At 56.5% G+C, this 57,281-nt stretch carries 51 protein-coding genes (1 of these 51 running past the window's edge); 27 read left to right on the plus strand and 24 right to left on the minus strand.

Annotated features, from left to right (window positions below):
• Positions 1–57: 57 nt before the first annotated feature.
• The gene (locus GKG34_RS09240; protein ID WP_154256067.1) at positions 58–207 is read right to left on the minus strand and encodes a hypothetical protein; all 150 of its coding nucleotides are present in this window, start codon (positions 205–207) and stop codon (positions 58–60) included.
• A gap of 456 nt (positions 208–663) precedes the next feature.
• Between GKG34_RS09240 and GKG34_RS09245 the strand changes: the two genes are divergently transcribed.
• From GKG34_RS09245 to GKG34_RS09260, 4 genes are all read left to right on the plus strand, one after another.
• Complete coding sequence (locus GKG34_RS09245) at positions 664–1,344, plus strand: response regulator transcription factor (protein ID WP_154256068.1); 681 nt, start codon at positions 664–666, stop codon at positions 1,342–1,344.
• Positions 1,345–1,353: 9 nt separating this feature from the next.
• Positions 1,354–2,391, plus strand: coding sequence for a HAMP domain-containing sensor histidine kinase (locus GKG34_RS09250; RefSeq protein ID WP_154256069.1), 1,038 nt, complete (start codon positions 1,354–1,356; stop codon positions 2,389–2,391).
• A 101-nt stretch (positions 2,392–2,492) separates the two neighbouring features.
• Positions 2,493–3,176 (plus strand): ABC transporter ATP-binding protein, encoded by a 684-nt coding sequence (locus tag GKG34_RS09255; protein WP_097793055.1) that lies wholly within the window; start codon positions 2,493–2,495, stop codon positions 3,174–3,176.
• A complete protein-coding gene (locus tag GKG34_RS09260; protein WP_154256070.1) occupies positions 3,173–5,527 on the plus strand; it encodes an ABC transporter permease in 2,355 nt (784 codons plus the stop codon). Before GKG34_RS09255 ends, GKG34_RS09260 begins: the two co-directional genes overlap by 4 nt.
• Positions 5,528–5,607: 80 nt before the next feature.
• On the opposite strand, the gene GKG34_RS09265 is transcribed toward GKG34_RS09260, so the two are convergent.
• Entirely contained in the window at positions 5,608–5,811 is a 204-nt protein-coding gene (locus GKG34_RS09265) for a DUF6061 family protein (RefSeq protein ID WP_097780445.1), read from the minus strand.
• A gap of 280 nt (positions 5,812–6,091) precedes the next feature.
• Here GKG34_RS09265 and GKG34_RS09270 point away from each other — a divergent pair, with 280 nt between their 5' ends.
• Positions 6,092–6,706, plus strand: coding sequence for a PBECR4 domain-containing protein (locus GKG34_RS09270; RefSeq protein ID WP_242958688.1), 615 nt, complete (start codon positions 6,092–6,094; stop codon positions 6,704–6,706).
• 54 nt (positions 6,707–6,760) lie between these two features.
• Here the strand turns inward: GKG34_RS09270 and GKG34_RS09275 are convergent, their stop codons facing one another.
• The 3 genes from GKG34_RS09275 to GKG34_RS09285 form a co-directional block, all read right to left on the minus strand.
• A complete protein-coding gene (locus GKG34_RS09275) occupies positions 6,761–8,563 on the minus strand; it encodes a DUF4365 domain-containing protein (RefSeq protein WP_113991776.1) in 1,803 nt (600 codons plus the stop codon).
• Between the two features lie 443 nt (positions 8,564–9,006).
• A complete protein-coding gene (locus GKG34_RS09280; protein WP_097780442.1) occupies positions 9,007–9,255 on the minus strand; it encodes a DUF6061 family protein in 249 nt (82 codons plus the stop codon).
• Positions 9,256–9,721: 466 nt separating this feature from the next.
• The gene (locus tag GKG34_RS09285) at positions 9,722–9,985 is read right to left on the minus strand and encodes a hypothetical protein (protein WP_243139236.1); all 264 of its coding nucleotides are present in this window, start codon (positions 9,983–9,985) and stop codon (positions 9,722–9,724) included.
• 236 nt (positions 9,986–10,221) lie between these two features.
• Here GKG34_RS09285 and GKG34_RS09290 point away from each other — a divergent pair, with 236 nt between their 5' ends.
• The 5 genes from GKG34_RS09290 (at position 10,222) to GKG34_RS09310 (ending at position 18,074) form a co-directional block, all read left to right on the plus strand.
• Complete coding sequence (locus tag GKG34_RS09290; protein WP_154256071.1) at positions 10,222–11,754, plus strand: class I SAM-dependent DNA methyltransferase; 1,533 nt, start codon at positions 10,222–10,224, stop codon at positions 11,752–11,754.
• Positions 11,754–12,842 (plus strand): restriction endonuclease subunit S, encoded by a 1,089-nt coding sequence (locus GKG34_RS09295; protein WP_154256072.1) that lies wholly within the window; start codon positions 11,754–11,756, stop codon positions 12,840–12,842. The genes GKG34_RS09290 and GKG34_RS09295 overlap by 1 nt, the downstream gene beginning before the upstream one ends.
• A 194-nt stretch (positions 12,843–13,036) precedes the next feature.
• Positions 13,037–14,380 carry a DUF4062 domain-containing protein gene (locus GKG34_RS09300; protein WP_173015242.1) on the plus strand — a complete coding sequence of 448 codons (1,344 nt, stop codon included), beginning with the start codon at positions 13,037–13,039 and terminating at the stop codon, positions 14,378–14,380.
• Positions 14,381–14,423: 43 nt separating this feature from the next.
• A complete protein-coding gene (locus GKG34_RS09305) occupies positions 14,424–17,810 on the plus strand; it encodes a DEAD/DEAH box helicase family protein (RefSeq protein WP_154256074.1) in 3,387 nt (1,128 codons plus the stop codon).
• Between the two features lie 72 nt (positions 17,811–17,882).
• Positions 17,883–18,074: an ATP-binding protein gene (locus tag GKG34_RS09310; RefSeq protein ID WP_154256075.1), complete on the plus strand. Its 192-nt coding sequence runs from the start codon at positions 17,883–17,885 to the stop codon at positions 18,072–18,074.
• 136 nt (positions 18,075–18,210) lie between these two features.
• Here GKG34_RS09310 and GKG34_RS09315 read toward each other — a convergent pair whose 3' ends face one another.
• The 7 genes from GKG34_RS09315 to GKG34_RS09345 all read right to left on the minus strand — a co-directional run bounded on the left by GKG34_RS09315 (position 18,211) and on the right by GKG34_RS09345 (position 27,166).
• Positions 18,211–18,774 carry a glycerol-3-phosphate responsive antiterminator gene (locus tag GKG34_RS09315; RefSeq protein WP_005943598.1) on the minus strand — a complete coding sequence of 188 codons (564 nt, stop codon included), beginning with the start codon at positions 18,772–18,774 and terminating at the stop codon, positions 18,211–18,213.
• Between the two features lie 146 nt (positions 18,775–18,920).
• Entirely contained in the window at positions 18,921–20,915 is a 1,995-nt protein-coding gene (locus GKG34_RS09320) for a CocE/NonD family hydrolase (protein WP_154256076.1), read from the minus strand.
• A 193-nt stretch (positions 20,916–21,108) separates the two neighbouring features.
• Complete coding sequence (glpK, locus tag GKG34_RS09325; protein WP_154256077.1) at positions 21,109–22,602, minus strand: glycerol kinase GlpK; 1,494 nt, start codon at positions 22,600–22,602, stop codon at positions 21,109–21,111.
• A 36-nt stretch (positions 22,603–22,638) separates the two neighbouring features.
• A complete protein-coding gene (locus GKG34_RS09330; RefSeq protein ID WP_154256078.1) occupies positions 22,639–22,992 on the minus strand; it encodes a DUF1667 domain-containing protein in 354 nt (117 codons plus the stop codon).
• Positions 22,989–24,248, minus strand: a complete 1,260-nt coding sequence (locus GKG34_RS09335) for an FAD-dependent oxidoreductase (protein ID WP_154256079.1) — start codon at positions 24,246–24,248, stop codon at positions 22,989–22,991. The genes GKG34_RS09330 and GKG34_RS09335 overlap by 4 nt, the downstream gene beginning before the upstream one ends.
• Positions 24,241–25,686, minus strand: a complete 1,446-nt coding sequence (locus GKG34_RS09340) for an NAD(P)/FAD-dependent oxidoreductase (RefSeq protein ID WP_154256080.1) — start codon at positions 25,684–25,686, stop codon at positions 24,241–24,243. The genes GKG34_RS09335 and GKG34_RS09340 overlap by 8 nt, the downstream gene beginning before the upstream one ends.
• A gap of 178 nt (positions 25,687–25,864) precedes the next feature.
• A complete protein-coding gene (locus GKG34_RS09345) occupies positions 25,865–27,166 on the minus strand; it encodes an aminoacetone oxidase family FAD-binding enzyme (RefSeq protein WP_154256081.1) in 1,302 nt (433 codons plus the stop codon).
• A gap of 227 nt (positions 27,167–27,393) precedes the next feature.
• Here GKG34_RS09345 and GKG34_RS09350 point away from each other — a divergent pair, with 227 nt between their 5' ends.
• The 5 genes from GKG34_RS09350 (at position 27,394) to dnaJ (ending at position 33,091) form a co-directional block, all read left to right on the plus strand.
• Positions 27,394–27,936 carry a stage V sporulation T C-terminal domain-containing protein gene (locus GKG34_RS09350; protein ID WP_154256082.1) on the plus strand — a complete coding sequence of 181 codons (543 nt, stop codon included), beginning with the start codon at positions 27,394–27,396 and terminating at the stop codon, positions 27,934–27,936.
• Positions 27,937–28,123: 187 nt separating this feature from the next.
• Positions 28,124–29,197 (plus strand): heat-inducible transcriptional repressor HrcA, encoded by a 1,074-nt coding sequence (gene hrcA, locus GKG34_RS09355; RefSeq protein WP_097776926.1) that lies wholly within the window; start codon positions 28,124–28,126, stop codon positions 29,195–29,197.
• Positions 29,194–29,823 carry a nucleotide exchange factor GrpE gene (locus GKG34_RS09360; RefSeq protein ID WP_005943579.1) on the plus strand — a complete coding sequence of 210 codons (630 nt, stop codon included), beginning with the start codon at positions 29,194–29,196 and terminating at the stop codon, positions 29,821–29,823. The genes hrcA and GKG34_RS09360 overlap by 4 nt, the downstream gene beginning before the upstream one ends.
• Positions 29,824–29,924: 101 nt before the next feature.
• Entirely contained in the window at positions 29,925–31,754 is a 1,830-nt protein-coding gene (gene dnaK / locus GKG34_RS09365) for a molecular chaperone DnaK (protein ID WP_005943578.1), read from the plus strand.
• Positions 31,755–31,912: 158 nt separating this feature from the next.
• Positions 31,913–33,091, plus strand: coding sequence for a molecular chaperone DnaJ (gene dnaJ / locus GKG34_RS09370; RefSeq protein WP_097781181.1), 1,179 nt, complete (start codon positions 31,913–31,915; stop codon positions 33,089–33,091).
• A gap of 88 nt (positions 33,092–33,179) precedes the next feature.
• On the opposite strand, the gene GKG34_RS09375 is transcribed toward dnaJ, so the two are convergent.
• The 7 genes from GKG34_RS09375 to GKG34_RS09405 all read right to left on the minus strand — a co-directional run bounded on the left by GKG34_RS09375 (position 33,180) and on the right by GKG34_RS09405 (position 39,051).
• Positions 33,180–33,509 (minus strand): hypothetical protein, encoded by a 330-nt coding sequence (locus GKG34_RS09375; RefSeq protein WP_005943576.1) that lies wholly within the window; start codon positions 33,507–33,509, stop codon positions 33,180–33,182.
• 93 nt (positions 33,510–33,602) lie between these two features.
• Complete coding sequence (locus tag GKG34_RS09380; RefSeq protein WP_097774619.1) at positions 33,603–33,935, minus strand: hypothetical protein; 333 nt, start codon at positions 33,933–33,935, stop codon at positions 33,603–33,605.
• Between the two features lie 314 nt (positions 33,936–34,249).
• On the minus strand, positions 34,250–34,573 hold the full coding sequence (locus GKG34_RS09385; RefSeq protein ID WP_005943572.1) for a hypothetical protein: 324 nt from the start codon (positions 34,571–34,573) through the stop codon (positions 34,250–34,252).
• A 259-nt stretch (positions 34,574–34,832) separates the two neighbouring features.
• Entirely contained in the window at positions 34,833–36,005 is a 1,173-nt protein-coding gene (locus GKG34_RS09390; RefSeq protein ID WP_005943570.1) for a DHHW family protein, read from the minus strand.
• A gap of 12 nt (positions 36,006–36,017) precedes the next feature.
• Complete coding sequence (locus GKG34_RS09395; RefSeq protein WP_005943568.1) at positions 36,018–37,436, minus strand: MBOAT family O-acyltransferase; 1,419 nt, start codon at positions 37,434–37,436, stop codon at positions 36,018–36,020.
• A 69-nt stretch (positions 37,437–37,505) separates the two neighbouring features.
• Positions 37,506–38,090 (minus strand): DUF4358 domain-containing protein, encoded by a 585-nt coding sequence (locus GKG34_RS09400; protein ID WP_044953887.1) that lies wholly within the window; start codon positions 38,088–38,090, stop codon positions 37,506–37,508.
• A 130-nt stretch (positions 38,091–38,220) separates the two neighbouring features.
• The gene (locus GKG34_RS09405; RefSeq protein ID WP_044953885.1) at positions 38,221–39,051 is read right to left on the minus strand and encodes a M15 family metallopeptidase; all 831 of its coding nucleotides are present in this window, start codon (positions 39,049–39,051) and stop codon (positions 38,221–38,223) included.
• Positions 39,052–39,127: 76 nt separating this feature from the next.
• On the opposite strand from GKG34_RS09405, the gene GKG34_RS09410 reads away from it, so the two are divergent.
• The 4 genes from GKG34_RS09410 to GKG34_RS09425 all read left to right on the plus strand — a co-directional run bounded on the left by GKG34_RS09410 (position 39,128) and on the right by GKG34_RS09425 (position 41,436).
• Positions 39,128–39,589 (plus strand): SpoVA/SpoVAEb family sporulation membrane protein, encoded by a 462-nt coding sequence (locus tag GKG34_RS09410; RefSeq protein ID WP_005943563.1) that lies wholly within the window; start codon positions 39,128–39,130, stop codon positions 39,587–39,589.
• Positions 39,590–39,687: 98 nt separating this feature from the next.
• On the plus strand, positions 39,688–40,704 hold the full coding sequence (locus GKG34_RS09415) for a stage V sporulation protein AD (RefSeq protein WP_044953883.1): 1,017 nt from the start codon (positions 39,688–39,690) through the stop codon (positions 40,702–40,704).
• A gap of 1 nt (position 40,705) precedes the next feature.
• Positions 40,706–41,062, plus strand: a complete 357-nt coding sequence (locus tag GKG34_RS09420) for a SpoVA/SpoVAEb family sporulation membrane protein (protein WP_005943559.1) — start codon at positions 40,706–40,708, stop codon at positions 41,060–41,062.
• Positions 41,063–41,160: 98 nt separating this feature from the next.
• Positions 41,161–41,436 carry a peptidoglycan synthetase gene (locus GKG34_RS09425; RefSeq protein WP_118527663.1) on the plus strand — a complete coding sequence of 92 codons (276 nt, stop codon included), beginning with the start codon at positions 41,161–41,163 and terminating at the stop codon, positions 41,434–41,436.
• A gap of 71 nt (positions 41,437–41,507) precedes the next feature.
• Here GKG34_RS09425 and rpsT read toward each other — a convergent pair whose 3' ends face one another.
• Complete coding sequence (rpsT, locus tag GKG34_RS09430; protein ID WP_005943554.1) at positions 41,508–41,768, minus strand: 30S ribosomal protein S20; 261 nt, start codon at positions 41,766–41,768, stop codon at positions 41,508–41,510.
• Positions 41,769–41,934: 166 nt separating this feature from the next.
• On the opposite strand from rpsT, the gene gpr reads away from it, so the two are divergent.
• From gpr to GKG34_RS09460, 6 genes are all read left to right on the plus strand, one after another.
• Positions 41,935–42,720, plus strand: coding sequence for a GPR endopeptidase (gene gpr / locus GKG34_RS09435; protein WP_005943552.1), 786 nt, complete (start codon positions 41,935–41,937; stop codon positions 42,718–42,720).
• Positions 42,721–42,749: 29 nt separating this feature from the next.
• Positions 42,750–43,889 (plus strand): stage II sporulation protein P, encoded by a 1,140-nt coding sequence (locus tag GKG34_RS09440; RefSeq protein WP_005943550.1) that lies wholly within the window; start codon positions 42,750–42,752, stop codon positions 43,887–43,889.
• A 343-nt stretch (positions 43,890–44,232) separates the two neighbouring features.
• Positions 44,233–45,621, plus strand: coding sequence for an asparagine--tRNA ligase (asnS, locus tag GKG34_RS09445; protein ID WP_005943546.1), 1,389 nt, complete (start codon positions 44,233–44,235; stop codon positions 45,619–45,621).
• Between the two features lie 322 nt (positions 45,622–45,943).
• Positions 45,944–46,987 carry an A/G-specific adenine glycosylase gene (locus tag GKG34_RS09450; RefSeq protein WP_347563449.1) on the plus strand — a complete coding sequence of 348 codons (1,044 nt, stop codon included), beginning with the start codon at positions 45,944–45,946 and terminating at the stop codon, positions 46,985–46,987.
• Positions 46,988–47,110: 123 nt separating this feature from the next.
• The gene (locus GKG34_RS09455) at positions 47,111–47,314 is read left to right on the plus strand and encodes a hypothetical protein (protein ID WP_044953882.1); all 204 of its coding nucleotides are present in this window, start codon (positions 47,111–47,113) and stop codon (positions 47,312–47,314) included.
• 89 nt (positions 47,315–47,403) lie between these two features.
• Positions 47,404–48,708, plus strand: coding sequence for a M23 family metallopeptidase (locus tag GKG34_RS09460; RefSeq protein ID WP_154256083.1), 1,305 nt, complete (start codon positions 47,404–47,406; stop codon positions 48,706–48,708).
• A 267-nt stretch (positions 48,709–48,975) separates the two neighbouring features.
• Here the strand turns inward: GKG34_RS09460 and GKG34_RS09465 are convergent, their stop codons facing one another.
• The 3 genes from GKG34_RS09465 to GKG34_RS09475 form a co-directional block, all read right to left on the minus strand.
• Positions 48,976–49,959: an aldo/keto reductase gene (locus GKG34_RS09465; protein WP_044953880.1), complete on the minus strand. Its 984-nt coding sequence runs from the start codon at positions 49,957–49,959 to the stop codon at positions 48,976–48,978.
• 141 nt (positions 49,960–50,100) lie between these two features.
• Positions 50,101–51,705, minus strand: coding sequence for a peptide chain release factor 3 (locus tag GKG34_RS09470; protein WP_005943533.1), 1,605 nt, complete (start codon positions 51,703–51,705; stop codon positions 50,101–50,103).
• Positions 51,706–51,929: 224 nt separating this feature from the next.
• Entirely contained in the window at positions 51,930–52,796 is an 867-nt protein-coding gene (locus GKG34_RS09475; protein ID WP_154256084.1) for a GNAT family N-acetyltransferase, read from the minus strand.
• A 194-nt stretch (positions 52,797–52,990) separates the two neighbouring features.
• Between GKG34_RS09475 and GKG34_RS09480 the strand changes: the two genes are divergently transcribed.
• A complete protein-coding gene (locus GKG34_RS09480; protein WP_154256085.1) occupies positions 52,991–54,382 on the plus strand; it encodes a trypsin-like peptidase domain-containing protein in 1,392 nt (463 codons plus the stop codon).
• Positions 54,383–54,431: 49 nt separating this feature from the next.
• On the opposite strand, the gene pulA is transcribed toward GKG34_RS09480, so the two are convergent.
• On the minus strand, positions 54,432–56,387 hold the full coding sequence (pulA, locus tag GKG34_RS09485; RefSeq protein ID WP_154256086.1) for a type I pullulanase: 1,956 nt from the start codon (positions 56,385–56,387) through the stop codon (positions 54,432–54,434).
• 136 nt (positions 56,388–56,523) lie between these two features.
• On the opposite strand from pulA, the gene GKG34_RS09490 reads away from it, so the two are divergent.
• Positions 56,524–57,281 carry the start of an AAA family ATPase gene (locus GKG34_RS09490; RefSeq protein ID WP_154256087.1) on the plus strand. It continues 1,288 nt past the right edge of the window, so only the first 758 of its 2,046 coding nucleotides appear in the window; it begins with the start codon at positions 56,524–56,526; its stop codon lies off the right edge, out of view.

A 57,281-nucleotide genomic window follows, 5' to 3' on the forward strand; every position in this document is an offset into this window, starting at 1 on the left:
GAAGATTTTGCAGAGCAAAACATGTGAAAAGGCAAAGCTCCTGCTCATGGTCACCGTTCACACCGAACGCAGTTCCTGCCCCTGTTTTGCAGCGGCGTTGTCCGGCTCGCCCACAGAAAGCGTGAGGTCATGGCGCAGTATCTCGTTCAGACGGCTTATGTAAGATTCAAGGTACAGTATGAAGAAAGCCGGACGCAGTGCGGACACTACAACCTGCTTCTTTCAAGCACAAGAATAACACTTTACGGTTGTACAGTCAACAACTAAAAACAAATTTTGGAAGATTGAACAACTACATAAGATTTTATTTGTGAAAAAGAAAAATACCGCCCACGCAGCGCAGCGATGGATTTTGTCGGGTGAATCGGCGGCAAAATGAATCGGGTGTGTTGCGGGACGGTAAAAATCTTCATGGGGAATAAATCCTCGCCGCTCTGTACTTTTCTACAAAATTGGTGGGATTTGCGATAAAGGGTATCATGGATTGCAAGGCACGTCAAGATGGTTTTGCAAATTTTATTGCAGTAAAGCAGTGATAGTAGGACTTATATTTAACACACGGCAAGAAACAATTTCCGTTTCGCACATTGTAATGTTCGCAGAAAAAACTTATAATGCTTTTGAACCTGTAGGACACACAAAACGCGGAAAAGAGAGGGAATCATGAGAAAACTGTTCCTTTTGGAAGATGATCTGAGCCTGATCAGTGGGCTGACTTTTGCATTCAAGAAACAGGGCTTTGCACTGGATACAGCCCGGACGCTGGCAGAAGCCGAGGTGCTGTGGTCAGACAGAAAATATGACCTGCTGGTGCTGGATGTTTCTCTGCCGGATGGCTCTGGCTTCGATTTCTGCCAGAAGGTGCGGCGCACATCCAACGTGCCGATTCTGTTCCTGACCGCTTCGGATGAGGAAATGAATATCATCATGGGACTGGAACTGGGCGGGGATGATTACCTGACCAAGCCGTTCAAGCTGGGTGTCCTGTTGTCGCGGGTCAATGCACTGCTTCGCCGTGCAAATGCGTCCAGCGCAGGAGAACCCGTACTGGAATCGGGCAGCATCACCGTTCGGCTGTTGCAGGGGCAGACATACAAAAACGGAGCATTGCTGGAACTGACCGGCGCAGAGTACAAGCTGCTCTGCTTCTTTATGCAGCATCCGAATGCCGTGCTATCCAAGGAACAAATTCTGGATGCACTGTGGGACTGCGATGGGGATTACATTGACAGCAGTGCCTTAACAGTGTACATCCGGCGGCTGCGGATGAAGATCGAGGACGACCCCGGCAAACCGCAGATGTTGCTGACTGTCCGCGGCATGGGCTATAAATGGAATGGGTAAAGGTGCCGTATGAAAGTATTCGCAAACCAGGAGATCCGAAATTTGTTCCAAGCCGTGCTGGCGGTCTGGGCGGTGGCATTGGCTCTCACGCAGGGCATCGTATGGCATACGACGCATGTGTTTTCTTTCGTGTTACTGTTGGTTTTTCTTCTGCTGGGCGGCTGTCTCTGGGGTGTGCTTTTTCGCTATTTCCAAAGGCAGAGCGCGCTTCTGGAACAGGCAGTCCAGCAAATCCAAAGCTGTCTGGATGGCAACCCGGATGCACGACTGGGCTGCGACCGGGAGGGAGAACTTTACCGTCTGTTTCACTCCGTTAATGCATTGGCGGCAGTTCTGAGCGCACACGCAGACAACGAGCAACGGGAGAAGCGTTTTTTGAAAAATACCATTGCAGATATTTCGCACCAGCTCAAAACACCGCTGGCGGCGTTGAATATCTACAACGGTCTGCTTCAGGACGAAGCTGTTTCGCCGTCGGAGGTCAAAGAGTTTGCAGACCTGTCCGAACAGGAGTTGGACCGCATCGAAACGCTGGTGCAGAATCTGCTCAAAATCACCCGGCTGGATGCCGGTTCGGTCGTCTTGGAGAAGAAAAACGAAAATGTTGCTGAAATGGTGCAGGATATCGCGCGGCAGTATAGCTATCGTGCAGAGCAGGAACAGAAAAAGCTTGTTCTGTCCGGCTCAGAGGCGGTTACACTTTGGTGCGACCGTGACTGGATGCAGGAAGCTGTGGACAATCTTGTAAAGAATGCCCTTGACCACACAAAGAGCGGAGATACGATTCAGGTAGAGTGGAATGCACTGCCGTCCATGGTTCAGATCAAAGTGCGCGACAACGGCAGCGGTATCCACCCGGAAGATTTGTACCATATCTTCAAACGGTTTTATCGCAGCCGCTTTTCACAGGATACACAGGGCATCGGGCTGGGTCTTCCGTTGGCAAAAGCCGTTGTGGAAGCCCATCACGGCACCATTGAAGTAGACAGCGAGCTGGGAAAGGGCACGACCTTTACTCTGAATTTTCCGATTCCTACAAAATTGTAGGCTGCGTGTAGGCTTGCAGTAAGGTTGACGTGTTATCCTTTTCTGCACAGACAGAGATAATCCGTCTGAATCGAAGGAACCTGCAAAGTGAGGGATACACTATGGAACTATTAGAAGTCAACCATCTCTGCAAGACCTACGGCAGCGGAGAAACTGCTGTCCATGCGCTGAAAGATGTTAGCTTTTCAGTGCCGAAAGGCGAATATGTGGCGGTCGTTGGCGAATCCGGCTCCGGCAAAAGCACCCTGCTCAATCTGATTGGCGGACTGGATACGCCGACTTCCGGCAAGGTGCTGATTGATGGCAAGGATGTTTTTGCCATGAAAGACCGGGAGCTGACGATCTTCCGCCGCCGCAATATCGGTTTTATCTTTCAGGCATTCAACCTCATCCCGGAACTGACCGTAGAACAGAACATCCTGTTCCCGGTGCTGCTGGACTACCAAAAGCCGGACAGGGCATATCTGGAAGAGCTGCTGACCGTGCTGAATCTGAAAGACCGTCGAAAGCATCTGCCAAGCCAGCTTTCCGGTGGGCAGCAGCAACGGGTAGCCATCGGCCGCGCCCTGATGACCCGCCCTTCCCTGATTTTGGCGGATGAGCCGACCGGCAATCTGGACACCCAGAACAGCAGCGAGGTCATTGCCCTGCTAAAAGAAACATCCCGGAAATACGAGCAGACCATCCTGATGATCACCCACAACCGCAGCATTGCGCAGACGGCAGACCGGGTGTTGCAGGTATCGGACGGCTGCCTGACCGATTTTGGGAGGTGCCGGGAATGAGAAGTACAGAAATGAAAAGCTATCTGAGCCTGATCCCGATTTCTGCCAAGGTACGCAGACGGCAGAACCGCATGACGATTTTGTGCATCGTCCTTGCGGTGTTTCTGGTCACGGCGGTGTTCAGTATGGCAGATATGGCGATTCGTATGGAAACCTCAAACCAGCTGAACAAAAACGGAAACTGGCATATCATGGTAAAGGACATCTCCCCTGAAACAGCCGCAGAGCTTGCCGCACAGGAGGATGTTGCTGCATTTTCGGCGTATAGCGACATCAACGCTTCCCTTACGGAAAACTACTTTGCCGGAGATAAACGTGCCGCACTGGTAGGAGCAGATGATGCGATCCTTCAAATCTTTCCGGGAATGCAGTGTAGCACTGCCCCGGCGGATGGCGAAGTGCTCGTGACAGCAAACATCCGGGATTGGCTGGATGTCACGGTCGGTACAGCGATTCCGCTGACGCTCCCGGATGGACAGACCATTTCGCTTACTGTCGCAGGTTTCAATGAGGATACCTCCGATGCGAACCAGTATGATGCTGTTGTGCTGGTGATGAACCGCAGTACATTTTCTCAGATTGCCGCACAGGGAGAAGAATCCTTTGAAACACAGTATTTCATCCAGTTCAAGCCACGTACCAATTTGCGGCAGTCCATTGTGAACATCGAAAACAAGTACGGAATTTCAGAAGAAAAAATCTCCGAAAATACTTACCTGATGGCGTTGAACGCAAGCAGCAACAACGATTATATTGTAGGCTTATATGCGGTAGCGGCTGTGTTGGCTGGCATGGTCGTCCTTGCCGGAATTTTTATGATCACAGGCAGCATCAACAGCAATGTAGCTCAGCGTACCAGCTATTATGGAATGCTGCGCTGTCTTGGGGCAGAAAAAAATCAGGTTCGGATGCTTGTCCGGCTGGAAGCTCTTTTCTGGTGTAAAACTGCTGTTCCAGCAGGATGTGCGCTGGGAATCGTTTCCACATGGGGATTGTGTTCCTTTCTGCGTGGATTTATCGGCGAGGAGTTCAGCTCTTTACCAGTGCTTGGCATCAGCCCGGTCGGTATTATCTGTGGTTCCGCGCTGGGACTTATCACGGTTTGGTTCGCGGCATCTTCTCCGGCACGGCGGGCGGCAAAAGCTTCTCCGATCACAGCAGCAACTGGGAATGCGGTGGAGAATGCAGCGGATTCTCCGTGTCATGCTCGGTTGTTTGGAAGTCGTGCAGAGCTTTCTTTGGGCGTGAGTCATGCAACCTCGTCCAAAAAGAACTTGCTTCTGATGACAGGTTCCTTTGCGTTAAGCATTCTCCTGTTTTTGAGCTTTTCGGTTTTGCTTCGATGGGTTGGATTTGCGCTGAATCCGTTGCAGTCCTATGCACCGGACTTATCGGTGGCTGAAACATCCGGGCAAAATGTCCTTGACCCGGTGCTGGTGGAGCAGCTGGAAGCTCTGCCGGAAGTCAAACACGCATTCGGGCGGATGTATTGCCCCCTCCCGGCGGAATATCAGGGAAAACAGGGGTCCATCGACCTGATTTCATACGATACGATACAGTTTGGCTGGGCGAAAAAAGACCTGATTGGCGGAACCCTTCCGCAGGAGCCGGAGGATGGCACATATCCTGTGCTGACGGTATTCGACAAAAGCAACTCCCTGACCGTGGGTGATACCATCCAGCTGGAGGATGCAAAGCTCACAGTCGTGGGTGTATTGAACGACAGCCCGTTCAGTAGTACCGATTCCCCGATTGTTATCTGCACCGAAGAAACCTTCCATCAGCTGACCGGGCAAAACCGCTATGCGGTGATCGATATTCAACTAAAAGATACCACAGCAGACGCAGCCATTGCACAAATACACACCCTGCTGAGCGACACGTTAAACAAGCAGGTTGTTTTTTCCAATCGAATCGAAGGAAATCGGATGATACAAAGCACCTACTGGGCGTTCCATCTGGTGGTCTATGCGTTTCTCATCGTGATTGCAGGAATCACCATTCTGAACATCATCAACAGCATTTCCATGAGCGTGTCGGCACGAATGAAGCAGTATGGCATCCTGCGTGCCATCGGGATGGATGATGCACAGCTGAAACGCATGATCTCTGCCGAAGCTGGCACCTATGCGGTGTCTGGTCTTGTGGTGGGCATTGCACTGGGTCTTGTGCTGAACCGGATGCTGTATACCCGGCTCATCACCCATTATTTCGGTGCAGCGTGGCAGGTGCCGTGGGGCTGTCTTGCCGTGATTGTCGCAGTCGTGCTGGCGGCTGTGGTGCTGGCAGTATATACCCCGGTCAGGCGAATCCTCATGCAGCCCATTACTGCAACCATCAGTGAATTATAAGCCAGAACAACAGATGCCCACCAGCTTATGGCGAAAACCATAGGTCGGTGGGCATCGTGTTCTTTATAAGGGATAAGGGCTTAATCTTCCGGTCTGCCGTGGTCACAGCCAAGGGAAAGATAATGCTCCGTCCCTCCACCCAGCACAAGCTGAGCGTACTCCAAGGGCTTGTTGTAGAGCAGCCAGTCCAGCTCTGCCCGCTGTGCCGGAGTGTTGCCGTACTCATCCTCGACGGCGATGCAGTCGATGGCAAGGGTGGTGTATGACGTTTGCAAACATTGCAATGGCCAAACCCCTTTAGCATATAATATGATTGAGTGCTTTTAAATTTAAGCACTTGAACTTACGTCCTTTTGTGGTATAATAAAGCTAGAGGATAGCGGCATTGACCAGCTATCGGTGGCGATGAAGCAGTGGACTGGTTCGGTATCAGCCGATTGTGGAGCCAGACCGTGGGTTGAGCGATAACCACAAGCCGAATAGATTCGATGAATCGAAAGAAAACGCTTAATAGGAGCCTTGCCTTTCGGCAGGGCTTCTATTTTTTTGAGGGAAGGTGAAAATGTGCAGGACGAACAGCAAGATATTTTGTATCGGGCAGCAGAAGTCTGGAAAGAACTGACTGAGTACCACTATGTTTTCACCTACGGCTATAAGGGTGAACTGCACGAGATCAAGCTGACATTTTCACCAGAGGACTTCCCTCACCTTGCTGGGTTCCACTACCTGAAAGATATTGCCCTTCCCCGGTATAGCCCGCGCAAAACAGTGGATATGATTCTATCCGGCAAGATCACCTACGACAAGGTAAAGAAGGGTACACTCTATCAGGAGTATGTGAAACCGCGTCTGCTGGCACTGGTGCGGTTGAAAGAAATACTGGAACAGGAGTTTGATTTGTTTTCCTATATGCCCCAGTTCTATCCGTTCGTGACCAAAATCAAAGCGGACTACCTGATTTCCAGCCAGATCGAACCAACTGCCTTTGTGTTCATTATCCGGGAATCTCCCTCCGGCAATGCGGTATGTGACTTTCTGTGTTGTTCTGCTTTTGAAGAAAGCGGCCGTGACTACCGTGCAAACCAACGTTCTCGAACGCTCCTGAAGAAAGAGCGTGTACATATCGAAACGCAAGACACGGTGGTTCTGTATGACCGCTTGCCGAAAAATCTCGATTAACAAAACGATGCCCACTCACTCATGGAAAAACCATGGGCGGGTGGGCATCACTTGTTACCCTTCTGTCAGAGCAGAAATGGTAGGTTGTCCATTTGGCATAAAATGATAGATGGGACAAGATTCAAAGAACTTCTGTGATTCTTCAGGTAGCTTATCAAAGTGAATTTTAGCCGCAACAGGATTATCTAATAGTAGATATGCACCAACGTAAATAGACTCATTGTCTTGGGCTACTTCAATAAGAGAAAGAATTTCGGCTTGTTCAGTCGAAGTCAATATGCGAGAGCGTTTGACGGACTGAAGATAGTTGAGAATAGCAATCGGATGCTCTGTATATGGATCAGAATCCTTAATCCAAAGCGCGAGGGTAGTCGCAGTGGATAGTAGCTCAATGCGACTATTTTTACTTTCATCGTATGCTTTAAGCATTTCAAGAAGAAGTGCATTGAGCGAATGAGAATAATCTTCGGAAAAAGGAACGTGCTGAACGGCATCAAGTAGCGCGTTATAGTCGATATTGCAGTACTTCAACATTGCATCTTTATTTAACATGACGAAGTGAGTGGATGGATATTCTTTATCATTTTTGTCAAACTCGCGATATATCAGTGGTACATAGTTAAAATCATAGATGTTATGGTATTCACTATTTTCTTCAGTCGGAACAACCCATAAAAGAAGTTCTAGATTAGCAATATGGCAGCTTCGAAGAAGCGATTGGCTTGAACACATCTTGATTGGTTCTTTGTCGATTAGTGCAGCTCTCAAGATGCTAAGATTAGTATTGTCTGTGACAGAAAGGGAAGAACAGTCGAGGTCGGCTGTTGCATGAACTGCCTCTAGCGTCTTTTTCACATCTAGAAGAAAGGAAAGCTTTTTTTGAAGTGTAGGAAGATTGGCACAATCAGCTTCACTGAAAGCGATTTTTCCACCATTGATTTCATAGTGATGGGCAGAAAGGGCAGCAACCATAAACTCTGCATCTTTGATACGCTCTGATAGTGTTCCGGATAAAGTAAAATTGAATTTTGTAGGCAAGGATTGCGCTGTACTGAAACTCATCTGTATTCCCTTACCAAAACGAATGACCGTAGATGATTTAGAACGTGTGACAGTATAACTCTCAAAATAAACTTTAGAATCAATGCTGATAGGAGCATCTCGTGTAAACGAAAATAACTCAATACGGTCAAGATGAGCAATGGGCAGTTCGACTTTTTGAGGGAGAACAGCATAAATGTAAGTTTCGTGGTCAAAAAAATAATCAAGGGGCAAATCGTAATGTTTTGCTGCACTAGTAGAATAGCCTAGAGAAATAGTGTTGGTGGGTAAGTCTGAATCGAAGGATAAGAGCGCGCTATTGATAGCGGCGCGTTGCCTATTCATGTGATGCGCGAAATTAAGGAAGATATCATCGATATCTTCTTTTTTGGTCGGAAAAACTTTTAATTCAATGCTTTTGCATTTAGAGAAATCTCCTTTATAGTCCTTGAGCATTTTTTTGAGGTCGAACGGAAGAAGTCCAACATAGTATATAGTATAATGCTCATCTTCCTTATCGAAATACACGACAAAAAAGATGGTTCCTCCAACATAAAGATAGTTTCTTAAATCAGAATATTGGATAGAATACTTTATGCTCTTTTTCTTTAGATTTGGTTTAATATGACCTTTGACCTGAACAGGTACTTTTAAAATCAAGTCAGCTTTTGCATGAACGTGGCCGGACTTTTTATAGACTTCTACATCTCCATCCCATGAGGGCTCTTTATCATTGGAATTGATGTGAGAAACCAAGTGACCCGTTTTGCTTATGGCAAGTTCAACATGATTTGTAGCAATCTTTTCAGAATCCATATTAGACCTCCAGATAAGGTGATTGCAGAAATATGCATGAGAGTGCAGTTTCTTGTTTGTACTGATTATACACCTAAAATCAGAAAAATTAACAAAACATCTGAAAAATCTTGAAATTGTGATAGTCTTGACAAAAACTGAATTTATGGAAGATAATGGAATAGGTCTGCTATCGGTAGCGAGTTGAGCAGAAATAAAAGGGGCATCTACAACACCGTGGTGCTGTCCGATGTCCCTTGTGACTGATTTTATCGTTGTCCGCCAACCTCAGGCTCCTATGTCCTGCATCGCTTTCGGGTTTTATCGCTGCCCGCCAGCCTCAAGCCCTTACGTCTTGCATCAGATCGGATTTTAGGTGTCAGCCACACCAGCGGAGTGACGTCCGCTCTCCTGTTTATAGTATATTCAATTGGTACTCAAATGGCAATGGCCTTTCGAAGTAATCAATCTTCCAGTCTGCCATGGTCGCAGCCAAGCGACAGATAACGCTCTATCTCTCCACCCAGCACAAGCTGGGCGTACTCCAAGGGCTTATTATACAGCAGCCAGTCCAGCTCTGCCCGCTGTGCCGGGGTGCTGCCGTACTCGTCCTCCACGGCGATGCAGTCGATGGCAAGAGTGGTGCCATCCTCGAACCGGGCTTCCACCCGGTTGGTGTCCATATTGAAGCGGCAGGAAAGCAGTTTGTTCATGGTGAACCTCATTTCTATATCAAACGGTGTCTGTTCGGATGTCCTAAACCCTGCCATAAAACCGGTGATTGATTTGTCCATTGGGCTTTGTTTTGCCCGTCTGCACATTTTTGCACACTTTTTGCACACCTGAATATCTGGATAACGGTTGCAAAGCATTACACTGTATGCAGACAATGCGGTGTGTGCAAAGGCGTGTTTTGCGATGATACGATAAAAATAACGCTTCTTCGAACTTTTGAAATTTGACGAATGATGCGCCTTGGATTCTTTTAATCAGAGGGCCAGGGATTCGAGTTCCCTCGAGCGCACCAAAATCCCACGAAGAATCGTAAGATTCCTCGTGGGATTTTCTTTTTATACGCCATTTGCACGGTCTCTGCACGGTTTTTGCACGGTCCGCATTTTTCGTGTCAGATGGAGTAAGTCTGTGAATTACTCTGCAATTCGTGCTATTTTTTGCAATTCAGGTCAGCAAAGCCAAGCGGAACTGCGCTTTTACAGAGGGGTCTGCGTCCTTCAGAAGCTCCAAAAGTGCCGACACGGAGATGGTCGGTTCTGCTTCAACCGGGGCAGCCTGCACAAGTGTTGTTCCCTGTACGGCTTTCACATCACCGCCGGAGATCATCAGTTGGTAAGCAGAGCGCAGGCTGCGCGATGGAATCGCTGAATAGCACAAAAGCATGTTGGAGTCCAGATGTGAAAAAACGGTAACGCAGATAAAATCCACTTTACCGTTTTATAGCAATTCAACTTCTTCATGCAACAGCAATAGCGTTGAATTGCATATCGCAAATTGCTGTTTTAACGTTCCACTAATTTCTTGCCTTGCGATCAAGAAAGCACGTCTGCTAAACGCTCTACATTGAAAATATAATCGTACACTGCTATAATAAAATTGTGATATTATCACCAAAAATTCGAGATGCAAAGCGTTTGCGATTGGCAAACATTCAGGAGGAACGCATGGTAACAGGAGCCATTAAAAATAAGGTAGACAAGATCTGGACGGACATCTGGGCAGGAGGCATCACCAATCCGCTGACCGTCATTGAACAGCTGACCTATCTCATGTTCATCCGGTCACTGGACGAGAAAGAGCTTGCCACCGAAGATTTTGAGAACATGGCGGGCGAAAAGATGGAGCACATCTTCCCGGCCAGCGAAGCAGGACAGTCTATGCGGTGGAGCCGCTTCAAGGATAAAGATTCCCGCGAAATTTTCCTGACCATGCAGCAGCGGGTGTTCCCTGCCATCAAAAAGATGAAGTATGGCCGTCTGCCGGACTTTGACGCAAACGGCGAACTGGTGGAGATCACAGACGACCCCACCCGCCCGGACGAGGGCAACACCGCCTTTGCGCGGTATATGGACGATGCCATGTTCCTGATCCCCACGCCGCAGGTGCTGCAAAAGATCATCACCGGGCTGGAAGATCTTTACACCCACGACATCGCCGACCTTGATATGCAGGGCGACCTGTACGAGTATATGCTGGGAAAACTGGCAACGGCGGGTCGGAACGGCCAGTTCCGCACGCCTCTGCATATCATTGATATGATGGTGGAGCTGGTGCAGCCCACGCCGGACGATTTCATCTGTGACCCGGCCTGCGGTACGGCAGGTTTTCTGGTGTCCAGCGCAAAATATGTTCGCAAGTACTATGGGGACGATATGACTCCGGAACAGTGGCAGCATTTTGCCGGGCCGATGTTCACCGGCTTTGACATGGACCGCACCATGCTGCGCATTTCGGCCATGAACCTGATGCTCCACTCCATCACGAACCCGGAGATCGACTACAAGGACAGCGTGTCGAAGCAAAACTCCATTTGCAGCAAGTACACCATCTGTCTGGCGAACCCGCCGTTCAAGGGCACTGTGGATGCCGAGAGCATCAACGACGACCTGAAAGCCGTCACCAACACCAAAAAGACGGAGCTTCTGTTCCTTGCGCTCTTCCTGCGGATGCTCAAAACCGGCGGACGCTGCGCCTGCATCGTGCCGGACGGCGTGCTGTTCGGTTCCAGCAAGGCGCACCAGAGCATCCGGAAAGAACTGATAGAAAACCACCAGCTGCGGGCGGTCATTTCCATGCCCTCCGGCGTGTTCAAGCCCTACGCAGGCGTGTCCACGGCGGTGCTGGTGTTTACCAAGACCGGCGCGGGCGGCACTGACAGGGTGTGGTTCTACGATATGAAAGCCGACGGTTTCTCGCTGGACGACAAGCGCACCGAGGTGAAGGAAAACGACATCCCGGACATCATCGCCCGGTTTCAGAACCTCGATGCCGAAACTGACCGCAAGCGCACCGAGCAGAGTTTCTTTGTGCCCAAAGAAGAAATTGCCGCCAATGGGTACGATTTGTCCATCAATAAGTACAAAGAGACGGAGTATGTGCCGGTGGAGTACCCATCGACCATGGAAATCCTTGCCGACCTGCATGAGCTGGAAATGGAGATTACCAAGGGTCTGGCAGAGTTGGAGGAGATGGTGTGATGGCGAAGTTGGGAGAGGTTTGTCTCTTAAAGGCAGGAAAATTCGTATCAGCGAATGATATTTCACCTGAATATAACAAGGGATTGTATCCTTGTTTCGGAGGAAATGGCATTCGTGGATATGTTGCAGATTATACGCACGATGGAGAGTTTCCGTTGATTGGCAGACAGGGGGCGTTGTGCGGAAATGTTAATTTAGCCTCTGGAAAGTTTCATGCAACAGAGCACGCAGTCGTTGTACAACCAAAAATCGAAATGAATGTGCATTGGCTTTATTATGCACTGAACGCCATGAATTTGGGTCAGTATGCAACAGGTGCGGCACAGCCCGGTCTTGCTGTGAGCAAGCTAGAAACATTATCAATAGAAATTCCGAATATTTCAGAGCAAAACAAAATTGCTCAAACTCTGTGCAAAGTTGAACAGCTTGTGAATTTTCGCAAACAGCAGCTTGCTAAACTGGACGGGCTGGTAAAGGCGCGGTTTGTGGAGATGTTTGGAGTTGTGCATAACAGTGTTCTTTATCCGTATGTTCCTGTAAAAAGTTTCACTTCTGTGGTGAGTGGTGGTACACCGAATAGAAATGTCTCGGAGTTTTGGAACAATGGTAGTATCCGATGGGTGAAAACAACGGAATTGCAAAACAATGTCATTTGTAATACTGATGAAAAAATAACGCAAGCTGGACTTGATAACTCGTCCGCAAAAATTATACCTCCGAATACAGTTTTGATTGCAATGTATGGTCAGGGAAAAACTCGTGGTATGACAGGATATACCTCTATTGAATGCGCGACTAATCAAGCGTGTGCTTGCATTTTGCCTTGTGAACAGTTTAATCAAAATTATCTGTGGCGATATATGATTCTGTCATATGATAAACTTCGTGATATGGCAAAAGGTGGAAACCAGCCCAATCTAAATATCGGAATTATAAAGAACTTTCCGGTTTTAAAGCCACCAATCGAATTACAAAACGACTTTGCCGCCTTTGCGGAGCGTGTAGACCAGCAGAAGCAGACCGTACAGCAGAGCCTTGAAAAGTTGGAATTGATGAAAAAGGCACTGATGCAAGAATATTTTGGGTAACTCCCCCAGTCGCCTGACGGCGACAGCCCCCTCAAAGAGGGAGCCTTAACGTGGCCGCAAGGCAAAAGCCTCCCTCTTTGAGGGAGGTGGCACGGCGTTAGCCGTGACGGAAGGAGTGAGCCGCAGAGCCTTGAAAAGCTGGAACTGATGAAAAAGGCGCTGATGCAGGAATATTTTGGGTGAGGTAAATGAAGATGAATTATTATCCTAAGTTGAAATCACTTATAGATAAAATAGATGAGCTTCTGAAAACGCCAGATTTAACAGCGGATTCAAAAGAATTTGTTGAATGGCAAATACGCGCTGAACTTTTTCTGTCCAGATGCTATGGACAGGAAAGCACGCAAATGAAACGGTTTCAAAGAACAGAGTTTATTCCATATTTTGATTTTGATGATCAGAATGAAAAAACTCAAAAATGCAGGGATGGATTGGAAAAAACGAAAGAAATTTTTGAGATTTATCTAGATGAAATTGAGAACGAAAATTTCGATAAAGCGATGAACTCCGTCAATGAAAAGCTGAAGCAATCACAACTGTCCATGATTATGCCAAATGTTGAGAAGAGGAGGGAAAGTGCAAAAACAATTATGAAAAAGAAATATCAAGTATTTATTAGTTCTACATATGAAGACCTGAAAGAAGAACGGGCGGCAGTAACTCAGTGCCTGCTTGATAACAATTGTATTCCAGTTGGAATGGAACAATTTCCGGCGAGTAATATGAGCCAGATGGAATATATCGAGAAAATGCTGGATGATTGTGACTATTATATTTTGATTATCGGCGGGAGATACGGCTCTTTAGATGACGACGGAGTAGGATATACAGAAAAAGAATATAATTATGCACAGCAGAAAGGCATTCCAGTGATGGCGTTTGTCAATCTGCATCCTGAAAAATTGCCAAATGAAAAATGTGAACATGCTAATATTGAAAAGTTCAAGGCATTTCGTGATAGAGTCAGGAACGCAAAAAAACTGGTAAAAGGATATTCGGATATAGGAGATTTAAAAGCAAATGTTGTTACAGCGGTAAATGCTGCGATACGTGAATATCCGGGTATTGGATGGGTTCGAGCTACCGATTTACTTCAAGAAGAAAACTTGGAAATGGGAAATAATGTCGTTGCATTGAGTTCGACAACGAAAGTTTATGCTTGTGAAGCCGAGCAAGGATCATTTACATTTGATTATTCAAATAACGATGGAAAGTTCACAATAGGGAAAGATGAATATTTGTTTACAACAGAATGGAGCAAGGCAAGTAATCGAAGTATTCACGCATATAGTGACCCATCGAATATTGATTCAATAGCAAGAATAAAAGCTCCATGTACTTTATCAAAGGAAAAATTAACAGGAGAATATGATTTCTCATCTAGATGCAGAACCCCGAACATTGGAGATATCATTATTTGGAAAAATATTTTTGGAAACTATGCGGCTACTCAAATAATAGCTATTTCCGATGATACCAGAGGAGCAAATCACGATGAACTTACATGTGAATATGTAATCTATACAAAAAGTAATTAAGAGAACTGATTTTTAAAATGTAAAAATTCGAAAGGAGCCTCCCATGTCCAACTTCTCCTATCTCTCCACCCGCCCCGAATATTCCCTCTTCGCCAATTCTGCCATCGAGGCCGAGAAAGTGTTCTCCACCTCCCCGGCGATGTGCGCGGTGGGGTGCCGGAAGGCGTTGGAGCTGGCGGTGAAGTGGGTGTATGCGGCAGATAAAACCATCACGATGCCCTACAAGGACAACCTGCAATCCCTGCTGCACGAGCCGAGTTTCCGGTTCGCAGTGGACCGCAATGTGTGGAGCGTGCTGCCCAGCATCGTGAAGGCGGGCAATCTGGCGGTACATACAGGGCATAGTGTGTCGGCGGCGGATGCAGTGTTCAGCCTGCGGGGGCTGTTCGACTTCATCCAATGGGTGGATTACTGCTACGGCACGGACTATGTGGAGCGCTCCTTTGATGAAACAGCCATCCCCGGCGAAAAGGTAGCGCTGGACGAAAAGAAGATCCGGGAGCAGGAAAGCCTGCTGACCCAGAAGGATGCCGAACTGGAAGCATTGCGCAAGCAGGTGGAAAGCCTTTCGACGGCGTACACGGCCAGCAAACAGCAGAACCAGCAGAGCCGCAGTTTCACCGCCGCAGACCTGACCGAAGCCGAGACGCGGCAGAAGATCATCGACATCGACCTCAAGGCCATGGGCTGGAAATTCACCGGGCCGGATGCCGATGTGCGCACCGAGTACGAAGTGGACAACATGAACGGCGTGCTGGGGCAGAAGGGTTATGCAGACTATGTGCTGATGGGCAAAGACGGCTTGCCGCTGGCGGTCATTGAAGCCAAGCGCAGCACCAAAGACCCCAACATCGGGCGCAAGCAGGCTCAGCTTTATGCAGACTGTCTGGAGCAGAAGTTTGGCCGCCGTCCGATGCTGTTTACCACCAACGGCTACACCACCTATTTCTGGGATGAGCAGAGCGGCCCGCAGCGTGCCGTGAGCGGGGTGTTCTGCAAGGACGATCTGCAGAAGCTGATGAACCGCCGCACCGAGAAAAAACCGCTGGACACCATCGAAATTGACGATAAAATCACCGACCGCTACTATCAGAAAAACGCCATCCGGGCTGTCTGCGCCCATATTACGCAGGGCTTCCGGCGCAATCTGCTGGTCATGGCAACGGGCACAGGCAAGACCCGCACCGCATCCAGCCTGACCGATGTGATGAGCCGGGGCGGTCATGTGACCAACGTGCTCTTTCTGGCGGACCGCACTGCGCTGGTCAAGCAGGCAAAGGACGACTTCAAAAAGTATCTGCCGGACCAGTCGTTGTGCAATCTATGCTCCTCCAAGGACGATAAGGCCGCGCGCATCGTGTTTTCCACCTATCCCACCATGCTCAACGCCATCGACAACGCCAAGACCAAGGACGGCGTGCCGCTGTTTTCCCCTGCGCATTTTGACCTTATCATCGTGGACGAGAGCCACCGCAGCATTTTCAAGAAATACCGCGCCATTTTTGATTATTTCGATGCCGTTCTGGTGGGTCTGACCGCCACCCCGAAAACCGATGTAGACCGAAACACCTACGACTTTTTCGAGATGGAGCACGGCATCCCCACCTACGCCTACGATTACGACACGGCGGTCTACACCGACCATGTGCTGGTGCCTTACTACAACTACGAGGTCAAGACGAAATTCACAGAAGAGGGCATCCACTACGACCAGCTTTCACCGGAGGATAAGGCCCGCTACGAGGACGATTTTGCCGAGGACGACACCCTGCCCACCTTCATCCCATCCGAAAAGCTGAACAAGTTCATCTTCAACGCCAACACCGTGGACACGGTGCTGCAAGACCTGATGGAACGCGGCATCCAGACGGCAGGCGGCGACCGCATCGGCAAAACCATTATCTTTGCCCAGAACAAGCGCCACGCGGAGTTTATCCGGGAACGCTTTGGCAAGCTCTACCCGCAGCTGGAGACCCAGTACCCGGGATTCATCCAGCGGGTGGTCTGCGACGACGCCTATGCACAGTCCATCATTGACGACTTCAAACAGCCGGGCAAGCCGCCGTTTATTGCGGTCTCGGTTGATATGATGGACACGGGCATCGATGTGCCGGAGTGCGCGAATCTGGTGTTCTTCAAAAAAGTGCGCAGCAAAACGAAGTTCTGGCAGATGATCGGCCGTGGTACGCGGCTCTGCCCATCCCTTGCCTGCGTGGATGCCATCGACGGCGAATATACGGGCAAACGACGGTTTCTGATTTTTGACTACTGCGGCAACTTTGAATTTTTCCGTCAGAAACCCAACGGCTACGAGAGCGCGGACACCAAAAGCCTGTCCGAGAGCATTTTCTGCAAGCAGGTGCGGATCGCCGCCGCGCTGCAGGATGGAGCCTATGCGGACGAAAGTTACCAGAACTGGCGCAAGATCTTAACGGAGACCTGCCGTGCCGAAGTGGGAGCGCTGAATCCAGAGCTGGTATCCGTGCGGCTGCACCGACAGGCCGTGGAACACTATCAAAAGCCGGAAGCCTTTGTCAGCCTGACCGAAACGGACAAGGGTACTCTGATGAAAGAGGTGGCACCGCTCATCTCGCTGGACGATAAGGACGAGGCCGCCAAGCGGTTCGATAACTTTGTGTATGGCTTGCTGCTCTGTGAACTGGAAGGTCTGCCGGGGCTGAGCCGCGCCCAGAAACAGCTGCGCAGCACAGCGGCATTGCTGGAAGGGAAGGCTACCATCCCGCAGGTGCAGGCAAAGCTGCCCCTCATCCGGGAGGTGCAGACAGACGAATTTTTGACCTCGCATGATCTGCTCCGCTTTGAGGAAATGCGGCAGGAGCTGCGGGAGCTCATCAAGTTTCTGGTGGAGGGCGGCGAGGGGCAAAAGCCTGTCTACACGGCCCTTGCCGACCCGGTACTGGAACAGACCGAGGGCAAAGCGCTGGATTCCGGCTACGATTTCGGCGAGTACCGGGAACGTGTGAACCGCTACATCATGGAGCACCGCAGCGATACGCTGGCCATCCACAAGCTGACCCAGAACATTCCGCTTTCCCGGGGCGACTATACCGAGCTGGAACATATCTTCACCTGTGAGCTGGGCAGCAAAGAGGACTATGCACGGGAGTTTCGGGATACACCCTTTGGTCTGCTGGTGCGTAAAGTGGCAAAGCTGGACCACGATGCTGCCATGCAGGCATTTTCAAAATTTATCAATGACGAATCGCTGAATGCGAAGCAGATCGCGTTCGTGCAGAAGGTCATTCATTACATCGAGCAGAACGGTTATGTGGAAAGCAAAGCGGTGCTGATGAAACCACCCTTTGACCAACCCATCCTGTTTACCCGCCTGTTTGATGGCAAAACAGGCAGTGAACTGATGAATACGATCAATTCGGTGAAAGAGAATGCCACCCATGTGACTGCATAAAGTGGTGGAATGTACTGATAAAAACCGGTATAATACGCTTGAACGATATTGAACTGAATTGCAGGTGATACCATGCCTTTCCCCCTCGACCATTACATTGAAGCCTCCCATGTGGATTACAAGGAACGTCTTGAAGAGAAAAAGCCGCGCAGCTGGCTGAAATCCGTTTCGGCATTTGCTAATACCGAGGGCGGACACCTGATTTTTGGCGTAAAGAATGAGCCACGCGAGGTCGTAGGATTGGAAAATCCGCAGGCTGAATAGATTCCCTTGAATCGAACGAAAACGAAAAAATGCCCGCTCACCGTGGAGATCCGGCTCCATCGGTGGGCGGGCATATCCAATAAAACACCAGGATACTATTATGCTTTTCGTACTTCAGCTGGGATCTTGCTCTGGCTCAGATATCCCACAGGGAGGGCGCAGAGGTGGAAACTGCGGCGGCACCTGCGCGCATGGCGGCCATGACGTCGGCTTTGTCCCGCAGCAGGCCGCCTGCAATGACAGGCACCTGTGTGCGGGCGCTGATCTCGGCGATGACCCGGGGCATGATGCCGGGCAGGATCTCGACAAAATCCGGCTTGCCCTGCTCCAGCTGGCCGGACAGGCTGGTCAGCGAGAGGGAATCCAGAATGAATGCCCGCTGGACGGTCAGCAGGCCGCGGTGGCGCGCCCGGCGGATCAGGGTCGGGCGGGTGGAGATGATGCCGTCCGGGTGGCACAGGGCGTTGAGGGAGTCCACCGCGATCTCCCGCGACGAAAGGCCGTCCACAAGGTCGATGTGAACCACGGCCAGTTTTCCGGCATCATGTATGCGGTGCACCAGACCGTCTACGGTGAGCAGGGTGCTCGCCAGCAGAAAAACGGCGCTGCAGGGCGAAGCCAGCGCAGCAGTCAGGGCTTCGTCCGTTTTCACAGCGGCGATCACCGGTTCGTCCAGCAGGGTTTCAGCAAGAGGATGCATTGGGTAAGACTCCTTTCGAGCCAGATTTACAGAGATAGGGAGCAATCAGAAGATACGGCCCTTTCAGAAAACTCTAAAAGGGCCGCACCATGCGTAAACCAAGTTTATAAAAAATTGAGGGGTTTGTAAAGAGGATTAAAGAGGCATTATTTATGTGCCTGCACGGCTGCATTATTTTTCTTCAGCAGTACAGCGCATGCTATGGTAACTACAAAGCCGATCGCGATCAGTGCGTAGACTAGAGCAGTGCCAGCGTACTGTGTTCCGGGGGTGTGCACGCGAATCTCGCAGATGCCCCACTCGCTGACAGCTGCAAGAACGCCGCAGAAGATGCCGCCAAGGTAGGGATTGCCCGTGTGCTGGTACAGGAGACGACAAATCAGGATCGCAACAAAGATGAAGCCGGGCAGCGCATACACTGCAGTTGCGGCAGAAGCCAGACCGCCGAACATCGGGTTCGAGCCGGTAGCCTTGAAGATGCCGTAAACGTAGCAGAGGATGAACAGAGTGGGAACCGATGCGATAAAGCTGATCAGAAGGTTAGAAAGCAGCTTGTTTTTGCCGAGCGCCGTGCTAAAGTTAAAACTGTTGACGCTGATGGACATGACAATGTAGTACACGAGATACATGGGTACAACAAGGAGCATACCCGGGATGCGGTTGGCTCCAAACTTCATAAAGCCCCAGTAAACGATCAGGAAGTTCACATCCACAAAATAGTCGACGGCAAAAACCATCAGGATCAGGGCAAAGACTGCAAGCAGGGCCGCGCCGATGGATTTGAGGAGTGCATGCCCGGAAATAGCGATGCCGGTATTCCGGAAGGAGAAACCGTGTTTTTTGCCGTAGGCCATGTACCACACCGTGCACAGAACAAGAGTCAGTGCGCCGCACAGCAGAGAGATCAGGCCGTGGTACGCAGGGTTGGCCGAGTGGAAAAGTGCATCACGGTAAGATGCCAGTCCCTGCTTGTTCAGGAATCGAATCATGAGGATGGACAGGACGGCACTGATGATCTGGATGCCCCAGAACCATGCAACTGCGTTCTTATCGCCAACTGGGCGAAGGTCCTGCTCGCCATTGTCGGCACACTGGAATGTCTTGACGGAGCTGACCAGCCAAACCATCAGAGACCCGGCAAACAGCAGCAGACCGGACAGGGCGATGATCTTGAAGATGTTCCAGATGGTATAGGTGTAGCTGCTGGCGCTCAGAGCAGTGCCAGTGGGCATAACACGGTTAAAGAAGGTCAACACACGGTTCATGACCAGCGGGGACCACCAACCAGCCATATGCGTCTCGTTAGAAACAAAGATCTGGCGGCTTCCGGTCTTTCCGCCGTAATCCTGCTCATAAACGGTCTCTGCCACGCGCTGTTCACTGGTGGTTGCGGGGTCGATACCGAAATACAGGAAGGACTGTGCACTGTTGTTGATCACATATTCTGCCGGGCTGGAAAGGTTGGCTGCATACTTGTTGGCGTCGTTGGAATAGGTACCGTTATCATTAGCTTTTTCCGAGAAGAAGAACTCGTCGTTCTTGTCTGCGAGAACTGCGACATCTCGGGCACCGTAAACATCGGTGTAGCCCTCGCTGTTACGCACGATGGGATCGCTGTGGATCAGGAAAATGGCCTTGACAACATTCAGACTGTCGTTATCGCACTGCAGTGCTTCGCCAGCTGCCTTGCCACCGCGGGAGTAGCCCAGCAGCGAAACTCGGTCGGTATCAACGTAGGGCAGAGTCACGCCGTAGCGTACCGCATCATAAAGGCCGCGGCCCTGGGTGAGCCATTCGGAGTCCGGCAGAGGTTCGCTTTCGCCCATGCCGTACATATCCACGCCGATCGCAACATAGCCGCGGCGGGCGAGCTCAATGCAGTAGTGCTGCATTTCTTCTTTGTTGTTGTTTCCGCCATGCTGTACAAAAATAGCGGGCGCAGGCGTTTCAGCGGTGGCGTTTTCCGGAATATAAACATCCATCGCAAGGGTATGACCGGATTCGGATTCAATGGTAACGTTCCGGATGGTCGTTTTGCCGGAGTTCGTCTGTAAAATGAAAGAACCGGCAATGCCTACGATGATGAGCGCGATGCTGACGATGAGACTGATCAGCGGCCTTGAAAGTTTTTTCTCGTTCATATGGGGGACCTCCTTTTTGAATCTGATTTTTCCGTAATAAAAATGGGGACACACTGCATCTGGACGATACAGTGCATCCCCATCTCACTTCTCTTGGGATGCTTCTAGTATAGCGTTTTGTAACAAAATGTCAATAGAAAATAAACAATTAAAAAATATTTTGTGCGTGAGCCATAAAGCTGGGCGAAAACGATCAATGCTCTGCCCAGTCGCAGCTGCGGCCCACAGCCTTGTGCCAGCCGGCCAGCAGGCGGGTGCGTTCGGTCTCGTCCATCTGCGGGGCAAAGGTCATATTGCAGTGCCACAGGCTGCGGATCTCGTCCCGGTCCTTCCATACGCCGGTGGCAAGGCCTGCCAGATAGGCAGCGCCCAGAGCAGTCGTCTCCCGGATGGCCGGGCGCAGCACGGTCTTGTTTAGGATATCGGCCTGGAACTGCATCAGGAACTGGTCACGGGAGGCGCCGCCGTCCACCTTCAGCGAGGTGATGGGCACGCCGGTGTCCTTTTCCATAGCAGCCACGAGATCGGCGCTCTGGTAGGCAATGGACTCCTCTGCCGCGCGGATGATGTGGTTCTGGGTGGTGCCGCGGGTGATGCCCACAATGGCACCGCGGGCGTACATATCCCAGTACGGTGCACCCAGACCAGTAAAGGCCGGCACGATGTAAATGCCGCCGTTATCCGGCACTTTCTGGGCATAGTATTCCGCATCGCGGCTCTCCTGGATCATGCGCAGGCCGTCGCGCACCCACTGGATGACGGCACCGCCCACAAAGACGCTGCCCTCCAGCGCATACTCCACCTTACCGTTCAGGCTGATGGCAATGGTAGAGATCAGGCCGTTCCGGCTGCGGCAGATGGTGTCGCCGGTGTTCATCAGCAAAAAGCAGCCGGTGCCGTAGGTGTTCTTGGCCTCGCCCTTGCCAAAGCAGCTCTGTCCGAACAGCGCAGCCTGCTGGTCACCGGCAATGCCGGCCACCGGGATCTGCACACCGCACAGATCGGTGGTGCCGTAGACCTCGCTGGAATCCGTCACGCGGGGCAGGATGCAGCGCGGGATATCCAGTGCCTTGAGCAGGGTGTCGTCCCAGTCCAGCGTGCGGATGTTATACAGCATGGTGCGGCTGGCGTTGGTGCGGTCGGTGACATGCACTCTGCCGCCGGTCAGCTTCCAGACCAGCCATGTGTCCACAGTGCCGAACAGGATCTCCCCTGCCTCGGCGCGCTCCCGCGCACCGGGCACATTGTCCAGGATCCACTTGATCTTCGTTGCGGAGAAATAGGCATCAGGCATCAGGCCGGTGTTCTCCCGGATGTAGTCTGCCATGCCGGGCTGCTGCAGCAGTTCATCCACCAGCGGAGCCGTGCGGCGGCACTGCCAGACGATGGCATTGTAGATGGGGCGGCCGGTGGCCTTTTCCCACAGGATGGTGGTCTCCCGCTGGTTGGTGATGCCAATGGCGGCAATGTCGTGGACATCGACACCGCTCTGGGCCACCACCTCGTTCATGACCCCATACTGGGTGGACCAGATCTCCATGGGGTTGTGCTCCACCCAGCCCTGCTGCGGATAGATCTGCTCAAACTCGCGCTGCTGCACCGCAATGATATTCTGCTCATTGTCGAACAGGATGGCACGGCTGCTGGTGGTTCCCTGATCCAACGCCAGAACATATTTTGTACTCATGCTTTTGCTACCTCCGTATCGTTTCAGGAGTGTGTATCACAGATTTCGCGTTGCCACGACATCCACGCCGGTGCCGCACACATCTGCCAGCACCACCTGTCCGGTGCGGACGGGGGCGTGCAGGGTGACGCGGTCCAGCGCAGCCATGACCTCGGTCATCTTCTCTTTAGGCACGGCCTGCGCAGTCTTTACCGGGCAGCGCGGGTACAGCCCGCCCTCCGCCCGCACGGTGCTGGTGAGGATGCGGGTGGGGTGGGTCAGCTCTTCCCTGCCGTAGGCGGCACCGTTGGGGCAGGCGTTTCCAGTTACATTATAATCATTTTCCGGGTCTACCTGCAAGTGGCAGCCGCAGGGACAGCAGATGCAAATGACTTCTTTGATGCTGCTCATTCTGCAATAACCTCCTCTACCGCAACGGTCAGCGGGCCGTCTGCTTTTTCCAGCAGGACTTTGGGCAGTGCGATGTGCTCCATCTCGCCGGGAGCCATGCGCTGGCGCTTGAACCGGGCCAACTGCCTGCCGCCGCAGGTCACGGTGATCTGGCTGGGGCCGTAGTTCTGCCGCACACGGAAGGAAATGTTCACGCTCCTGTCCACATCAGCGGGGCGCACCCGCTGCGGCACGGTGTAGCCCACGCCATTGCCCGGCACAAGGTCAAGCACAACCGTATCGGAGGCTTCGCCCTTTAAAACATAGGCCGCCGCAGAAGCACCGGCAAGGTCGCTTTCGCCGGAAACGAAGTCCACCAGATCATGCACGTGCACCACGTTGCCGCAGGCGAACACGCCGGGGATGCCGGTCTCCATATTCTCGTAGACCACTGCGCCTTTGGTGTGGGGGTCCATGGGGATGCCCGCCTGCCGGGTCAGCTCATTTTCCGGGATCAGGCCGACGCTGAGCAGGATGGTGTCCACATCAAATTCCATCTCGGTGCCCGGGATGGGGCGGCGGTTTTCGTCCACCTTGGCAACGGTGGCCTTTTCCACGCGGGGCTTGGCCTGAATATCCACGATGGTATGGGACAGATACAGGGGGATGTCGAAGTCCTGCAGGCACTGCACGATGTTGCGGGTCAGGCCGCCGGAATACGGCATGACCTCCACGCAGGCCAGTACTTTGGCACCTTCCAGCGTCATGCGGCGGGCCATGATCAGGCCGATGTCGCCGCTGCCGAGGATGAGCACCCGCTTGCCTACCAGATAGCCCTCCATGTTGACATAGCGCTGGGCAGCACCGGCGGTGTAGATGCCGGCGGGGCGAGTGCCCGGGATGCCGATGGCACCGCGGGTGCGCTCCCGGCAGCCCATGCAGAGGATGATGCTTCTGGCTTCCAAAATCTGATAGCCCTTTTCCCGGCTGACGCAGTGGATCTTTTTGTCCGGGGTGACTTCCAGCACCATCGTGCCCAGCTCCACCCGGACACCGGTGGAGCGCAGCAGTTCAATGCAGCGGCCTGCGTATTCCGGGCCGGTGAGCTGCTCGCCAAAGCGGTGCAGGCCGAAGCCGTTGTGGATGCACTGGTTCAGGATGCCGCCCAGCTCGTTGTCGCGCTCTAAGATAAGGATATCGCGCAGACCATGCTGCCATGCGCTGTAAGCTGCGGCAAGGCCTGCAGGGCCGCCGCCGACGATGACCAGATCAATCATGGTGCTCTCCCTCCTGCTTGGTTTCGCACAGTAAGACGTTGGTGCCGGCCTTATCCTGCAGCACGTCCAGCGGACTGATGCCCAGCGTTTTGCTGATCAGTTCCAGCACGCGCGGCCCGCAAAAGCCGCCCTGACAGCGGCCCATACCGGCACCGCAGCGGCGCTTGACACCGTCAATGGTGGTGGCGGGGATCTCTTCGTGCAGAGCGTCCAGAATTTCGCCCTCGGTGATCGTCTCGCAGCGGCAGATCACGCGGCCATAGGCGGGTTCCTTTGCAATGAGCCGGGCTTTTTCTTCGGGCGGAAGCTCCTTGAAGCGCACCCGGGTGCGGCCATCCCTGTAATCCGCCTTGGGGGCGGGCAGATCGCCGTGAGCTTCCAGAATTTTGACGGCTTCTCTGGCAACGGCCGGTGCACTGGAAAGGCCGGGCGATTTCATGCCCGCCAGATCGATGAAGCCGGGTGCGCCTTCCGCTTCGCCGATAACGAAGTCGCCCGTGTCTACATTGGCACGGACACCCGCAAAATTGCGGATGGACTCGCTGAAGCGGATGTTCGGCACGCTGCGGCGCGCTGCGGCGCTGACGAAGGCCAGCCCGGCGGCGGTGCAGGCGGTATCGTCCCCTTCCACGGGGGCGGCGTTCGGGCCGACGATCAGGTTGCCGTGGACGGTGGGGGCCACCAGAACGCCCTTGCCGTTTTCGTTGGGGCACTGGAAGATGACGTGGTGCACACGGCTGCCCTCGGATTTATCCAGCAGGTAGTATTCGCCCCGGGTGGGCTGGATGGTAAATTTGTGGGGTGCGGCCATATCGTGCACGGCCTGCGCCGAGATGCCTGCCGCATTGATGATATAGCGCGTTTCCACAATTCCGGAGGGGGTGGTCAGTGCCCAGCCGCCGGCGGTCTTTTCGATGTGGGTCACAGGGCAGCTGCGGTGCAGCTCCACGCCGTTGCGCACAGCCACTTCTGCCATTGCCAGCGCAAACTCCCACGGGCTGACGATGGCGGCGCTGGGCGCATACAGCGCGCCAACGACAGTGGGGGCCAGATTCGGTTCCATGGCAAACGTTTCCTCTGCGGAAAGCAGCCGGATGCCCGGCACACCGTTGGCGATGCCGTTCTCATACAGTTTCTGCAGGTGGGGCAGCTCTTCCGGGCTGAGGGCCAGCACCAGACTGCCGCACTGCAGGTACGGCACATCCAGCCGGGCGCAGATCTCCTTGGCCAGTGCGGACCCCTCCACGTTGAGCCGCGCCATCCGGGTGCCCGGTTCGGGGTCGTAGCCAGCGTGCAGAATGGCACTGTTGGCCTTGGTGGTGCAGTCTGCCACGTCATTTTCAGCCTCGAAAATGGCGGTCTGCAGCGGGTAATGGGACAGCTCATAGGCGGCTGCCGCACCAATGACACCGCAGCCGATAATTGCTACATCCAGCATAAAAACCTCCTGATCGCTCCGTTTGCCGAATAAAAGAAAAAGAGCAGGACAAACAAAAGGGCCTTTCGACTCTCCCCTTGCTTGTTCTGCTCGATCCTCTGAACAAACCTTTATTGTCTTTATGATAATGCGATCTGCACAAGATGTCAAGCTTTTGTTGAAAATTTAAAGCTCATTTTTACCTGTGCGGCTTTTTCCTGCTCTTTGCGGGCGCGGAGGCTTTTGGCAGAGCACGGCCTGCTGCAGCATGGCCTGCAGCGCTGCGCCCGGCCACAAGGCCGGAGCCGAACGCCCAGTGCAGATTAAAACCGCCGCAGCTGCCTGCGCAGTCCAGCGTTTCGCCCACAAAGTAAAGGCCCGGACAGCCCTTGAACTGGAAGTGCTGATCCACCTCCCGCAGGGCCAGCCCGCCGCCGGTGGTCTGGGCCTGCTTCCAGCTGCAGGGGGTCAGCCCCTCAAAGCGCCAGTGCTTGGCGGTGTGGGCCAGCTTCTGCCACTGTGCGGCGGTGAGCACGGCAGGCGCGTCGCTGTCCTGCAGCCCGGCGGCAGACCACACAGTACGGCCCAGCTTCTGGTTCAGCAGGCCCAGCCAGAAGTCAGCGGCGCTGCCCCCTGCCGTCTGGGCGGCGTGGGCCGCAAACAGGCTGGCAAGTGCGGTTTCGTCCACTGCCGGGAAGAGGTCCAGCTCCACAGCAGGAGCCTTGGGGCCGCGGCCCGGGGCCAGCAGGCCGGACAGCTGCATGATGCAGATGCCGGAAAGGCCGTAATCGGTGAACTGTACCTCGCCGTTCTCGCAGGCAAGCACACGGGCACCGTCCAGCAGGGATGCTGCTGCCTTGGCACGGATGCCAGCCAGCGCTTTGCGGGGCTTTGCGCACTGCAGGGCGGTCAGGCAGGGGTACAGCGGCTCCACCCTGCCGCCGCACTGGGCGGCGAACCGGGTGCCAAAGCCGTCGGTGCCGAACTGCGGCCCTGCTTCGCCGCCCATGGCGCAGATGACGGCATCGGCGCGCAGCGTTTCGGCAGAGCCCTCTGCCGTCTCGAACTGCACGGCGTAGCCGCTGCGGCTCTGGTTCAGGGTGCGCACGGTGCAGCCGGTGCGCAGCTGCACATGGTGCTGCGCAAGGTGGTGCTCCAGCAGGGCCAGCACGTCCGCCGCCTGATTGGAGTACGGATACACCCGGCCCGCCTCGTCGGTGCGGGTGTAAAGCCCCAGCGCACGGAACCAGCGCAGCGGGTCGGCGGTATTTACGGCATCCAGCAGCGGACGAAGTGCTGCCGGGTCGGCAGTGAAATACAGCTCCGGTGCAATGCCGGTGTTATCCAGATTGCAGCGGCCATTGCCGGTGGCAAGCAGCTTTTTGCCCGGCTTCGGGTTGCGCTCCAGCACAATGACCTGTGCAGCGGGGGCACTTTGTGCCGCCGCCAGCGCGGCTGCAAGACCGGCGGCACCGCCGCCCAGAATGAGGATGTTCGGCATCCGGACACCTGCCTTTCTCAGTAGAATTTTAGGATCTGTCTTCATAAGCGGGGTGCTGTGCTTATGAAAACGGCTTTTTGTATCATTGTAGCAGAACCCTGCCGGAAACGCAACGAAGAGGCAGCTTTCCGTGCAGGTCTTTTTGCGCGGGGGCAGCAGGTATAAATGGCCCGGCCTGACAGATACTAGTGCTGCAGGCATTTTTAAGGAAACGGAGGAGCAAAAACATGAAAGCAACAGGAATCGTGCGCCGCATCGACGAGCTGGGCCGGGTGGTGATCCCCAAGGAGATCCGCCGCACCCAGCGCATCCGCCGCGGCGACCCGCTGGAGATCTTCACCACGGGCGACGGCGAGGTGATCTTTAAAAAGTATTCGCCCATTGGCGAGATGAACACAGTAGCGGCCCAGTATACCGAGGTGCTCAGCAAAAGCTTTGCGCTGACCGCACTGGTGGCCGACCGTGACCGCATCCTTACGGTGAGCGGCAGCGGTCGGCGGGAGCTGGCCGACCGCAGCATCAGCCAGCCGCTGGAAAAGCTGATGGATGGCCGCAGGCTGTACCAGAGCGAGGGCATTGCCGAAAAGTGCATCCTGCCCTGCGAAGGCTCGCCCCGGGCGCTGCTGTGCGCCGCACCCATCATTGCGGCAGGCGATGTGACCGGCGTGGTGGCCCTGCTGACCGAAGACCGCACGGCCACGCCGGATGCCGCCCAGCTCAAGGCCGTGAATGTGGCAGCGGCATTTCTGGCAAGGCAGATGGAAGAGTAAAGAACATGCCGGAGCGCTTTCCTTATAATAAGGAGGGCGCTTTTTTCGTTTATGACAGAATTATGAATCTTTTAAAACATTTTTCCAAGGGGCTTGACAGCACCGGAAAATTGGCTATAATGGTCTTAGCACTCAGGAACAAGGAGTGCTAAACAAACAAAGCAAACGCAAAAAGGAGGCAGGCGCTATGACGATGGATGCACGCAAGCAGCGAGTCTTGCAGGCGATCGTGGCGCTGTATGGTCTCGAAGGCGAGCCTGTTGGCAGCAGCGTGCTGGCAAACTACTTTGACATGGCGGTTTCCAGCGCAACGCTTCGCAATGAGATGGCGGCGCTGACAAAGCTGGGCCTGCTGGAGCAGCCCCACACCAGCGCGGGCCGTGTGCCCAGCGCCAAGGGCTACCGTTACTACCTTGATAATCTGCTGACCGACGATCAGCCGCTGGATCGTGTGACCCGCGCCCGTGTGGATGCGGTGTTCGCAAGCCTCGACCATGAGCCGGAAAAGCTGGCCGCAGGTGCCGCCAAGGCGCTGGCCGCCATCAGCGGCTGCACCGCCGCCATCAGCACCCCGTGTGCCGAGGATCTGTGCATCGCCCACTATGAAGTGGTTCAGGTGGGCCGCAGCGCAGCGGCTGTGCTGGCCGTTACCACGGCCGGTTACGTTCGTACCCGTGTGGCACGGGTGCGCACCGGCCTTTCCCGCGAGAATGCAGCGGCGCTTGCCGCACTGCTGAACCGCAACCTTACCTTTGTAGCGCCGGTGGATCTTTCCACCCGGCTGCTGGCAGAGCTGTGCAGCCAGATCGACCCGGAGCTGGTGCCTGTCATCAGCGCGGCGGCGGCCATCCTGCAGGATTCCGTCAAGCCCCACGTATTTCTGGGCGGCGAGCAGTATCTGCTGGACTGGCCCCAGCTGGACGGCAAGGTGGGCGACATCCTCACACTGCTGAACGACGAGGAGCAGGCCGCTGGCCTGATCGCACCTCCGGCAGAACGCAGTGAGAGCGTGCTGCTGGGCGAGGATCTGGAACCGCAGATCCCGGGCCTGTGCATCGTGAGCGACCGGTATCTGGTGGGCGGAGGCCTGTGGGGCTCCATTGCATTGATCGGCCCCACCCGGATGCCCTTCCAGAAACTGATGCCGCTGCTGCATTACTTTGCAGACCAGCTGGGCGAGGGCATGAGCGGCAAACGAAAAGACACCCCACAGGCTGCCGTACCGCGGCGGACTGTGATCTATAAGGAGGATCTGGAATGAGCGAAGAAGCAAAAAAGACGGCTCCGGCTCAGGAAGCTGAGCAGCCCGAAACGGCTCCCGAGGAAAAGGCCCAGCAGGCAGCACCCGAACAGGAACCTGCTGCCGAAGCTGCCGACCCGAAGGATGACAAGAAGAAGGATGGCGGCTGGTTCAACAAGAAGGCCCGCGAGCTGGAAGCCGTAAAGGCAAAGCTGGACGCGGCCGAAGCCAACGCTGCACAGGCCAAAGACCAGCTGCTGCGCATGGCAGCGGAGTACGAGAACTACCGCAAGCGCTCCACCCGCGAAGCCGACCAGAAGTTCAACGATGGCATTTCCTTTGCGGTGAACCAGATCATTCCCATTCTGGATACGCTGGAGATGGCAGCCAACGCCCCCACCACCGACGAGAACTACAAAAAGGGCGTGACCATGACGCTGGACAAGGCCGCCAAGGCGCTGGATGCCCTCCATGTGGAGGAGATCGAGGCGCTGGGCAAGCCCTTTGACCCCAACTTCATGAACGCGGTGCAGCAGATCCCCGCCCCGGACGGACAGGAGAGCGGCACCGTCATCACGGTCTACCAGAAGGGCTACAAGCTGGGCGATAAGATCGTCCGCCATGCGACCGTTGTAGTGGCCGAATAACAAAGCAGAAACCCGAAAGGGTTTTGAATATAACATCCGCTTACAAACATTTGAGCATCACATAAACAATAAGATTTGTTCTTTCGAGAGGAGTTTTCATTATGAGTAAGATCATTGGTATCGACCTTGGTACTACCAACAGCTGCGTGGCTGTCATGGAGGGCGGCGAGCCCGTTGTTATCGCAAACTCTGAGGGTGCACGCACCACCCCGTCTGTGGTCGGCTTTACCAAGACCGGCGATCGTCTGGTGGGTCAGGTCGCAAAGCGTCAGGCCATCACCAACCCTGAGAACACCGTTGCTTCCATCAAGCGCTTCATGGGCACCGACCACAAGGTGACCCTGAACGGCAAGGAGTACACTCCCCAGCAGGTCAGCGCTATGATCCTGCAGAAGCTGAAGGCTGATGCCGAGGCTTATCTGGGCGAGCCTGTTACCGAGGCTGTCATTACCGTTCCTGCATACTTCAACGACAGCCAGCGTCAGGCTACCAAGGACGCAGGCACCATTGCAGGCCTGAACGTCAAGCGTATCATCAACGAGCCTACTGCCGCTTCTCTGGCATATGGCATCGATAAGGAAGAAGACCAGAAGATCATGGTCTACGATCTGGGCGGCGGCACCTTCGATGTGTCCATCATCGAGATGGGCGACGGCGTTACCGAAGTTCTGGCCACCAACGGTGATACCCATCTGGGCGGCGATGACTTCGATGAGCGCATCATCAACTGGATGGCAGATGCCTTCCAGACCGAGAACGGCATCGACCTGCGCAAGGACAAGATGGCTGCGCAGCGTTTGAAGGAAGCTGCCGAGAAGGCAAAGATCGAACTGTCCAGCGCAATGAGCAGCCAGATCAACCTGCCCTTCATCACTGCCGATGCTACCGGCCCCAAGCACTTGGATATGACCCTGACCCGCGCAAAGTTCAACGAGCTGACCGCTGATCTGGTCGATCGCACCATGGGCCCCGTCCGCAAGGCTCTGCAGGATGCAGGCCTGCGTCCCTCTGACCTGAAGAAGGTCCTGATGGTCGGTGGTTCCACCCGTATCCCCGCTGTCTACGATGCAGTCAAGAAGGAACTGAACTGCGAGCCCTTCAAGGGCATCAACCCCGATGAGTGCGTGGCCGTGGGTGCTGCCATTCAGGGCGGCGTGCTGCAGGGCGATGTCAAGGGCCTGCTGCTGCTGGATGTCACCCCGCTGAGCCTGGGCATTGAAACTCTGGGCGGCGTGTGCACCAAGATCATTGACCGCAATACCACCATCCCCACCCACAAGAGTCAGGTGTTCTCCACCGCTGCAGACAACCAGCCCTCTGTTGAGGTCAACGTTCTGCAGGGCGAGCGTGAGTTCGCACGCGACAACAAGAGCCTGGGTGTCTTCCATCTGGACGGCATCGCTCCGGCTCCCCGTGGTGTGCCTCAGATCGAAGTTACCTTCGATATCGATGCAAACGGCATCGTGAAGGTCAGCGCAAAGGATCTGGGCACCGGCAAGGAGCAGAACATCACCATTACCGCTTCCACCAACATGTCCAAGGAGGACATCGACAAGGCTGTGAAGGAAGCTGAGCAGTTTGCTGCCGACGATAAGAAGAAGCGTGAAGAGGTCGATATCCGCAACGGTGCCGACCAGATGGTGTTCCAGACCGAGAAGATGCTGAAGGAGAACGGCGACAAGCTGCCCGCCGACGTGAAGAGCGAGGCCGAGAGCAAGCTGGCCGACCTGAAGACCGCTGTTCAGTCCGGCAACGTGGACGACATCAAGGCAAAGCAGGAAGCTCTGAGCCAGGTGTTCGAGAAGATGTATCAGGCAGCCGCTGCCGCACAGCAGGCCGCCGGTGCACAGCCCGGCCCCGACGCAGGTGCAAACAACCAGCAGAAGCCGGGTGATGACGGCGTTGTGGATGCCGACTTCAAGGAAGTCTGATAAAAAACACAGCAGTGTGTGCCCGGCCAAACCGGCGGACGCACGCGTGGAATAGCAAAAGCCGCTCCGGTTTTGCCGGAGCGGCTCTTGCTGGTTATAGAGCGAGGAACCAACCGGGGCGTTTCCCGGATCAAACGTTCCCGGAGAGGTGAGTGGATATGGCACAGGAAAAGCGTGATTACTACGAAGTGCTGGGGGTATCCAAGACTGCGACCGATGCCGAGATCAAAAAGGCATACCGCAAGCTTGCAATGAAATACCACCCGGACTATAACCCCGGCGATAAGGATGCCGAGGAAAAGTTCAAGGAAGTAAACGAAGCAAACGAGGTGCTTTCGGACCCGAAGAAGCGCCAGCTGTACGACCAGTACGGCTTTGCAGGTGTTGACCCTGCCTATGCAGCACAGAACGGCGGCGGCCCCGGTGCGGGCGGCTTTGGCGGTTTTGGCGGCGACGGCGTGGATCTGGGCGACATTTTCGGCGATATCTTTGGCGGCGGCTTCGGCGGCTTTGGCGGTTCGTCCCGTCAGGCGAACCCCAACGCACCGCGCAAGGGTCAGGATATCCGCGTGCGCATCACCCTGAGCTTTGACGAGGCCGTGCACGGCTGCAAGAAGAACATCACCATCACCCGCCAGCAGGAGTGCACCGAGTGCCACGGCAGCGGCTGTGCCGCCGGTTCCAGCCCCGAGACCTGCCCGGACTGTGGCGGCCGCGGCTTCGTGATCCGTCAGCAGCGCACCCCCTTTGGTGTGATGCAGACCCAGCAGCCCTGCTCCCGCTGTGGCGGCAAGGGCAAGCTGGTCAAGAATCCCTGCAAGGTCTGCCATGGCAGCGGCAAGGTGGCTGCTAAAAAGACGCTGGAGGTGTCCATCCCCATGGGCATCGACGACGACCAGAGCTTTGCACTGCGCGGCATGGGCGATGCCGGTGCAAACGGCGGTCCTTCCGGTGATGTGATCGTCATGGTCACGGTGCGCCCCAGCGAGGTGTTCCAGCGCGACGGCTACGATGTGTGGGTCACAGTGCCCATCACTTACAGTCAGGCCGTGCTGGGCGACACCGTGCAGGTGCCCTCCATTGACGGCAAGGTGGAGTACACCGTGCCCGAGGGCACCCAGAGCGGCACCACCTTCCGCCTGCGCGGCAAGGGCATCCAGTACCTGAATGGCCGCGGCCGCGGTGATATGTACGTCAAGTGCGAGGTGGAGATCCCCAAGAAGCTGAACAAGACCCAGCGGGAGGCCCTGAAGAAGTTCGAGGGCACCCTGAAAGAAGAAAACTATGAAAAGCGCAAGGGCTTCTTCAAAAAGCTGAAGGACATGTTCAACAACTGAGACTGAAAACCGCATAACATAAAAAGCGGCGGCACTTCCCAAACGGGAGGTGCCGCCGCTTTTGCTTTTTCAGAACAGAGACCGGGACTTAGTTGCCGAAGATCAACAGGGCGTTGGGCACAAGGCCGATGATGGTTGCGCAGGAACCAATGAACCAGAAGCTGCAGCCGATGTCATGGATGGTGTTCGTGGGGCTTTTTTCAGCATGGGCAACCAGAGCGTTCATGCCGTTTTCCACCCAGTTGGAGTTGATATTTGCCTTGCGGTAATCGTGGATGGCAGAAACAGCCTTGTACCAGCCGTACAGCGGGAACCATGCCATGGCGGCTTCCACAACACCTACGCCGCCCTCGGTGTAGGTCATTTCTTCGCAGGACAAAACATTGTATGCAGCAGGATAAGTAATGGCGTTCGTCATAAAGCAAAACTCCTTTTTTAGGTTTGATAAAAAAAGCGGCGGCTCTTCCGTTGAAGAGCCGCCGCAAAAAGCCCTTTGGTGTACTCCTGAAAATTAGAAGTAGATGATGCCCAGAGACATAACGGCAGAAAGGCCAAAGCTGCTGATGGTCGATGCAGCATTCCAGAAGATCATGCCGGCATGGTAGAAGGTATTGGTCACATTGCCCTTGCAGTCGGCTTTGATATCGCTCCAGACGTTGGATACCCAGTTGTCGTGATCCTTCTTGCGTGCTTCACGGCAGGTGTTGATGCCGATAACCGTAGCGTAGCCGGGCCACAGCCATGCAGCGACAGCCTGACCGACGGTAGCACCGCCTTCGGTGTAGGTCATTTCTTCGCAGGACAGAACGTTGTAGGAAGCAGGCATCATGATTTTGTTTTCCATAATAACACTCCTTTGAATCAAAGCTATCCAGACAGTGCAAGATCGCACTGTTTAAAACCCAAAAATAAACCGGGATATGCGCTTGGAGATCGTTCTCATAAAGCAGGGCGCGCCGCCGCATGACGCGAGTAGTTGCTTGCAGGAAAAGGAAAGCAGTGCTGTTCTCTGCAGGCAAAAGACCGTTCAGACGGTATACAGTGCTCAGGCAGCCGATTTCTTATTTCTGCTTGATGAAAAGCCCGCGGCCCTCTCTGGCGGAAAAGGCCGCGGGTAAAGGGGTCTTTGGTCTCTCCGGACGGATCTTATGAGCAGGGTCAGAGCAGGACGATGGCAGCATTGACCAGAAAACCAACGCCGGTAGCGCTGGTCGCGGTGACCCAGACGATGCGTCCCAGATCACGCAGCATGTTCTGCGCACTGGAATCCATATCGCGGCTCAGAGCATCCAGACCGGTATCCAGCCAGTCGTTGGGGTGGCTCTTGCGGTAGTTGCGCATGGCGGTAACACCCATGTACCAGCCAATGGGCGGAATCCAGTTCAGCAGAGCTTCCGTAAAGGTAGCACCGCCCTCGGTGTAGGTCATCTCTTCGCAGGAAAGAACGTTGTAGGAAGCAGGCATCATGATCTTGTTTTCCATAATAACACTCCTTTGAATCAAAGATCGTATCAGCACATTCTATGCACTGTTCACACCAGATCGAACCATCGATGAAGAGCAACTGCTCTATATCGCCATTGTACAACACCCGTTGATTTTTTGCAAGGGGTGAATGGGCAGAGTGCGCAAAAACTGGAGAGACTTCCGAAAAGAACTGGAAAAATTTGTGAAAAAAGACTGCAATAATTTGACATAAAACAACAGCGCCCTTTCCTTTGCGGAAAAGGCGCTGCCATGTTTACCCGGCCACACCGGCACGGTAGAGGTACGGGTCGCTCTTGAAGCTGTCAAAACTGTAGAGCACAAGGATCTGGTCATAATCGTTATCCGCGATCAGCTGATCCAGACCGTAGTTGTAGTTGCGGAAGTCCACCACATCGATCTGGGCGTAGTTTGCCGTCAGATACGGTGCAAAGCAGTTGGCGTAGCTGTCCTTGATCACCAGAATGCGCCCGGTACCGTCGCCCTCAATGCGGCTCAGGCCGTTGTTGCCATGCAGGAACATGGCGTACTTATCGTACACGTTCAGCTTGTCCGTGTCGTACAGGCCGGTGGTCTGGCCGTCTGCGGGCTGGCCTGCAGCGGTGACATTATAGATGGTCAGGCTGTTCGGCAGGTCGTAGTAGGTGATAGTATCCGGCACGGCATTCCATGTGCGGGCCTTGGAGTAGTGGGTGCCGTAGAAATTTTCGGCGGTCAGAGCCGTGTGCGCGGCGGGGTCGAAGGGGGTCAGGCTCAGCGTACCGCACAGCTGCTGGTAGGCGTAATAAGCGCCAAGGCTCGTCCAGTGATGGTCGGTGCGGTAGTAGATATATTCGTCCTTGTGTTCGGCAAGGGTCTGCCGCACATCCACAAAGCGCCCTCCGGCGGCCTGTACGGCGGCGGAAAGCTGGTCGAGATAGGCATCCTCGTCCAGCAGCGGCGCGTTTGCAGGCACGTTTTCCGGGTAAATGACCGATGCTGCCGGGGCCAGTAGCACATCCACCTTACCCGGGTGGCGCTGGCACAGTGCTTCCACGGCGGCGGTGTTCTTGGGCAGGGTGCGGTTCTCGCTGTCCAGCAGGCTGAAGGTGCGGGGGAACATCATGTGCTCTTTGCCCAGCAGGATGCCGCCGTTCTGCTCCTTCTGCAGCAGGGTGGTCTCCACCACGCTCTGCAGGCTGATCCACTCATCGCGGCCGAACACCTGATCCTTCACGTACTTTGTGTAGGCGGTAAAGTAGCTGTTCAGCCCCTTGGCGGAAAGCTGGGTCAGCGCCGGGCGCTGGGAAAGGGTGGTGTTTTCCATCTCGCTGTAGGCGCGGTCCGGTGTAATAAGGTCCAGTGCGAACAGACCAAGAAAGAACAGGCTGAACACCACCAGCACCGGGTAGTGCAGGAGCGAGGAAGATTTTTTGGAATGCTTGTCCATCTTCACGCCTCCTTAAAAGTTGAAATAGAGGAACGGGCTGTTGGTACTGCCCACCACATAGGCGGTGGAGACCACCAGCAGCGCCAGAATGGCGGCACAGCGGGTGACGGCATTCTTTTTGAGCAGGTTCCAAATCTTTTCAATGAACGGGGTGCAGCAGAGGATGCTGACCACCAGCAGCACACCGTAGTTGCGCAGGAAGTACAGCGGCGAAACACCGCCGGAAGGAACGAACAGCTTGTGGAACAGCAGACCGAAGCTTACGCCCGTATCGTTGCCCACGAACATGGCCCAGCCCACCACCACGAGGAACAGGGTGTAGATGTGGGGCCACACTCTGCCCTTTTGCAGGTGGGGCAGCAGGAACAGCTTTTCTACAGCCAGCAGCACAAAGTAGTACAGGCCCCAGCAGATAAAGTTCCAGTTCGCGCCGTGCCAGATGCCGGTGAGCAGCTCCACCACGAACAGGTTGAAGATCTGGCGCTTCAGGCCCTTGCGGTTGCCGCCGAGAGGGATATACACATACTCCCGGAACCAGCCGGAAAGGGTCATGTGCCAGCGCCGCCAGAACTCGGTGATGGATGCGGAGATATAAGGGTAGTTGAAGTTTGCGGGGAAGTCGAAGCCCAGCATCTTGCCCATGCCAATGCCCATCATGGAGTAGCCGGAAAAGTCAAAGTAGAGCTGCAGGCTATAGGCGATGATGCCCAGCCACACCAGCGGGGTGGATGCATTGGCAAGGCCCACAAAGGTGGTGGAAGGGCTGTCCGCAACGCCGATGATGTCTGTCCACAAAGCACCGATGGCATCCGCCAGCAGCACCTTTTTGGCAAGGCCAAAGGTGAACAGGGTCATGCCCTCTTCGATCTGCTGCAGGCTGTAGCGGTGCCGGTATACGTGCAGCTGGTTCGAGACATCGCGGTATTTCACGATGGGGCCGGCGATCAGCTGAGGGAACATGACCACATAGGCACCAAAGTCGATGATATTACGCTCTGCCTTTACATCCCGGCGGTAAACATCGATGGAGTAGGAAAGGGTCTGGAAGGTGTAAAAGCTGATGCCCAGCGGCAGAGTGCCAATGCCCTGGATCTCGGCAAAGGCGGTGCCCAGCAGGGCGTTTGCGCTGCGCAGCACAAAGTTTGCGTATTTGAAGTAGAACAGCATCCCAAGGCTGCCAATGAGGGCCACCAGCAGAAATGTCCTGCGCAGGGCCGGCTTTTGGTCGAAGTGCTCGATGCACAGGCCGCTGATGTAGTTGATGAGGATGAGGGCCACCATGACCGGGAAAAACCGTACCTCGCCCCAGCAGTAGAACACCAGACTGCAGAGGAACAGCACGGTGTTCTTGAGCTTTGCGGGCGCAAGGTAATACAGCGCCAGCGTGATGGGCAGAAACCGGAACAGAAAGATGATGGTGCTGAAAACCAAAGCGTCAGCCTCCTTTTAGCCGAAAAAAGCCGATGCCGCAAATGGCACCGGCCTTGGGTGGATCCAGATTCAGTCTGCCAGTGCGCTGTCCACGGCGCTGTCCAGATCGGCAGTGCACTCGTTGGATGCGATCACCATGACAATGGTGTTGCCCTTGAAGGCGATAACAGCGTTCTCCACGTTATCCTGCGCCTGAGCAAACTCGGCGTAGTTGCCGTAGAAGGCCACCTGATCCTGCTGGTAGGAAGCCAGCTGGTTGGCTACGTCCTCGGCCTTGCCGTCGGCAGCTTCGAGCACCAGCACCAGACCGGCATCGCCGTTGTCGTTGCTCTTCACGCCCTTGTAGCTCACCACGTCCTCAGCCTTCAGGCCGAAATCGTACTCAATGTTCATAGCTGCGATCTCGAACTGGTTGGAGATGGGGTCGGCTTCCAGCAGAGCATTGAAAACACCGTCCAGTGCATCAGAGCCGTTCTCGGCAGCATTGTCCACAACAGCGGATGCGGCGGCGCTGGAAGCGGGAGATTCCGCAGCAGCGGTGGAAACGGAGGAGGGAGCGGCCGAAGAGCTGGCGGAACCGCCGCAGCCGGTAAGAGCGACAGCAGCCAGCGCGCCGGTGAGAGCAATTGTAAAGATTTTTGTGCGATTTATCATAAAATATTCCTTCTTTTGTTCAAAACATTTTTGCAGCTGCCCAAAGCGGTCCTGCATCAGGGCAGACTATTGTTATCTTACCATAACTGTGTGCAAAATGCAACGAAAAGCCCCTCGGTTTTACGGATTTTTAACCGGTGATCTTTTCCCCTGCAGCAAGCTTCTGCAGCACGGCAACGGCATCCTCAAAGCACAGGCCGCTCTGCTGGATCAGGGCCGCATTTTCCGGCCCCACATAGCGCCAGTGCCACGGCTCGTAGGTGATCTCGGTAACGGCTTCTGCGTTTTTGGGGTACCGCAGGATGAAGCCGTATTCCACGGCATGGGCGCTCAGCCAGCGGAAGGCCTCGGTGTTTTCAAAGCCCTCGGTCAGGTCGGTGTGCTCCGGGCTGTTCAGGTCGGCAGCAAGGCCGCAGTTGTGCTCCGAGTAGCCCGGCGGGTTCACGATATTTGCCGCCTGCTTTTTCGCTTCGGCTTCGCTCAGGCCCTTATTGCGGAAATACTGGGTCTTTTGGTCGTAGAGGTTCTTCTGGTAGTCCACGCTGCGGTAGCCGCTCTGCATCCAGATGGTCACGCCGTCCTTTGCGGCGGCGGCCTGCATGGCGAGGAACGCATCGGCGGCTTCGGTCTGCAGGGTCTTATTCACAGCGGTGGCCGAGCCGCACGCCTTGGTGGTAAAGGTATGATCGTCCGGCATTTTGTTCGTGTGGTTCACCAGCACCATGCGGGGATCATCCAGAATGGCCTGCGCCTGCCGGGCGGTCAGCAGACTGCTTTCTGCCTCTGATGCTGCCGAGGCGCTGGACGTGGAAGTTGCCGAGGCGGCAGGCACAGCGGAACGGCTGTGCAGCACGAACGAGGCCCCGCCCACGGCAATGCAGGCCACGACGGTAACGGTGAGCACGCGCCGCACGGCGGGCCGCAGATGGCGGCGGTGATGAGGATGGACAGACAGGTTCATCTGGAATACCTTCTTTCCGGTGGATGTGCATAGAGTTTGCTTCCTATGGGCAAGCTATGCCCGGAGGGGAAACAATATGAAAATGACAGCACAGGAATATGCGCGCCGGGTGCGGCGCATCGGGCCGCACTCGCCCTTGGGGCTGGACTGCCTGTGGGCTTTTGGCGTGGGCGGCGGCATCTGCCTGCTGGGCGAAGTGCTGCGCCAGAGCTATCTTGCCATGGGCGTGGAAGCCGACCTTGCCGGCACCCTGACCAGCTGCAGCCTGATCGTGCTCTCGGCGGTGCTTACCACGCTGGGCTGGTACCAGAAGCTGGCCGCAAAGGCCGGGGCCGGGTCGCTGGTGCCCATCACAGGCTTTGCCAATGCGGTGGTCAGCGCGGCCATCGAGTTCAAGGCCGAGGGCCGGGTGCTGGGTACCGGGGCCAAGATGTTCACCATTGCCGGGCCGGTGATCGTGTACGGCACGCTGGCGGCGGTGGTGTACGGCGCGGTGCTGTGGGTGCTGGGCATGGCGGGTGTGCCTGTGCTGTTATAAACACGGGCAAGTGTGCCATAAGATTGCAGCATGATGTTATTATACAACATTTTATGGAACGTTTTTCATCTATTTTCCACGAAGGAGAAATTTTGCCTATGACGGTCCGGTGCGGGGATACCCTGCTGTTCCAGACACTGCCGGTGATCGCTGCGGGTGCAGCGGTGGGCGGCAAAAAAGAGAGCGAAGGCCCGCTGGCGGCAGAGTTCGACGAGCTGAGCGCAGACAACCGCTTTGGCCAGTCCAGCTGGGAAGCTGCGGAAAAATACCTGCAGCTGCGTGCCGCGCGGCTGTGCCTGCAAAAGGCGGCGCTTCCGCAGGAAAAGGTGCAGCTGGCCCTTGCCGGGGATCTGCAGGCCCAGTGCACGGCATCCAGCTATGCCATGCGGGAGCTGGGCGTGCCCTTTGCCGGATTGTTCGGGGCCTGCAGCACCATGGCCGAGGGCCTTGCGCTGGGCGCTGCTCTGTGCGAGGGCGGTGCTGCGCGCAATCTGCTGGCCATGGCTTCCAGCCACTTCTGCGCAGCAGAGCGGCAGTTCCGCACGCCGCTGAGCTACGGCGCGGTGCGCACGCCCACGGCCCAGTGGACTGCCACCGCTGCTGGATGCTGCCTTTTGCAGCCGCAGGGCGAAGGCGTTGGCATTGCCGCTGCCACCTTTGGCCGTGTGCAGGATTATCAGGTAAAGGACATCAACAATATGGGGGCTGCCATGGCCCCGGCAGCGGCTTCCACCCTGCTGCACTATTTTAAGGATACCGGCACCGAACCGCAGGAGTTCGACTGCATCTATACCGGCGACCTTGGGCAGGTGGGCAGTCAGCTGCTGCGGGAGCTGCTGGCCGCAGAAGGCTTGCTGATCAAAAACCATGTGGACTGCGGGTGCATCCTGTTCGACGCAAACGAGCAGAGCGTAAAGAGCGGCGGCTCCGGCCCGGGCTGCTGCGCGGCGGTGCTGTGCGGGCACATCCTGCCGCGCCTGCGCCGGGGCAGCCAGAAGCGGGTGCTGTTCACAGCCACCGGGGCCCTGATGAGCCAGACCACCTTTTTGCAGAAGGAGACCATCCCGGCGGTGGCGCATCTGGTGGAGCTGCGTGCGCCGGAAAAGGAGAAGTAAGATGAACTATTTCTGGGCTTTCTGTGTGGGCGGGGCCATCTGCGTGGCGGGACAGCTGCTCATCGACCTGACCGGCCTGACCCCGGCCCGCATCCTGACCGGATATGTGGTGGCGGGCGTGGTGCTTTCGGCCATTGGGTGGTATGCCCCGCTGGCCGAGTTTGCCGGGTGCGGGGCCACGGTTCCTCTGCTGGGTTTCGGCCATCTGCTGGCAAAGGGCGTGCGCACCGCGCTGCAGGAAGAAGGTGCTGTGGGCATCCTCACCGGCGGGCTGACCGCCGCTGCGGCCGGTGTTACCACCAGCCTTGTGTGCGGCGTGGTGTGCAGCTGGGTGGGCAAAAGTCACGACCAGAACTGAAGAAGAAATACACCAGAACATTGTCACTTTGTCCGCCACCCTTCGCCCTGTTTTTCCACCGCACTGCGGTAAACTGTGCAAAACAGGAGGTGATGCGGATGAAGCACCGCTGGACGACCCTTTTGTGGGAGCTTTGGGCTGCACAGGCCTTGTGCGCGGTGGCAGCCCTGCCGCCGGGCAGTGCGTTCCATACATGCCCGGCACTGGCGCTGCCGGGGCTGGCCCTTGCGGCGGCGGTGCCCACGGCATGGGCTGCGTGGGCGCTGCTGGCCGAGCCGCCCGACGGCCTGCCGCCGGAGCAGCTTCTGGAGCAGGCACCGGGGTTCGATTTTGCCACCCTGTGCGATTTTGAGCGGCCTGCTGCCGTGCCCTGAAAAGCGGGCAAAACAAAAACCCCTGTGCCGGGAACCCGGTACAGAGGTTTTGTTCGTCAATCAGAAAGCGATCAAGCGTTCTTGTTAGCACGCTTTGCCATACGGCTGATCTTGCGGCTGGCGGTGTTCTTTTTGATGACACCCTTAGCGCGAGCCTTGTCGATCGCGGAAACAGCAGCCAGGACGGTTGCGTCCTTGTCAGCGGCATTCGCATCGATGGCAGCGTCTGCCTTCTTGACGACTGTTTTCAGGTTGGTCTTAATGGCCTTGTTGTGAGCCTGCTCTGCAGCAGCCTGCACGACGCGGTCCTTCTGAGATTTGATGTTAGGCATTCGTTCCACCTCCTTGGCTACCTATAACAGCGCACCCTATGATACCATATTTCGCGTACCAGCGCAAGCGTTTTTTTGATTTTTGTTTAGAAAAGTTTTATTTTTTCCATACTTTCTGCATGCAGAGGGGGCATTTGGCCCCAAAACAGGCAGGAGGAGCAGAAAAATGCGTTTTACCGATATGGCAGACGAGATGTTTGGTGCAGCACAGGGGGCGCTGCCTGCCGGGGTAAGGCTTGCCACAGCAAAGCGCGGCGGGGTCACAATAACGCGGGTGGAGATCGCGCGCGAAGGGCTGGCGAAGCCCCGCGGACGGTATGTCACGCTGGAAATGCCCAGCGTCAGCGTGCTGGACGAGCGGGACGCTGCGGTGATCGAGACCTGTGCGGCAGAACTGCGCGCCCTGCTGCCGCCGGAAGGGCCGGTGCTGGTGCTGGGCATCGGGAACCGGCGGGTCACGGCGGATGCCCTCGGCCCGCGCACGGCGCAGAAGATTTTAGTCACCATGGGGCCGCAGCACACGCTGCCGGTAAAAGGCATCCGGCCGGTGGCCGCCATTGCGCCGGGGGTGTCGGCCTCCACCGGGCTGACTCTGCGCCAGCTGGCCGGGGCCATGGTGGAAGCGGTGCGGCCGGCGGCCCTGATCTGCGTGGACAGTCTTTGCAGTGCCGAGGGCGCGCGGCTGGGCCGCAGCGTGCAGTTCTCCGACACCGGGCTGTACCCGGCGCAGGCGGATCATGCAAAGCATCTGGACGCGGCAGCGCTGGGCGTGCCGGTGATCGCGGCGGGCATCCCCACCTTGATGGATTCGGACGAAGGAGCAGATCTTGTGGTCACGCCCCGGGCGCTGGACAGCGTAATCGCCCACGGCTCGGCTCTTCTGGCCGGTGCCATCAACCGGGCCTTGCAGCCAAGGCTCAGCGTGGCGCAGCTGTTCTGGCTGGCGGGGTAACACCGGTGGGCCGGAAGGGAGGTTATTTTATGCGCAGCAAAGCACTGCCGCCCGCCCGGGCGCAGGGGCATATCGTGCCGTTTCTGGAAGCGGCTGCTCTGTTTGCCGCACTGTGTATCTTTGCCCGCACGGCGGCACTGATGCTGGCTGCGGCCATTACTGCACCGCTGCCCATGGCCGAAACTCTTTTCTGGCTGGGGCGGCAGTCCGCACAGGAGCAGCCCGCATCATCTGTGCAGGTGGAAGCCGCACCGGACAGCACACCGGAAGCGGCGGCATCCTCTCTGCCGCAGGCCGTGCAGGCGCTGACCGGGAACATTGAGGACTACCTTGTGCCGCTGCTGGGCGAGGAAGCCCGCCCGGCGGATGCGGGTACTGTCATTGAAAAAAATTATCCGCAGGGCAGCGGCGAAAAGTACATTCCCTGCGGGGCGGGCAGCATCAAAAACAATACCCGGCAGACGGCGGCAGACATTGCGGCGGAGATCGAGAATCCGCTGCCCTTTGCCATTGAGCCGAACAGTCCCGACCCGCAGGTGCTGGTGATGCACACTCACGCCACCGAGGACTACCGCCTTTCGGCCGGGCTGTGGTTTGCCCCCGGCGATGGTGCCCGCAGCACCGACTGCAGCGTGAACATGTGCGCGGTGGGCCGTGTGGTGGCCGATACCCTCAATGCGGCAGGCATCAACACCCTGCACGACGAGACCCTGAACGACTACCCCAGCTACACCGGCAGCTATGCCAACAGCCGGGCCGTGGTGCAGCAGTATCTGGCCCGGTATCCCAGCATCAAGGTGGTGCTGGATGTCCACCGGGACGCCATCGAGACGGAAAGCGGCAGCCGCTATGCCCCGGTGTGCACGGTGGACGGGCGGCAGGCCGCACAGGTCATGATCATCTGCGGGTGCGACAACGGCACCACCGTTCAGCTGCCGGGCTGGCGGCAGAATCTGCGCTTTGCCGCTGCGTGGGAGCGCAGCATGGAAGGAATGTACCCCGGTTTTACCCGGCCGGTGCTGTTCAGCTACCGGTTCTACAATCAGGATCTGACCACCGGCAGCCTGCTCATTGAGATCGGCGGGCACGGCAATAACCTGAACGAGGCTCTTTATGCCGGGCAGCTGGCGGCAAAGGGCCTTGCTGCCGCATTGCTGGGCGGTGCTTGACAAAACGCCGCCAAAGTGCTATTTTTTAAAGGTCAAATGCAAAGATCGGGAAAAGTAGCGCGGGCCGTCCGGCCCAGAGAGTGCGGCACAGCTGAGAGCCGCGCCCGCACGCCGCGTGAACGAACACCCGGGAGCAGCAAACTGAACATGGCAGCTGCCATTAGTAGGTGCGCCGCAGGCCCTGCGTTACAGGGGCAGCGCTTTTATTGAGCGCGTGAGCGACCGGACACTTCCGGTAATTCAGGTGGCACCGCGGACATTACAAGACAGCTTGTTCGCCCTGAACTTTCAGGGAGAACAAAGCTGTCTTTTTCATTTTATATCGAAAGGGAGAACAAACACTATGGAACGCACTGAGATCGTTTCGCTGTTCAAAAACACCCCCGCCGACGGCACCGAGATCACCGTCTGCGGCTGGGCAAAGAACATCCGCGACTCCAAGAACATCGGCTTTATCGCCCTGTCGGACGGCGGCTGCTTCAAGACCCTGCAGGTCGTGCTGGAAGCAGGCAAGCTGGCAAACTACGATGAGGTGATCCACACCGGTCTGTACAGCAGCCTGCGCGTCAAGGGCAAGCTGGTGCTCACCCCGCAGGCAAAGCAGCCCTTTGAGCTGAATGCCGACAGTGTGGAGATCCTGGGCGACTGCCCGGCGGACGAGTATCCGCTGCAGAAAAAGAAGATGAGCATGGAATATCTGCGCACCATGCCCACCCTGCGCCCCCGCACCAACACCTTCAACGCCGCTTTCCGCGTGCGTAGCGCCGCTGCCTATGCCATCCACAAGTTCTTCCAGGAGAACGGCTTCGTTTACTCTCACTCTCCGCTGCTCACATCTTCCGACTGTGAGGGCGCAGGCGAGATGTTCCGCGTGACCACCCTCGACCTTGAGAATGTGCCCAAGAACGAGGACGGCACCGTGGATTACACCCAGGACTTTTTCGAGAAGCCGGTCAACCTGACCGTTTCCGGCCAGCTGGAAGCCGAGGCCATGGCTATGGCATTCGGCAAGGTGTACACCTTCGGCCCCACTTTCCGTGCCGAGAAGAGCTTTACCACCCGTCACGCCGCCGAGTTCTGGATGATCGAGCCGGAGATGGCATTCTGCGACCTGTCCGGCTACATGGACACCGCCGAGGCCATGACCAAGTACGTCATCCGCTACGTGCTGGACAACTGCCCGGATGAAATGGCCTTCTTCAACCAGTTCATCGACAAGGGCCTCATCGAGCGTCTGGAACTGGTGGCAAACTGCGAGTTTGGCCGCATCAGCTACACCGAGGCCATCGAGATCCTGAAGAAGAACAACAAGAAGTTCCAGTTCCCTGTGGAGTGGGGCGTGGACATCCAGACCGAGCACGAGCGCTACCTGACCGAGGTGGTGTTCAAGAAGCCTGTGTTCGTCACCGACTACCCGAAGGAGATCAAGAGCTTCTACATGAAGCAGAACCCGGACGGCAAGACCGTGGCAGCCGCAGATATGCTGGTGCCCGGCATCGGCGAGCTGATCGGCGGCAGCCAGCGTGAAGAGAACTACGACAAGCTGGTGGCCCGCATGGACGAGCTGGGCATGGACAAGACCAACTACGACTGGTACCTGAACCTGCGCAAGTTCGGCGGCGTGGAGCACGCCGGCTACGGCTTGGGCTTCGAGCGCATGATCATGTACCTCACGGGCATCCAGAACATCCGTGACGTGCTGCCCTTCCCCCGCACTGCTTACGGTTTCTGATTCTGAGAACGATTGGGAATTGCCTCCGCGTTGCTCTGGCAATGACAGCGGAAGAATTATTTTAAATAGCGCAATCCCGGAAAGTCTGCAGACTTTCCGGGATTGCATTTTCACGGGAAAGGTCGGTGCGGCTAGCGGCAGGTTTTGCTATAGCGCAGTTGCTGCCGGTTGGGACTCCATCTGTGAAAAGGTGTTTGGAGCGGCCCGCAGGCCGCGAAAAACACGACTATAAAATATAGTTCCGCTATTTATGCCCAGAGCATCGCGGAGGGCATTATAAATAGTGACCCGCCCTTAACTTTCAACAAGGAGCACAAAACAAGTGGAAAATATCTCTCCTGCCCTGCTGGACTGGTTTTACAAAAACCACCGCATCCTGCCCTTCCGCACCGACCCCAGCCCCTACCATGTGTGGCTCAGCGAGATCATGCTGCAGCAGACCCGGGTCTCGGCGGCACTGCCCTACTACGAACGTTTCCTCGCCGCCCTGCCGGACATTCCGGCCCTTGCCGCCTGCGAAGAGGAAAAGCTGCACAAACTCTGGGAGGGTCTTGGCTACTACAGCCGGGTGCGCAACCTGCAAAAGGCTGCACGCATCGTCTGCGAGCAGTACGGCGGACAGCTGCCCGCCGACTATGATGCCCTGCGGGCCCTGCCCGGCATCGGGGACTACACGGCGGGAGCCGTTGCGTCCATCAGCTTCGGCATCCCGGTGCCCGCCGTGGACGGCAATGTGTTGCGGGTGTTCTCCCGTTTGTACAACGACCCCGCTGCCGTTACGGAACCGGCAGTGAAAAAAGCGTTCACCGCCCGCGTGATGGAGCACCAGCCGCCGGATGCGCCCGGCGACTACAATCAGGCCCTTATGGAGCTGGGAGCGCTGGTCTGCGTGCCGAACGGTGCGCCCCTGTGCGAAAAATGCCCGCTTGCCCACCTGTGCGCCGCCCGTGCTGCGGGCACTGCATTGGAGCTGCCCCGCAAAGCAGCGCCCAAGCCCCGCAGACTGCAGCCTGTGACGCTGGCCCTGCTGGAAAGCCCGGCAGGTTTCCTTTTGCAGCAGCGGCCCCAAAAGGGCCTGCTTGCCGGGCTGTGGCAGCCGGTACTGTGGGAGGGTGAAGCCCTTGCAGCCGGAGAGGTCCTTGCCCGCCTGCAGGCCATGGGAGTGGATACCGGCACCGCCGCGCCGGAAGCGCTGCCCGCTGCAAAGCACATCTTCAGCCACATCGAGTGGCATATGAACGGCATCCTGCTGCATGTGCCCGCCCAAGATGCTCCGGCAGGCTGTGTGTGGGCAAGCCGGGAAGCCCTGCAGGCCGAGTATACGCTGCCCGGCGCATTCAAGGCATACAGGAAGCTTATAGTATGAAATTTTGGCCTTTTTGACCTGAATGGTTGTAATTTTTGACAGGAACGGGTATAATAAAAGCCAACAAGCACTGGAATGAAAGCTGAAACATCGTTTCAACGAAAAAAGGAGTGTATTGAACCTATGAAGAAATCTTGTCTGGTCGCTGTGATCACTGTTCTGGCCGCTGTTGCCGGTGCCCTTGCTGCTGTTGCTGTTTACCTGCACCGCCGTGAGAAGGAGCTGGACGAGTACGAGCGTCTGCTGTTCGGCGAGGACGATGCTGCAACGGTAGAGCCGGAGGCTGCTGCCGAAGAGGCTGCCCCTGCAGAGGATGCTGCAGAATAAAAAACACGAACCGTAAACCTTCGGGCGCACCGGCAGTCTGCAAAAGGCTGTGCCGGTGCGCCCTTTTTGCTACATAGAAGGAGTGTATCATGAAGCGTTTTCTGCTTTGGCTCGTGGGTGTGGTGCTGGGCGTAGGCATCTTTCTGGGCGCGGTGATGGGCGTGAGCTATGCCTTTACCACTGAGGGCGGCTGCCCGGACAGCACCGCGCAGTTTGGCACCGAAGCGCTGGAACCCAACGGCTGGTGCTGGCAGGTGCCGCTCATCGGCGGAAAGCTCGATAAGGTGTTTGCCAGCCCCGCCACCCTCACGGTGCAGAAGCTGGGCACGCTGTACACGGCCCACCCGGCCATCACCCTGCCGGACTGGGCCAGCTACACCACCCTCACCATCCAGAACGCCTATGGCAGCATTGTATTTGTGGGCAGTGTGAGCGATTATCAAAGCTTTTTGTTCCCGGCCAACGGCGAATATAAGGCAGAGCTATCGGTCTGGCGGGTGCCGGAGGGCGGCATGGCCACCCAATTTGAGGGCGGCAGCACCGGCGCAGTGCGCAGAAATCTGGGGCTGGAAAAGCCCGCAAAGCCCACCGGCTGGTATCGTTATGCCTTCCGGTTCACCCTGCAGGCCAGCGCGGAGGTGGAGCTTTCCGCCGAGCGGGTGGAGCAGGGCGGCATTGTGGGCCTGCGCATCTCCGGCATGACCGGCGATGCAGCACCCACTGTGGAGACCGACCTTGGCAATGTGCAGTGCGTGCGTGCAGCCGATGGCTGGCGGGCCTACATCCCGGCGGCATACAACACTTCCTCCGGCGGGCATGAGGTGAACATTACCGTGAATGGCGAGACCATCACCCGCAGCATCATCGTGCTGCCCAAGGATTTTGGCACGGTGGACGTGGAGCCGGAACCAGATGCATCGGATGCGGCAAACACCCAGTTCCGCAATGCAGTCTGGGGCCTGTACGAAGCGCCCGCGCGGGGAAAAATGTGGCAGGGCGGCTTTGTGAACCCGGTGGAAAGCTACACCACCCTTGTGGATTACGGTCAGGTCAGGGTGGTGAACGGCAGGCAGGGCAGCCGTTCCAACTCCACAAAGCTTTATACCATTCCCGGCGAGCCCTGCCGCGCCCCGGCAAACGGCGTGGTGGTGCTGGCCGCAGAGCTGGCCCTTACCGGCAACACGGTGGTCATCGACCATGGCTGCGGGATGCGCAGCTACCTGTACGGGCTGCAGACTCTTTCCGTCTCTGCCGGGCAGACGGTGGAAAAGGGGCAGGCTGTAGGCGTGCTGGGCGAGGAGCTGACCATGGACTTCAAGCTTGGCAGCAAGAGCGTGAACCCGTGGATGCTGTTCCAGACCAGCGGCGGATTGTTCTGGAAGGAGAACAGCTGACGATTTTAAATGGCCTCCGCTTTGCTCTGGCCATAAACAGCGGAATTTTTATTTTTATAAGAGCAATGCCGGACGGCCTGCGGGCTGTCCGGCATTGCATTTTCACAGAAAGAGTCATAAAGAAAACCGGCATCATCTGCCGGTTTCGATCTTTTGCGTGAAAAAGGGTCCTGAAAAGCCCGCAGGCTTTTCAGGACCCAAACATAAAAGAAGAATTCCTCTAAATACGGCCAGAGCGAAGCGGAGGCTGTTCTGATGGTCAAACCATCAGGAAATAGCGTCCACGTCCCACTTCATGCGGACGGCATCGGCACCGTCCAGTTTGATGTTCAGCGCACCAGCGTTGTCCATCACCTGCTGCGGAGTGCGGGCACCGCACAGCACATGCAGGCCGGGGATCATGCGGGCGGTCAGGGCGATCACCAGCTGTGCCAGAGAGCAGTCGTATTTCTCGGTCAGGTCGCCCCACTTTGCCAGCATGTCCAGCGCCTGTGCCCGGCGGGCGGGCTGGAAGCTGGGGTTCGAGTTGCGGGTGCTGCCCTCGGGATAGGTGGTGTCCATGGTCACCTTGCCGGTCAGCAGGCCCTGCTCCAGCGGAGAGTATGCCTGCACCGATACGCCCAGCTCCTTGCAGGTAGGCAGCAGCTGCTTTTCCACACGGCGGGTGAGCAGGCTGTACTTTTCCTGAATGACATCCAGCTGACCGTACTTGCAGTAGCCGCGGATGATGTCCGCAGTGACGTTGGATGCACCGATGGCACGGATCTTGCCCTGCTCCTTCAGCTTCATCATGGCTTCCACCGTCTCTTCCAGTGGGTAGATGCCGAAATCGGGGGTCTGCCAGTGGGTGTACAGCACATCCAGATGATCGGTGTGCAGGCGGCGCAGGCTGTCCTCCACATCCTCGATGATGCTCTTTGCAGAAAGGTCGCGGTAAACGGTGGTGCCGTCCACGACCTTGTGCAGCACCGGTGTTTCATGCCGCCACTCCAGACCGCACTTGGTGGAAAGCACCACCTTGTCGCGGTCGATGTGCTTCATGGCCTCGCCCACCACGGTCTCGCTGTGGTACAGGCCGTAGATGGGGGCGGTGTCGATCCACTGGATGCCCTGCTCCACAGCAGTCTGGATGGCCTTGACTGAAAGGGCGTCGTCGTTGTCGCCCCACCAGGAGCCGCCGCCGATGGCCCAGGTGCCCATGCCGAGAAACGGCACCTGAATGCCGCTTTTGCCAATATTGATGTTTTGCATATATTTTCCCTCCATGCCAGCAGTGTTCCCCGCAATGGGAGCAGCGCATTCCGTAGCTGGCATTCTTCGTTGTATTTTTTGCGTTTTATGAAAAAAGAACCGCAGCTGCGGGATATTCCCGCACCGCAGCTCTCTTTCAACTCAGATATTGCCGAACTCGCTCAGTTTCAGCGTTTCGTTGTGGGTCTCAGCCCAGCGCACCGCCCAGTCGGAGGTGAACAGCAGCAGGCGGTTGCCCTTCATATCCTCCACAGCCTTGGTGTCGCTGGTCAGGTCCAGATCCCGCAGGTTGTAGGTGTCGGGGTCGTTCTGCACCCAGCGCAGCTGTTCAAAGGGCAGCTGCTGCATCCGGATCTCCACGTTGTACTCGGTGTTCAGGCGGTACTCCAGCACTTCCAGCTGCAGCACGCCAACCACGCCGACCACCACTTCTTCCATGCCGCCGCCCACTTCGCGGAAGATCTGGATGGCACCCTCCTGCGCGATCTGCTCCATGCCCTTCACGAACTGCTTGCGCTTCATGGTGTCCTTCTGCTCAATGCGGGCAAAGTGCTCCGGCGAGAAGGTGGGGATGCCTGCGAACTGGACCTTCTTTTTGCCGGTGCACAACGTGTCGCCGATGGAGAAGATGCCCGGGTCGAACAGGCCGATGATGTCGCCGGCGTAGGCCTCGTCCACGATGGCGCGGTCCTGCGCCATCAGCTGGGTGCCGGTGGCCAGCTTGATGTTCTTGCCCTCCTGCACATGGAAGGCCTCCATGCCGCGCTCGAACTTGCCGGAGCAGATGCGCATAAAGGCGATGCGGTCGCGGTGGGCCTTGTTCATGTTGGCCTGAATTTTAAAGATGAAGGCAGAGAACTCGTCGCGGCAGGGGTCCACGGTCTCGCCGGTCAGGCTGTCCACGCGGGCCAGCGGGGTGGGGGTGAGCCGCAGGAAGTTCTCCAGAAAGGGCTCCACGCCGAAGTTGGTCAGAGCGGAACCAAAGAACACAGGGCTCAGCTCGCCGCGCAGCACTTTGTCGAGGTCAAATTCCTCGGCAGCGCCGTCCAACAGCTCGATTTCATCCACCAGCTGCTGGTGCAGATACGGGGTGAGCAGCTCGTCCAGTGCGGGATCGCCCAGCTCGGCCTCGGTCTCATCCACCTTCTTCACGCCGTTGGCGCGGCCGTCGCTGGAAAATGCCAGCACCTTGCGGGTGTTGCGGTCGAACACGCCCTTGAACTCCTTGCCGCAGCCGATGGGCCAGTTCATGGGGTAGGTCTTGATGCCCAAAATCTCCTCAATGTTCTCCATCAGCTCAAAGGGGTCGCGGGCTTCGCGGTCCATCTTGTTGATGAAGGTGAAGATGGGGATGTGGCGCAGGGTGCACACTTTGAACAGCTTGATGGTCTGGGCCTCAACGCCCTTTGCGGCATCGATGACCATGACGGCAGAGTCTGCCGCCATCAGGGTGCGGTAGGTGTCCTCCGAGAAGTCCTGATGGCCCGGGGTGTCCAGAATGTTCACGCACTTGCCCGCGTAGTTGAACTGCAGGACAGAAGAGGTGACGGAAATACCGCGCTGCTTCTCAATGTCCATCCAGTCGGACACGGCGTGCTTTGCGCTCTGCTTGCCCTTGACGGAGCCTGCCTGATTGATGGCTCCGCCGTACAGCAGCAGCTTTTCGGTCAGAGTGGTCTTACCGGCGTCGGGATGGCTGATGATCGCAAACGTCCGGCGGCGCTCGATTTCTTCACGATTTGTCATAAACTAGTATTTCTCCTGAAATGGATGGAACTCCTTCAGTCACGGCTGATGCCGTGACAGCTCCCTCAATGAGGGAGCCTCTGGCGAAAAGGAAAAGCTTCTCGCCCTGCCAAAGCCTCCCTCTCAGAGGGAGGTGGCATCGCGCAGCGATGACGGAAGGAGTATATTTTTACACATACGTACCCTATTTTATCCGAAAACGCTCCATAATGCAAGTGTTTTCGTTATTTTTTCAGGATGATGCAGGGCAGAGGGGCGGTTTCGGCCCAGTTGGCAAAATCACACACCAGAACGGTAAAACTTTTGAGCGGAAGTGCCCGGAGATATTCCAGCACCGTCTGCTTTTCATCCGTGCCGATGACCTGCCCGCTGTAGAGGATGGCGCTCACCACGCCGCCGGGGCGCACGGCTTCCAAAGCCGCCTGCAGGGCGGGGATGCTGCTCTGCGCGGTGGAGAACACTGCGTGGTCGGCCCCGGGCAGCCAGCCAAAGTTGAACATCACCGCATCTGCCGTGCCGGGCTGCACAATCTGTAAAAGGTCTGCGTGGCTTTGGCAGTGCAGCTCATACCGGGCGGCAGGCACGCCCAGCTGCTCCAGATGCTTCCGGGTGGATGCAATGGCAGCTTCCTGCACGTCAAAGCCGATTACCTTTCCTTCCGGCGCGGTGATGCCGCACAGGAAGGCCGTGTCGCCGCCGTTGCCGCAGGTAGCATCGATGCAAAGGCGCGGCTGTGCCAGCCGCGCGGCCAGAAAGTCCTGCACGAACTTGACGGCGGTCAGGTCCGGCGTGCGGCGGCGCACCAGCTGCCTGCCTTCTGCCGCAAAGCCGAACTTTGCCCAGAACGCAAGCTCTGCGGCATCGGCGGGCAGCGGGGCGGTAAATACGGTAGCCTTTTCGCGGTCGTATCCGGCGTAGGCGCGCAAGGCTTCTTTTAATAGATAGGAGCCGTAGCCTTTGCGCCGCCACTGCGGTTCGATGCCAAACGCGGTGATGGCAGCCCCCTTTGCGGCGGGCGTGAGCGCGCAGAAGCCGATCTGTGTTTTTTCCTTATAGAGGGCAAAGCCCTCGTCTGTGCGGTGCAGTTCCATGGTGTGTTCCTCCTGAATTTACGCTTTTACAATAGCAAGCGCAAAGGCCGCTGTCAAGGGCGGAAAGTGCGTCTTTTTTTCACAGTTTCTTCACGGCGCGCGCGATTGATTTTCACAATTGACGGTTACAATAGGAGCAGTTCAAAGGAACAGGGCTCCTGTGGACGTATCCCTTACGGAAAGGAAGTATCAGCATGGACAATGAGAACAAATGGGAATATGATTATTCCTCTCAGGATAAAAACGAAAGCGGAGATACCGGTTATCCCAATGTGGGCAGCAGCGGCATGAACACCGCCAACCAGTACAACGACCCGCAGCCGGAACCGGAGACCGCTTACACCGCCCCGCAGACAGACAACGGCGCAGGCGGTGCAACGCCGCCGGTACATCCGGTACAGCCGCAGGACGCGCAGCCCCCTAAAAAGAAGAAAAAGTTCAATGGCAAGCGCGTTGCACGCAGCGCCGTGGCGCTGGTGCTGGCCGCAGCCATGGGCTTTGCGGGCGGCTTTGTGGGGGCAAAGTTTGGCGGCAGCGGCAAGGTGGTCATTCAGCAGGTGGCACCTTCCTCTACGGCCGACAGTGCATCCGGTTCGGATAGTTCCATCACCGCAGCATCCAGCAGCGGCAGCAGCCTGACCACTGAACAGGTGGCTGATCTGGTCAGCCCCAGCGTGGTGGTCATCACTACGGAGCAGGTGGTCTACTCTCAGTGGTCGTGGTACGGCCAGAATCAGGTGGAGAGCGGTGCCGGCAGCGGCGTGATCATCAGCTCGGACGGCTACATCCTCACCTGTGCACATGTGGTGGACGGCGCTTCCACCATCACCGTTACCATTGGTGACAAGGACTACACCGCCACCCTTGTGGGCGAAGATACCACCAGCGATATCGCGGTCATCAAGATCGATGCTGACGGCCTGACCCCCGCCACCGTGGGCAACAGCGACAGCCTGAAGGTGGGCCAGAGCGTGATGGCTGTGGGCAACCCGCTGGGTGAGCTGGGCGGCACCGTGACCGGCGGCATGATCAGCGCTTTGAACCGCAGCGTCACCATTCAGGGCAGCAGCTCTGTGAACACCATGTCCCTGATCCAGATGGATGCTTCGGTCAGCCCCGGCAACTCCGGCGGCGGCCTGTTCAATATGAACGGTGAGCTGGTCGGCATTGTGAATGCAAAATCCTCTTCCAGCGATGCAGAGGGTCTGGGCTTTGCCATCCCCATCAACGATGCCATCAAGGTGGCACAGGAACTGCTGGAGAACGGCTATGTGACCGGACGGCCTTATTTGGGCATCACCTATCTGGCCGTGACCGACGCACAGACTGCTTCTCAACTGGGCGTGAATGCCTACGGCGTTTACGTTGTGGAGGTGGTCAAGGGCGGCCCTGCCGAGAAGGCGGGTCTTCAAGCCGGAGACCGCATCGTGAGCGTGGACGGCACCGAGATCGCCTCCAAGGACGACCTTGGCACCCTGATGCAGAAGCACGCAGCAGGCGACACCCTCTCCATCACCATTGCGCGTGACGGCCAGATGCAGACGGTCAATGTGACACTGGGCGAAAAGACGGCTTCCAACAGCTGAGCAAAATAGAAAACAGGAGCGGATGAGAGTTTTCCATCCGCTCCTGTTTTTATATCTGTCCAAAGATGGTGGCACTGTAAGGCATCAGCACGGCCTCGTGCTCATACACTCTTGCCGGGCCGCGCCACAGGCTGGACGAGATGCCGTCGCTCAGCATCTGCCAGCGCCCAACCGGCAGCGGCACGGCTTTGCTGGTCTCGGTGGGGTTATAGAACACGCACAGCGCCTGCCATGCTGCGCCGTCGCCCCACTGGGCGGGCAGCTGCCAGCCCACCAGCGGCTGCTCCAGTGAGAAAAAGTACAGGGCATCCGGCGCGTGGGGGTCGGTGCTGGAAAGCCGCGGAAACCTTGCCCGCAGAGCCAGCAGGCCGCGGTAGTAGTCCACCAGCGCATGGTATTTTTCGGCCCGCTCCCAGTCCAGCCGGTTCAGCGCAGGCGAAGAGCGGTAGCTGTTGCCCTTCCCTTTTTTGGTGCGGGCAAACTCCTCGCCCGCCTGCAGGAAAGGCAGGCCGAAGCTGGTCAGGTAAATGCCCGCCGCCAGCCGGTTCTGGGCAAGGGCTGTGCCGTCTGCCGCCGTGAACTCCGGCTTTTCGTACCGCACCAGCAGCAGCTTGTCCCACAGGGTGAAGTTGTCGTGGGCGGAAACATAGCTCACGATCTGGCTGGGCGCGTGGGGCGGCAGACGGTCGCTGCGGCACCATGCCGCCACCGCGCCGCCGATATCCCAGAAGCTGCCGGGCCTGCCCTCCACATAGCCCGGCTCCCGGGCGTTGAAGCAGCCGCCCTTGATGGTGTCGCGGGTGTCGTCGCAGAAGATGCCGATGCGCTCGTTCAGCATGGCCAGATTCGCCTTGTTGGCCTCGTACCGGTGCAGCTGGCTGCCGCCGCCCTGCCACGGCTCGCCGTACATCAGGATATCCCGCCCGCCGGGCAGCGTATCCAGCGCGGCGCGCACCGCATTGATGGTCTCCACGTCGTACAGACCCATCAGGTCGAACCGGAAGCCGTCGATGTGGTATTCCTGCGCCCAGTAGAGGATGGAATCGATCATATACCGCCGGGCCATGGGCCGCTCGCTGGCAAATTCGTTGCCGCAGCCGCTGCCGTTGGAAAAGCTGCCGTCCTCGTTCTGGCGGAAAAAGTAGCAGGGCACGGTGTCGTTCAGCGGGTTCTCATTGCGGTACATGTGGTTATACACCACATCCATCACCACACCGATGCCCGCCGCGTGCAGGGCTGCGATCATTTCCCTGCACTCCCGGATGCGCACCTCGCCGCGGGTGGGGTCGGTGGAATAGCTGCCTTCGGGCACATTGTAGTTGGTGGGGTCATAGCCCCAGTTGTACTGCCGCAGCAGCGGCTTTGCCTCGTCCACGCTGCCAAAATCAAAAATGGGCATCAGCTGCACATACTTCACGCCAAGCCGCTTTAAATAATTCAGGCAGGTGGGGTGGATGCCGTCCCCATGCAGGGTGGTGCCCTGCTGGGTAAAGGCCATGAACTTGCCCCGCCATGCCGGGCGCACGCCGCTGGCAGCATCCTGCGAGAAGTCGCGCACGCTCACCTCCCACACCGCGCGCTGCTCCGGCGGGATGACCGGACGCACATCCCGCTCCCACCCGGAGGGGGCGGTGCGGGCAAGGTCCACGATCATGCTGCGGGTGCCGTTCACGCCTGCCGCACGGGCATAGGGGTCGCCGGTCTGGCGCGAAATGCCATCCACTGTGACCGTATAGGTATAGTATCGTCCGTGCTGGTCGCCGGGCAGATAGATGCTCCACACCCCCTGCTGCCCCCGCTCCAGCGGCAGAGTGCCTATGGGCTCACCGCCGCTGCCTTTGCGGTAAAGGCTGACCTCCACCCTCTGCGCCGTGGGTGCCCACAGGCGCAGATGGGTGCCGGAAACAGCATATTCCTGCCCCAGCGGGCCGGTGTAGGTGGTTTGAAGGTCAAAGGAGATGCTCTCGTATAGCGTTTTCAGTTCGGCGGGCGTTTTGACGGTCATAGTTTCTTCATTCCTTCTTGCAGATTTCCTATCAGATATAAGTGTAAACACCGGCGGTCTTTTTTGCAAGAGGGAATTGCAAAAGCTGTCCGGGTACACTATACTGGAAGAAAACGACAAAAACGGAGGGCAAACCATGGCATATACCGACGATTGGGAAAACCTTATGAACGGTGTGTTCGGTGCAGGGGGCAGGCCGCGCTTTGGCGGCACCGCCCAGCCGGAGGCAAAGCCACAGAAATCCGGGACCTCAGCCGTGCCGGACCTGAACGCTGCTCTGCTGGAAAACCAGAAGCAGCTGGATGCCCTGCTCAAAAAACAGAACGCCCAGCTGAAAACACAGGACACTGCGGTGCAGTCTGCTCTGGAGGACAGCCGCCAGATGCTGCGGGATATGGAAGCGGACGGCCTGCTTGCCAAGGGCACTGCCGATGTGACCGCAGAGCACCTTGGCAGCTTTGAGGGCCTTGCCGCCGAGGTGAAAAAGACCGTTCTCGGGCAGGATGCCTTTGTGGACAGCGTGGTGCGCGCCATGCGCCGGCCCTTTGTGCTGGGCACCGAGCGCCCGGCAGCACGCAATGTGATCCTGCTGTGCGGCGGAGCCGGTACGGGGCGGCATTTTGCGCTGGCAGAGACCGCCCGCATCATGGCGGCGCGGGGCCTTTTGCAGAGCGACAAAACCGCGGTGGTGGACCTTGCCCTCTACCCCAATTCCGGTGCGGAAAAGCTGTTTTTGCAGGATCTGTATGCGGCCCTGCACGCCCCCGGGGAGATCGTGATCTTTGAGCATTACGAGAGCTGCCATGCGGCCTTCCTCAAGACCCTTGCAGACCTTGCTGTGAAGGGCAGCGCACCGCTTTCCAGCCGGTATCTGGTGAACAAGGAGGGCATCCT

Origin of the sequence: Faecalibacterium sp. BIOML-A4, from assembly GCF_009679665.1 — a bacterium.
In the GTDB taxonomy this organism is placed as follows: domain Bacteria; phylum Bacillota; class Clostridia; order Oscillospirales; family Ruminococcaceae; genus Faecalibacterium; species Faecalibacterium taiwanense.

What these genes read in the sequence shown, in the direction of transcription:
- GKG34_RS09245 (WP_154256068.1), top strand. Translation starts at nt 664, where the DNA reads ATGAGAAAACTGTTCCTTTTGGAAGATGATCTGAGCCTGATCAGTGGG.
- GKG34_RS09250 (WP_154256069.1), top strand. Translation starts at nt 1,354, where the DNA reads ATGAAAGTATTCGCAAACCAGGAGATCCGAAATTTGTTCCAAGCCGTG.
- GKG34_RS09255 (WP_097793055.1), top strand. Translation starts at nt 2,493, where the DNA reads ATGGAACTATTAGAAGTCAACCATCTCTGCAAGACCTACGGCAGCGGA.
- GKG34_RS09260 (WP_154256070.1), top strand. Translation starts at nt 3,173, where the DNA reads ATGAGAAGTACAGAAATGAAAAGCTATCTGAGCCTGATCCCGATTTCT.
- GKG34_RS09275 (WP_113991776.1), bottom strand. Translation starts at nt 8,563, where the DNA reads ATGGATTCTGAAAAGATTGCTACAAATCATGTTGAACTTGCCATAAGC.
- GKG34_RS09280 (WP_097780442.1), bottom strand. Translation starts at nt 9,255, where the DNA reads ATGAACAAACTGCTTTCCTGCCGCTTCAATATGGACACCAACCGGGTG.
- GKG34_RS09290 (WP_154256071.1), top strand. Translation starts at nt 10,222, where the DNA reads ATGGTAACAGGAGCCATTAAAAATAAGGTAGACAAGATCTGGACGGAC.
- GKG34_RS09295 (WP_154256072.1), top strand. Translation starts at nt 11,754, where the DNA reads ATGGCGAAGTTGGGAGAGGTTTGTCTCTTAAAGGCAGGAAAATTCGTA.
- GKG34_RS09300 (WP_173015242.1), top strand. Translation starts at nt 13,037, where the DNA reads ATGAATTATTATCCTAAGTTGAAATCACTTATAGATAAAATAGATGAG.
- GKG34_RS09305 (WP_154256074.1), top strand. Translation starts at nt 14,424, where the DNA reads ATGTCCAACTTCTCCTATCTCTCCACCCGCCCCGAATATTCCCTCTTC.
- GKG34_RS09310 (WP_154256075.1), top strand. Translation starts at nt 17,883, where the DNA reads ATGCCTTTCCCCCTCGACCATTACATTGAAGCCTCCCATGTGGATTAC.
- GKG34_RS09315 (WP_005943598.1), bottom strand. Translation starts at nt 18,774, where the DNA reads ATGCATCCTCTTGCTGAAACCCTGCTGGACGAACCGGTGATCGCCGCT.
- GKG34_RS09320 (WP_154256076.1), bottom strand. Translation starts at nt 20,915, where the DNA reads ATGAACGAGAAAAAACTTTCAAGGCCGCTGATCAGTCTCATCGTCAGC.
- glpK (WP_154256077.1), bottom strand. Translation starts at nt 22,602, where the DNA reads ATGAGTACAAAATATGTTCTGGCGTTGGATCAGGGAACCACCAGCAGC.
- GKG34_RS09330 (WP_154256078.1), bottom strand. Translation starts at nt 22,992, where the DNA reads ATGAGCAGCATCAAAGAAGTCATTTGCATCTGCTGTCCCTGCGGCTGC.
- GKG34_RS09335 (WP_154256079.1), bottom strand. Translation starts at nt 24,248, where the DNA reads ATGATTGATCTGGTCATCGTCGGCGGCGGCCCTGCAGGCCTTGCCGCA.
- GKG34_RS09340 (WP_154256080.1), bottom strand. Translation starts at nt 25,686, where the DNA reads ATGCTGGATGTAGCAATTATCGGCTGCGGTGTCATTGGTGCGGCAGCC.
- GKG34_RS09345 (WP_154256081.1), bottom strand. Translation starts at nt 27,166, where the DNA reads ATGCCGAACATCCTCATTCTGGGCGGCGGTGCCGCCGGTCTTGCAGCC.
- GKG34_RS09350 (WP_154256082.1), top strand. Translation starts at nt 27,394, where the DNA reads ATGAAAGCAACAGGAATCGTGCGCCGCATCGACGAGCTGGGCCGGGTG.
- hrcA (WP_097776926.1), top strand. Translation starts at nt 28,124, where the DNA reads ATGACGATGGATGCACGCAAGCAGCGAGTCTTGCAGGCGATCGTGGCG.
- GKG34_RS09360 (WP_005943579.1), top strand. Translation starts at nt 29,194, where the DNA reads ATGAGCGAAGAAGCAAAAAAGACGGCTCCGGCTCAGGAAGCTGAGCAG.
- dnaK (WP_005943578.1), top strand. Translation starts at nt 29,925, where the DNA reads ATGAGTAAGATCATTGGTATCGACCTTGGTACTACCAACAGCTGCGTG.
- dnaJ (WP_097781181.1), top strand. Translation starts at nt 31,913, where the DNA reads ATGGCACAGGAAAAGCGTGATTACTACGAAGTGCTGGGGGTATCCAAG.
- GKG34_RS09375 (WP_005943576.1), bottom strand. Translation starts at nt 33,509, where the DNA reads ATGACGAACGCCATTACTTATCCTGCTGCATACAATGTTTTGTCCTGC.
- GKG34_RS09380 (WP_097774619.1), bottom strand. Translation starts at nt 33,935, where the DNA reads ATGGAAAACAAAATCATGATGCCTGCTTCCTACAACGTTCTGTCCTGC.
- GKG34_RS09385 (WP_005943572.1), bottom strand. Translation starts at nt 34,573, where the DNA reads ATGGAAAACAAGATCATGATGCCTGCTTCCTACAACGTTCTTTCCTGC.
- GKG34_RS09390 (WP_005943570.1), bottom strand. Translation starts at nt 36,005, where the DNA reads ATGGACAAGCATTCCAAAAAATCTTCCTCGCTCCTGCACTACCCGGTG.
- GKG34_RS09400 (WP_044953887.1), bottom strand. Translation starts at nt 38,090, where the DNA reads ATGATAAATCGCACAAAAATCTTTACAATTGCTCTCACCGGCGCGCTG.
- GKG34_RS09405 (WP_044953885.1), bottom strand. Translation starts at nt 39,051, where the DNA reads ATGAACCTGTCTGTCCATCCTCATCACCGCCGCCATCTGCGGCCCGCC.
- GKG34_RS09410 (WP_005943563.1), top strand. Translation starts at nt 39,128, where the DNA reads ATGAAAATGACAGCACAGGAATATGCGCGCCGGGTGCGGCGCATCGGG.
- GKG34_RS09415 (WP_044953883.1), top strand. Translation starts at nt 39,688, where the DNA reads ATGACGGTCCGGTGCGGGGATACCCTGCTGTTCCAGACACTGCCGGTG.
- GKG34_RS09420 (WP_005943559.1), top strand. Translation starts at nt 40,706, where the DNA reads ATGAACTATTTCTGGGCTTTCTGTGTGGGCGGGGCCATCTGCGTGGCG.
- GKG34_RS09425 (WP_118527663.1), top strand. Translation starts at nt 41,161, where the DNA reads ATGAAGCACCGCTGGACGACCCTTTTGTGGGAGCTTTGGGCTGCACAG.
- rpsT (WP_005943554.1), bottom strand. Translation starts at nt 41,768, where the DNA reads ATGCCTAACATCAAATCTCAGAAGGACCGCGTCGTGCAGGCTGCTGCA.
- gpr (WP_005943552.1), top strand. Translation starts at nt 41,935, where the DNA reads ATGCGTTTTACCGATATGGCAGACGAGATGTTTGGTGCAGCACAGGGG.
- GKG34_RS09440 (WP_005943550.1), top strand. Translation starts at nt 42,750, where the DNA reads ATGCGCAGCAAAGCACTGCCGCCCGCCCGGGCGCAGGGGCATATCGTG.
- asnS (WP_005943546.1), top strand. Translation starts at nt 44,233, where the DNA reads ATGGAACGCACTGAGATCGTTTCGCTGTTCAAAAACACCCCCGCCGAC.
- GKG34_RS09455 (WP_044953882.1), top strand. Translation starts at nt 47,111, where the DNA reads ATGAAGAAATCTTGTCTGGTCGCTGTGATCACTGTTCTGGCCGCTGTT.
- GKG34_RS09460 (WP_154256083.1), top strand. Translation starts at nt 47,404, where the DNA reads ATGAAGCGTTTTCTGCTTTGGCTCGTGGGTGTGGTGCTGGGCGTAGGC.
- GKG34_RS09465 (WP_044953880.1), bottom strand. Translation starts at nt 49,959, where the DNA reads ATGCAAAACATCAATATTGGCAAAAGCGGCATTCAGGTGCCGTTTCTC.
- GKG34_RS09470 (WP_005943533.1), bottom strand. Translation starts at nt 51,705, where the DNA reads ATGACAAATCGTGAAGAAATCGAGCGCCGCCGGACGTTTGCGATCATC.
- GKG34_RS09475 (WP_154256084.1), bottom strand. Translation starts at nt 52,796, where the DNA reads ATGGAACTGCACCGCACAGACGAGGGCTTTGCCCTCTATAAGGAAAAA.
- GKG34_RS09480 (WP_154256085.1), top strand. Translation starts at nt 52,991, where the DNA reads ATGGACAATGAGAACAAATGGGAATATGATTATTCCTCTCAGGATAAA.
- pulA (WP_154256086.1), bottom strand. Translation starts at nt 56,387, where the DNA reads ATGACCGTCAAAACGCCCGCCGAACTGAAAACGCTATACGAGAGCATC.